The sequence below is a fragment of the Atlantibacter hermannii genome, assembly GCF_009907385.1.
Classification (GTDB): Bacteria; Pseudomonadota; Gammaproteobacteria; order Enterobacterales; family Enterobacteriaceae; genus Atlantibacter; species Atlantibacter hermannii_A.
In genome coordinates, this window is the sequence record NZ_JAAATR010000031.1 from 56,742 (window position 1) to 113,553 (window position 56,812).

Annotated in this window: 47 protein-coding genes and 1 pseudogene (1 of these 48 running past the window's edge); 30 read left to right on the forward strand and 18 right to left on the reverse strand. The window is 56.0% G+C overall.

Annotated elements, in window-relative coordinates; translation table 11 throughout:
• The 7 genes in view from hyfE to hycI are tightly spaced (at most 10 nt apart) and all read left to right on the forward strand, a layout consistent with a single transcriptional unit that may run on beyond the window.
• Window positions 1–526 carry the 3' portion of a hydrogenase 4 membrane subunit gene (gene hyfE / locus GV764_RS09240; RefSeq protein WP_161659894.1) on the forward strand. Its footprint begins 125 nt before the window's first position, so 526 of the gene's 651 nt are visible here — the last part of the coding sequence; the start codon falls outside the window, past its left edge; its stop codon occupies window positions 524–526.
• Between the two features lie 4 nt (window positions 527–530).
• Window positions 531–2,105, forward strand: a complete 1,575-nt coding sequence (locus GV764_RS09245) for a hydrogenase 4 subunit F (protein ID WP_161659895.1) — start codon at window positions 531–533, stop codon at window positions 2,103–2,105.
• A gap of 1 nt (window position 2,106) precedes the next feature.
• On the forward strand, window positions 2,107–3,843 hold the full coding sequence (locus GV764_RS09250) for a hydrogenase large subunit (RefSeq protein ID WP_161659896.1): 1,737 nt from the start codon (window positions 2,107–2,109) through the stop codon (window positions 3,841–3,843).
• Window positions 3,844–3,853: 10 nt separating this feature from the next.
• Window positions 3,854–4,405 carry a hydrogenase 4 subunit H gene (hyfH, locus tag GV764_RS09255; RefSeq protein WP_161659897.1) on the forward strand — a complete coding sequence of 184 codons (552 nt, stop codon included), beginning with the start codon at window positions 3,854–3,856 and terminating at the stop codon, window positions 4,403–4,405.
• Window positions 4,402–5,184 carry an NADH-quinone oxidoreductase subunit B family protein gene (locus tag GV764_RS09260; protein WP_161659898.1) on the forward strand — a complete coding sequence of 261 codons (783 nt, stop codon included), beginning with the start codon at window positions 4,402–4,404 and terminating at the stop codon, window positions 5,182–5,184. Before hyfH ends, GV764_RS09260 begins: the two co-directional genes overlap by 4 nt.
• Window positions 5,177–5,593, forward strand: a complete 417-nt coding sequence (locus GV764_RS09265; RefSeq protein ID WP_161659899.1) for a formate hydrogenlyase maturation HycH family protein — start codon at window positions 5,177–5,179, stop codon at window positions 5,591–5,593. The genes GV764_RS09260 and GV764_RS09265 overlap by 8 nt, the downstream gene beginning before the upstream one ends.
• Window positions 5,590–6,087, forward strand: coding sequence for a hydrogenase maturation peptidase HycI (gene hycI, locus GV764_RS09270; RefSeq protein WP_161659900.1), 498 nt, complete (start codon window positions 5,590–5,592; stop codon window positions 6,085–6,087). Before GV764_RS09265 ends, hycI begins: the two co-directional genes overlap by 4 nt.
• 63 nt (window positions 6,088–6,150) lie before the next feature.
• Here hycI and GV764_RS09275 read toward each other — a convergent pair whose 3' ends face one another.
• Window positions 6,151–8,154 carry a sigma 54-interacting transcriptional regulator gene (locus GV764_RS09275; RefSeq protein ID WP_236651860.1) on the reverse strand — a complete coding sequence of 668 codons (2,004 nt, stop codon included), beginning with the start codon at window positions 8,152–8,154 and terminating at the stop codon, window positions 6,151–6,153.
• Window positions 8,155–8,423: 269 nt separating this feature from the next.
• On the opposite strand from GV764_RS09275, the gene focA reads away from it, so the two are divergent.
• From focA to fdhF (GV764_RS09290), 3 genes are all read left to right on the forward strand, one after another.
• Window positions 8,424–9,278, forward strand: a complete 855-nt coding sequence (focA, locus tag GV764_RS09280) for a formate transporter FocA (protein WP_161659901.1) — start codon at window positions 8,424–8,426, stop codon at window positions 9,276–9,278.
• A gap of 425 nt (window positions 9,279–9,703) precedes the next feature.
• Window positions 9,704–10,255: an electron transport protein HydN gene (gene hydN / locus GV764_RS09285; RefSeq protein ID WP_161659902.1), complete on the forward strand. Its 552-nt coding sequence runs from the start codon at window positions 9,704–9,706 to the stop codon at window positions 10,253–10,255.
• A gap of 28 nt (window positions 10,256–10,283) precedes the next feature.
• Window positions 10,284–12,452 (forward strand): formate dehydrogenase subunit alpha, encoded by a 2,169-nt coding sequence (gene fdhF / locus GV764_RS09290; protein WP_161659903.1) that lies wholly within the window; start codon window positions 10,284–10,286, stop codon window positions 12,450–12,452.
• Window positions 12,453–12,495: 43 nt separating this feature from the next.
• On the opposite strand, the gene fucO is transcribed toward fdhF (GV764_RS09290), so the two are convergent.
• The 6 genes from fucO to GV764_RS09320 all read right to left on the reverse strand — a co-directional run bounded on the left by fucO (window position 12,496) and on the right by GV764_RS09320 (window position 19,058).
• Window positions 12,496–13,644 (reverse strand): lactaldehyde reductase, encoded by a 1,149-nt coding sequence (gene fucO / locus GV764_RS09295; protein ID WP_161659904.1) that lies wholly within the window; start codon window positions 13,642–13,644, stop codon window positions 12,496–12,498.
• A 40-nt stretch (window positions 13,645–13,684) separates the two neighbouring features.
• Window positions 13,685–14,332 (reverse strand): L-fuculose-phosphate aldolase, encoded by a 648-nt coding sequence (gene fucA, locus GV764_RS09300; RefSeq protein WP_125293858.1) that lies wholly within the window; start codon window positions 14,330–14,332, stop codon window positions 13,685–13,687.
• Window positions 14,333–14,436: 104 nt separating this feature from the next.
• Window positions 14,437–15,423 (reverse strand): LacI family DNA-binding transcriptional regulator, encoded by a 987-nt coding sequence (locus tag GV764_RS09305; protein ID WP_161659905.1) that lies wholly within the window; start codon window positions 15,421–15,423, stop codon window positions 14,437–14,439.
• Between the two features lie 130 nt (window positions 15,424–15,553).
• Window positions 15,554–16,507, reverse strand: a complete 954-nt coding sequence (locus tag GV764_RS09310; protein ID WP_161659906.1) for an ABC transporter substrate-binding protein — start codon at window positions 16,505–16,507, stop codon at window positions 15,554–15,556.
• 64 nt (window positions 16,508–16,571) lie between these two features.
• Window positions 16,572–17,555 (reverse strand): ABC transporter permease, encoded by a 984-nt coding sequence (locus GV764_RS09315; RefSeq protein ID WP_161659907.1) that lies wholly within the window; start codon window positions 17,553–17,555, stop codon window positions 16,572–16,574.
• Between the two features lie 3 nt (window positions 17,556–17,558).
• Window positions 17,559–19,058: a sugar ABC transporter ATP-binding protein gene (locus tag GV764_RS09320; protein ID WP_161659908.1), complete on the reverse strand. Its 1,500-nt coding sequence runs from the start codon at window positions 19,056–19,058 to the stop codon at window positions 17,559–17,561.
• A 497-nt stretch (window positions 19,059–19,555) separates the two neighbouring features.
• Here GV764_RS09320 and GV764_RS09325 point away from each other — a divergent pair, with 497 nt between their 5' ends.
• The 5 genes from GV764_RS09325 (at window position 19,556) to GV764_RS09345 (ending at window position 24,167) form a co-directional block, all read left to right on the forward strand.
• Window positions 19,556–21,325 (forward strand): L-fucose isomerase, encoded by a 1,770-nt coding sequence (locus tag GV764_RS09325; protein WP_201743126.1) that lies wholly within the window; start codon window positions 19,556–19,558, stop codon window positions 21,323–21,325.
• Between the two features lie 48 nt (window positions 21,326–21,373).
• Window positions 21,374–22,816, forward strand: a complete 1,443-nt coding sequence (gene fucK, locus GV764_RS09330; protein WP_161659909.1) for an L-fuculokinase — start codon at window positions 21,374–21,376, stop codon at window positions 22,814–22,816.
• Window positions 22,810–23,238, forward strand: a complete 429-nt coding sequence (fucU, locus tag GV764_RS09335) for an L-fucose mutarotase (protein ID WP_161659910.1) — start codon at window positions 22,810–22,812, stop codon at window positions 23,236–23,238. The genes fucK and fucU (GV764_RS09335) overlap by 7 nt, the downstream gene beginning before the upstream one ends.
• Window positions 23,239–23,456: 218 nt before the next feature.
• Entirely contained in the window at window positions 23,457–23,816 is a 360-nt protein-coding gene (locus GV764_RS09340) for a TehB family protein (RefSeq protein WP_161659911.1), read from the forward strand.
• A 12-nt stretch (window positions 23,817–23,828) separates the two neighbouring features.
• Entirely contained in the window at window positions 23,829–24,167 is a 339-nt protein-coding gene (locus GV764_RS09345) for a nitrous oxide-stimulated promoter family protein (RefSeq protein ID WP_161659912.1), read from the forward strand.
• A 677-nt stretch (window positions 24,168–24,844) separates the two neighbouring features.
• Here GV764_RS09345 and GV764_RS09350 read toward each other — a convergent pair.
• The 3 genes and pseudogenes from GV764_RS09350 to GV764_RS09360 form a co-directional block, all read right to left on the reverse strand.
• Entirely contained in the window at window positions 24,845–25,678 is an 834-nt protein-coding gene (locus GV764_RS09350) for an aldose 1-epimerase (protein WP_236651858.1), read from the reverse strand.
• 11 nt (window positions 25,679–25,689) lie between these two features.
• Window positions 25,690–27,135, reverse strand: a pseudogene (locus GV764_RS09355) (sugar porter family MFS transporter); the annotation flags it as partial.
• A gap of 54 nt (window positions 27,136–27,189) precedes the next feature.
• Window positions 27,190–30,462 (reverse strand): DUF5107 domain-containing protein, encoded by a 3,273-nt coding sequence (locus GV764_RS09360; protein ID WP_161659915.1) that lies wholly within the window; start codon window positions 30,460–30,462, stop codon window positions 27,190–27,192.
• Between the two features lie 116 nt (window positions 30,463–30,578).
• Here GV764_RS09360 and GV764_RS09365 point away from each other — a divergent pair, with 116 nt between their 5' ends.
• Window positions 30,579–31,775, forward strand: coding sequence for an ROK family protein (locus tag GV764_RS09365; RefSeq protein ID WP_161659916.1), 1,197 nt, complete (start codon window positions 30,579–30,581; stop codon window positions 31,773–31,775).
• A 105-nt stretch (window positions 31,776–31,880) separates the two neighbouring features.
• Here GV764_RS09365 and GV764_RS09370 read toward each other — a convergent pair whose 3' ends face one another.
• On the reverse strand, window positions 31,881–33,194 hold the full coding sequence (locus GV764_RS09370) for an MFS transporter (protein WP_161659917.1): 1,314 nt from the start codon (window positions 33,192–33,194) through the stop codon (window positions 31,881–31,883).
• A gap of 105 nt (window positions 33,195–33,299) precedes the next feature.
• Window positions 33,300–34,496 carry an L-talarate/galactarate dehydratase gene (locus GV764_RS09375; RefSeq protein ID WP_161659918.1) on the reverse strand — a complete coding sequence of 399 codons (1,197 nt, stop codon included), beginning with the start codon at window positions 34,494–34,496 and terminating at the stop codon, window positions 33,300–33,302.
• 287 nt (window positions 34,497–34,783) lie between these two features.
• Here GV764_RS09375 and GV764_RS09380 point away from each other — a divergent pair, with 287 nt between their 5' ends.
• The 11 genes from GV764_RS09380 (at window position 34,784) to GV764_RS09430 (ending at window position 46,833) form a co-directional block, all read left to right on the forward strand.
• On the forward strand, window positions 34,784–35,806 hold the full coding sequence (locus GV764_RS09380; protein ID WP_236651859.1) for a LacI family DNA-binding transcriptional regulator: 1,023 nt from the start codon (window positions 34,784–34,786) through the stop codon (window positions 35,804–35,806).
• 316 nt (window positions 35,807–36,122) lie between these two features.
• On the forward strand, window positions 36,123–37,388 hold the full coding sequence (gatZ, locus tag GV764_RS09385) for a tagatose-bisphosphate aldolase subunit GatZ (protein WP_161659920.1): 1,266 nt from the start codon (window positions 36,123–36,125) through the stop codon (window positions 37,386–37,388).
• 19 nt (window positions 37,389–37,407) lie between these two features.
• On the forward strand, window positions 37,408–38,448 hold the full coding sequence (locus GV764_RS09390; RefSeq protein WP_201743134.1) for a zinc-binding dehydrogenase: 1,041 nt from the start codon (window positions 37,408–37,410) through the stop codon (window positions 38,446–38,448).
• Window positions 38,449–38,451: 3 nt separating this feature from the next.
• Window positions 38,452–39,321, forward strand: coding sequence for a tagatose-bisphosphate aldolase subunit GatY (gene gatY / locus GV764_RS09395; protein WP_161659922.1), 870 nt, complete (start codon window positions 38,452–38,454; stop codon window positions 39,319–39,321).
• A 37-nt stretch (window positions 39,322–39,358) separates the two neighbouring features.
• Complete coding sequence (gene fucU / locus GV764_RS09400) at window positions 39,359–39,784, forward strand: L-fucose mutarotase (RefSeq protein WP_161659923.1); 426 nt, start codon at window positions 39,359–39,361, stop codon at window positions 39,782–39,784.
• Window positions 39,785–39,815: 31 nt separating this feature from the next.
• Entirely contained in the window at window positions 39,816–41,339 is a 1,524-nt protein-coding gene (locus GV764_RS09405; protein WP_161659924.1) for a sugar ABC transporter ATP-binding protein, read from the forward strand.
• On the forward strand, window positions 41,340–42,389 hold the full coding sequence (locus tag GV764_RS09410) for an ABC transporter permease (protein ID WP_161659925.1): 1,050 nt from the start codon (window positions 41,340–41,342) through the stop codon (window positions 42,387–42,389). It abuts the gene before it with no gap.
• A gap of 46 nt (window positions 42,390–42,435) precedes the next feature.
• The gene (locus GV764_RS09415; protein WP_161659926.1) at window positions 42,436–43,392 is read left to right on the forward strand and encodes an ABC transporter substrate-binding protein; all 957 of its coding nucleotides are present in this window, start codon (window positions 42,436–42,438) and stop codon (window positions 43,390–43,392) included.
• Window positions 43,393–43,468: 76 nt separating this feature from the next.
• Entirely contained in the window at window positions 43,469–44,488 is a 1,020-nt protein-coding gene (locus GV764_RS09420) for an aldo/keto reductase (protein ID WP_161659927.1), read from the forward strand.
• A gap of 36 nt (window positions 44,489–44,524) precedes the next feature.
• Window positions 44,525–46,012 (forward strand): xylulokinase, encoded by a 1,488-nt coding sequence (xylB, locus tag GV764_RS09425; protein ID WP_161659928.1) that lies wholly within the window; start codon window positions 44,525–44,527, stop codon window positions 46,010–46,012.
• 23 nt (window positions 46,013–46,035) lie between these two features.
• Window positions 46,036–46,833 carry a DeoR/GlpR family DNA-binding transcription regulator gene (locus GV764_RS09430; protein ID WP_161659929.1) on the forward strand — a complete coding sequence of 266 codons (798 nt, stop codon included), beginning with the start codon at window positions 46,036–46,038 and terminating at the stop codon, window positions 46,831–46,833.
• A gap of 78 nt (window positions 46,834–46,911) precedes the next feature.
• Here the strand turns inward: GV764_RS09430 and fdhF (GV764_RS09435) are convergent, their stop codons facing one another.
• The 6 genes from fdhF (GV764_RS09435) to nikA all read right to left on the reverse strand — a co-directional run bounded on the left by fdhF (GV764_RS09435) (window position 46,912) and on the right by nikA (window position 54,285).
• Window positions 46,912–49,059: a formate dehydrogenase subunit alpha gene (gene fdhF, locus GV764_RS09435; RefSeq protein WP_161659930.1), complete on the reverse strand. Its 2,148-nt coding sequence runs from the start codon at window positions 49,057–49,059 to the stop codon at window positions 46,912–46,914.
• 313 nt (window positions 49,060–49,372) lie between these two features.
• Window positions 49,373–50,233 (reverse strand): nickel import ATP-binding protein NikE, encoded by an 861-nt coding sequence (nikE, locus tag GV764_RS09440; protein ID WP_161659940.1) that lies wholly within the window; start codon window positions 50,231–50,233, stop codon window positions 49,373–49,375.
• Window positions 50,233–50,994, reverse strand: a complete 762-nt coding sequence (gene nikD, locus GV764_RS09445; protein ID WP_161659941.1) for a nickel import ATP-binding protein NikD — start codon at window positions 50,992–50,994, stop codon at window positions 50,233–50,235. Before nikD ends, nikE begins: the two co-directional genes overlap by 1 nt.
• The gene (nikC, locus tag GV764_RS09450; RefSeq protein ID WP_161659931.1) at window positions 50,991–51,824 is read right to left on the reverse strand and encodes a nickel ABC transporter permease subunit NikC; all 834 of its coding nucleotides are present in this window, start codon (window positions 51,822–51,824) and stop codon (window positions 50,991–50,993) included. The genes nikD and nikC overlap by 4 nt, the downstream gene beginning before the upstream one ends.
• Entirely contained in the window at window positions 51,821–52,765 is a 945-nt protein-coding gene (gene nikB, locus GV764_RS09455; protein WP_161659932.1) for a nickel ABC transporter permease subunit NikB, read from the reverse strand. The genes nikC and nikB overlap by 4 nt, the downstream gene beginning before the upstream one ends.
• Window positions 52,765–54,285 (reverse strand): nickel ABC transporter substrate-binding protein, encoded by a 1,521-nt coding sequence (gene nikA / locus GV764_RS09460; protein ID WP_161659942.1) that lies wholly within the window; start codon window positions 54,283–54,285, stop codon window positions 52,765–52,767. The genes nikB and nikA overlap by 1 nt, the downstream gene beginning before the upstream one ends.
• A gap of 408 nt (window positions 54,286–54,693) precedes the next feature.
• On the opposite strand from nikA, the gene GV764_RS09465 reads away from it, so the two are divergent.
• From GV764_RS09465 to GV764_RS09475, 3 genes are read left to right on the forward strand one after another with little or no spacing between them, the layout of a single operon-like run.
• Complete coding sequence (locus GV764_RS09465) at window positions 54,694–55,836, forward strand: transglutaminase-like domain-containing protein (protein WP_161659933.1); 1,143 nt, start codon at window positions 54,694–54,696, stop codon at window positions 55,834–55,836.
• Window positions 55,814–56,170: a mercuric transporter MerT family protein gene (locus GV764_RS09470; protein ID WP_161659934.1), complete on the forward strand. Its 357-nt coding sequence runs from the start codon at window positions 55,814–55,816 to the stop codon at window positions 56,168–56,170. The genes GV764_RS09465 and GV764_RS09470 overlap by 23 nt, the downstream gene beginning before the upstream one ends.
• On the forward strand, window positions 56,167–56,448 hold the full coding sequence (locus GV764_RS09475; protein WP_161659935.1) for a heavy-metal-associated domain-containing protein: 282 nt from the start codon (window positions 56,167–56,169) through the stop codon (window positions 56,446–56,448). Before GV764_RS09470 ends, GV764_RS09475 begins: the two co-directional genes overlap by 4 nt.
• The last annotated feature ends 364 nt before the right edge of the window (window positions 56,449–56,812 follow it).

Below are 56,812 nucleotides of genomic sequence, written 5' to 3' on the forward strand. Positions count from 1 at the left end.
GGGCATTTTTATCACCCTCGCGGAAACCCTCAACGCCCATGAGCTGCTCTCCTGGTCGATCAGCGCCTTTATCACCAAGGTGGTGATGGTGCCGCTGATTATGGGCTACGCGTTTCGCAAACTCTCCGATCCCAGCGCCAATGCCGGGATTATCAGCCCGGCGTTGCTGATGGTGGCCGCCGCCGTCATCGTGCTGCTGGCCTGGTTCGTCGTGGAACCCGTTACGGTGCCGCTGGTGACGGAGCTGAAACCGGCGCTGGCGGTATCGCTGGGCCACTTCCTGCTGGGGCTGCTGTGCATCGTCACGCAGCGCAACATCCTTAAGCAGGTATTCGGCTACTGCCTGATGGAAAACGGCTCGCACCTGACGCTGGCGCTGCTGGCCAACCGCGCGCCGGAACTGGTGGAAATCGGGATCGCCACGGACGCTATTTTTGCCGTGATCGTGATGGCGGTGTTGGCGCGCAAAATTTATCGCACGCTCAACACGCTCAATGTTGATCAACTGACGGCGCTGAAGGGGTAAGCAGATGAATGACAGTACGATGTTTTTCTGGCTGCTGGGCATACCGCTGGTGGTCGCGCTACTGGCGTTCGCCTGCCGTTTGCTCGGCGACGGCGCGCGCGGCGTGGTGACGGCGCTGCATGCCGTTGCGATCACCGCGCTGCTGGGCGTCAGCCTGTGGGGCGTGGCGCTGGTGTATGAACACCAGGATTTACTGGCGGCGCACCAGTGGCTGCATCTCGACAGCCTGAGCGGCCTGTTCCTTGGGCTGTTGGGCGTGGTCGGGTTCTTAACCGGCCTGTACTCCATCGGGTATATGAATCACGAGGTCAACAGCGGCGAACTGAGCGTGAAGAGCCTGTGCAATTACTATGGCTTCTTCCACCTGTTTATCTTCACCATGCTGCTGGTGGTGACCAGTAATAACCTGATCCTGATGTGGGCGGCCATCGAAGCCACTACCCTCAGCTCGACATTTCTGGTGGGTCTGTACGGCCAGCGTTCGTCGCTGGAGGCGGCCTGGAAATACATCATCATTTGTACCGTCGGGGTGGCGTTCGGCCTCTACGGTACGGTGCTGGTGTACTCCAACGCAGCGGGCATGTTGCCGAATCCGGGCGACGCCATTTTCTGGACCGAAGTGATGAAACACCCGGATCTGCTGGACCCGACGCTGATGCATCTGGCGTTTGTGTTCGTGCTGATCGGCTTCGGCACCAAGATGGGGATTTTCCCGATGCACGCCTGGCTGCCGGACGCACACAGTGAGGCCCCGAGCCCCACCAGTGCGCTGCTCTCGGCGGTGCTGCTCAACTGCGCGCTGCTGATCATCGTGCGTTATTACATCCTGATCAGCGCGGCGATTGGTCCGCAGTTTCCCAACACCCTGCTGATTGTCTTCGGGATGCTGTCGGTGGCGGTGGCGGCGTTCTTTATCCTGGTGCAACGCGATGTAAAACGCCTGCTGGCCTATTCGAGCGTCGAGAATATGGGGTTGATCGCCGTGGCGATCGGCATCGGCGGGCCGCTCGGCGTGCTGGCCGGGCTGCTGCACACCCTCAACCATAGCCTGGCGAAAGCGCTGCTGTTCTGCGGTTCCGGCAACCTGCTGTTGAAATACGGCACCCGCGATCTGGACGTGGTGCGCGGCATGATGCGCGTCGCGCCGTTCAGCGCGGTGCTGCTGGCAGGCGGCGCGCTGGCCCTCGGCGGGATGCCGCCGTTTAACGTGTTCCTCAGCGAGTTTATGACCGTGACCGCCGGGCTGGCGGGCGAACATCTGTGGCTCACTATCGTGCTGCTGCTGTTGCTGACGGTGGTACTGGGCGGGCTGATCCGCATGGTCGCCAAAGTGTGCTTCGGCGAGGCGCCGCAGGCGGTAGCGAAAGGAGAGCTGGGCATTCTGACCACGCTGCCGCTGCTGATCCTGCTGGTGCTGATGCTGGTGATGGGCACCCACATTCCGAAACCGGTGACTTACATGCTGGAGCGCGCGTCCACCATCGTCCTGAATCAGCCCGATTCACAACAGCGCTATTCGTGGCCGTGGGCCACCCACGACGCATCCATTACCGCCACCACCCATCGTCAGGAGAAGTAACGTGAGCTACGAAAATTTCGTCAACAGTATGCAAAACAGCGCCAGGCGCGGCGTGGGCTATCTGGCGCAAATCCGCCAGCAGTTCCCGGCGGCGGTGCTGGACGAGGAATGGCAAACGGCGGATCAGCTCACCATTACGGTTAACACTGATGCGCTGCCGGAAGTCGTGGAGTTTATTTATTACCAGTTAAACGGCTGGCTGCCGGTGCTGTTCGGCAATGACGAGCGCCCGCTTAACGGCCAGTTTGCGGTGTATTACGTGCTGTCGCTGGAAGGCCAGGAGAAATGCTGGATCACCGTGAAGGCGTTCGTAAACCCGATTACCCAGGAGTATCCGTCCGTGACGCCGCGCGTACCGGCGGCGGTCTGGGGCGAGCGCGAAGTGCGCGATATGTACGGCCTGAAACCGGTGGGCCTGCCGGACGAGCGCCGTCTGGTGCTGCCGGACGACTGGCCGGACGATCTCTACCCGCTGCGCAAAGACACCATGGATTATCGCCAGCGCCCGGCGCCGACCACGGAAACCGAAACCTATCCGTTCGTCAATGAAGCCACCGGGGAGACCCGCGTGGTGCCGATTGGCCCGCTGCATATTACCTCTGACGAACCGGGGCACTTCCGGCTGTTCGTCGACGGCGAGCAGATTGTCGATGCCGACTACCGCCTGTTCTATGTCCATCGCGGCATGGAAAAACTGGCGGAAACCCGCATGGGTTATAACGAAGTCACGTTCCTCTCTGACCGCGTGTGTGGTATCTGCGGTTTTACCCACAGCGTGGCTTACGCCACCTCGGTAGAAAACGCGCTGGGGATTTATGTGCCGCAGCGCGCCCACACTATCCGCAGCATTTTGCTGGAAGTGGAGCGGCTGCACAGCCACCTGCTGAACATCGGCCTGAGCAGCCACTTCGTCGGCTTCGATACCGGCTTTATGCAGTTTTTCCGCATCAGGGAGAAATCCATGACCATGGCGGAATTGCTGACCGGGGCGCGGAAAACCTATGGCATGAACCTGATTGGCGGCGTGCGCCGCGATATCAATAAAACCCAGCGTCTGAATACCCTGAAGCTGGTGCGCGAAATGCGCGTCGAATTCCAGAATCTGGTGGATATGCTGCTCACTACGCCGAATATCGAACAGCGTACCGTGGGCGTCGGCGTGCTGGATCGCAAAGTCGCCCGCGACCACAGCCCGGTGGGCCCGATGATCCGCGCCAGCGGTTTTGCCCGCGACGTGCGTTTCGACCACCCGTTCGCCGATTACGGCAATCTGCCAAAAACCCTGTTCACCCTGGACGGCGGCGACGTGTTCTCCCGCGTGATGGTGCGCGTGAAAGAGGTGTTCGACTCCATGGCGATGATTGAGTACGCGCTGGATAACCTGCCGGAAGGGGACATCCTCACCGAAGGCTTTACCTATAAACCGCATAAATTCGCGCTGGGCTATACCGAAGCGCCGCGCGGCGAAGATATTCACTGGAGCATGCTGGGGGATAACCAGAAGCTCTACCGCTGGCGCTGCCGCGCGGCCACCTACGCCAACTGGCCGGTGCTGCGCTACATGCTTCAGGGCAATACCGTCTCTGACGCGCCGCTGATTATCGGCAGCCTTGACCCCTGTTACTCCTGTACCGACCGCGTCACGCTGGTGGATGTGCGTAAACGCAGCGTCAAAACCGTGCCGTATCAGGAGATTGAACGCTACGGGATTGAGCGCACCCAGTCGCCGCTCAAGTGAGGACTCAACGATGCTGAAACTGTTTAAAACCCTCCTCAAAACGGGCGAAGCCACGGTGAAGTACCCGTTTAAGCCGCTGGACGTCTGCCCGGGCTTTCGCGGCAAACCGGTGTACGACGCCGAACAGTGCATCGCCTGCGGGGCCTGTACGGTCGCCTGCCCGGCCAATGCGTTAACCATGGAAACCAACACCACCACCGGCGAGCGGGTGTGGCAGATTTTCTATGGCCGGTGCATTTTTTGCGCCCGCTGCGAGGAAGTGTGCCCGACCCGCGCCATTGTGCTGTCGGAAGAGTTTGAACTGGCGGTGACCAATAAAGCCGATCTCTACACCACGGCGACCTTTGCGCTGCACAGCTGCCCGCAGTGCCATCAGCCGTTTACCACTAAAAAAGCGCTGGCCTTAACCCTGGACTTGCTGGCCCAGTCCAGCGGCGATCCGGACACGGTCGAGGCACTGCGCGGCGTGTACGAGTGCTGCCCGGGCTGCCGTCAAAAATATAACCTGAGTACTAACGGTTCACTGCGTATGCGCCAGATTGCTGTGGGAGAAAAATCATGAGCCTGCCGGACATTAAAGTGAATCATCACGTCAGCCAGCCCATCCAGCTGGATGAGCAGGCGGCGAAGCTGAAAAGCACCCTGCTGAAAGATATTCAGCGTTCCGCCTATGTTTATCGGGTGGACTGCGGCGGCTGCAACGGCTGCGAAATCGAGATTTTCTCGGCCATTACTCCGCTGTTTGATGCCGAACGTTTCGGCATCAAAGTCGTTGCTTCACCGCGCCATGCCGACATTTTACTGTTTACCGGCGCGGTGACCCGCGCGATGCGCGTCCCGGCGCTGCGCGCATATGAATCCGCGCCGGACCCGAAAATCTGTATCTCCTACGGCGCCTGCGGTTGCGGCGGCGGGATTTTCCACGATCTGTATTGCGTGTGGAGCGGCAGCGAATCCATCGTGCCCATCGACGTGTGGATCCCCGGCTGCCCGCCGACGCCCGCCGCCACGCTGTACGGCTTCGCGGTGGCGCTGGGGCTGCTCGATCAAAAACTGAAGGGCGAACAGCATATCGAAGCCATCGGCGAAAAAGCGGCGCTGATCCTCCCGGAAGTGCCGCTGGCGACCCGGGTGATGATCGAGCGCGAGGCCCGCCGTATGGGCGGCTACTGGCAGGGGCGGCTGATCAGCGATGAGTTCTTAAAACGCCTGCACGGCGCGTCGGTGGGGGAAGTGGCACCGCGATTATCGCAGTGGCTCAGCGAGGAAAACGATCCGCGACTGCGGGAAATCGTCCAGCGTCTGGCCGGGCTGTTACAGCAGGGGGGCCAGCATGGCTAACACCCGTCCGCCGGAAGTGGTGTTCTGGTCGCTGCGCCAGAAATTCGTCGACAGCGATGACGACGTGCCGGAAGAGGCGCAGCAGGTGATGTATTACTCGCTGGCGATAGGCCATCACGTTGGCATGATCGACTGCCTGAAAACCGAACTGGTGTGCCCGCTGGCGCAGTATCAGCAGTGGCTGGAATTGCTGCCGGAAGGCGAGGCCAGGCGCAAGTTGCAAGGGCTGTTGACCTTTGGGGAGATCACCATCGATTCCACCCATACGTCGCTGTTGGCCAACGCGCTTGCGCCGCTGCGCGACAGCGCGCCCGAGCCGTTTAACCAGTGGAGCACCACCCTGGTCCGCCTGTTGGGCGATATTGTGCGCGAACCTGCCATCTACCTGATTGTGAAGAGGAAACCATGAAGCCTTCCGAAATCAACGGCGTGGTGTTAACCGTTGGCAACAGCATGATGGGCGACGACGGCGCGGGGCCGCTCCTTGGAGAGAAAATGCTGCGCGACCCGATCCCTGGCTGGACCGTGATCAACGGCGGTTCTGCGCCGGAAAACGTGGTGCATCAGGTGCGCGCGCTGAATCCGTCAAGGGTGGTGGTGGTAGACGCCACCGATATGGGGCTCAATCCCGGCGAAATCCGGGTGGTCGATCCGAATGATATCGCCGAAATGTTCATCGTCAGCACCCACACCATGCCGCTGACGTTTCTTATCAACAGCCTGAAGGATGATATCCCTGACGTGACGTTTATCGGCATCCAGCCGGATATCGTGGCGTTTTACTTTCCCATTACTCCTGCGGTGAATGACGCGGTAGCGCGGTTGTATCGGCATCTGGAAAACGGGCAGGGACCGGAAGGGATTGAGGCGCTGGTGGTGGAAAGGGAATCTGAGGAAATATAAGTTTTTTCGATGGATCGTTTGCCGGGGATATTCCCCGGCATTATTGTCTTAAAAGTCGGTTACTCAAATCTCCCGCGCCGATATCCCCAGTCTCTGCATCCTTGATAACAGCGTGCTGCGCTTTAACCCCAATCTTGCCGCCGCGCCGCGCGGACCGGCGACAATGCCGTTGGTTTCCCGCAGCACCTGAATAATGCGCTCGCGTTCGGCGTCGTCGTGCTCCGGCACCGGGGGGGTGATCATCGCGGGTGCCGATCGCGGCGCGCGTACCGGCGCAGGCGGTTCGGCAGGTAAATAATGGCGCAGTTTTTCCAGCGGTAAATGCAGCGTATTGCCCTGGCTTAATATCACCGCACGCTCAATCACGTTTTCCAGCTCGCGCACATTGCCCGGCCACGGCAGTTGGCTGAGCAGTCGCATCCCTTCGGCAGAAATGCTGTCGATATTGCGGTTCATGCGGCGGGCGATTTTTTGCGTGAAATGCTTCGCCAGTAACGGGATATCCTCCGGCCGCTCGCGCAACGGGGGGATCAGGATCGGAAACACGTTCAGGCGATAGTAGAGATCGCTACGGAATTCCCGGTCCAGCGATTTCTGATGCAGATCCTGGTTAGTCGCGGCAATCAACCGCACATTCACCGGGATCACCCGGCTGCTGCCGAGACGTTCGATTTCCCGTTCCTGCAATACGCGCAGCAGTTTTGGCTGGAGCTCGAGCGGCATATCGCCCACTTCATCCAGGAACAGCGAGCCGCCTTCCGCGCGCTCAAAACGGCCAATATGGGTGGCGGTCGCGCCGGTAAACGCGCCTTTTTCATGACCAAACAGATCGCTTTCAATCAGCGTAGCGGGAATGGCGGCGCAGTTCATTTTCACCATCCGGTGGCCTTTCCGCTGGCTTAAGTTGTGGATCGCCCGCGCCACCAGCTCTTTACCGGTGCCGGTTTCCCCGAGGATCAGGACGGTGCAGTCGCTTTGCGCCACCATCTCGATTTGGGTGATCACCTCTTTCATCGCCTGGCTCTGGTAGATGATCTCGCTGAAATGCTCTTCGCTGCCGATCTGCTCGTTAAGCCAGATATTCTCGATCTCGAGAGATTCTTTCAGCCGATGGATGACGCTGTAGGCGCTGGCGTTATCCACGGCAATGCTGATGCGCGCCGCGATTTGCTGGAGTAAATGAAGATGGCTGCCCTGAAACATCCCGCCGCTGCGATGGGCCAGAATCAATACGCCCTGCGGTTCGTGACCAAACTGGAGCGGCAGCAGGCAGACGTTATTCAGCCCGTTACGGGTGGCGCGGGTCAGCAGGCCGTCTTCGCGAACTTTTTCATCTTCATTATTCAGCTGCATCACGCACAGTTGCGGCTGTGCGCCGCTCTGCGCCAGCAGCGTATCCTGCATGGCGATGTATTCGCGTTCGCAAACCAGCGGCGAGCCGGGGACATACCAGGTGGAGTAAAGATCGAAACGCGCATGACGTGAATCGGCATCGAGCAACGCCATGCCGATATAATCAATGCCGAAAAAACGATGAATCTCTTTTGAAACCTCCGACACCAGCGCGTGCATATCAAGATGTGAAATGACGGAGTTGGTGGTATCCACCAGTATGCGGAAATGATCGCGTTCATCGCGCAATTGTCGGCATTCATTCTGCAATGCCTCGTGGGTCAGTAAATGCTGCAGCACAGCGGCGACCGGCGCGCAAAGCTGGCTGAGCCAGAGTTTCGCGTTATCAGAGAACGGATGTTGCGCGGGAGGAATAAACAGTAAACGCCCCAGCGCATTGCCATTGACGGTCAGAGGCTGAATAAAGGCGTCTTTGGGCGCCTCCTGAGCGTTGGCAAACACATTGTCTTGCTTTGCGACGTTGCCTTGCGCATTACAGTGCCAGCGGACATGCGGCAGGCGCAGTTCCAGCGCGGCAGGAACATACGCCAGTGCCGGATGGCGGATCAGCGTCTGCAACAGACCGGGAATATCGCTTTGTAAGAAAAGCGATTGCGATATTCGCAGAATATTCTCCTGCACAGAAGAAGACGTCATCACGTTATCGGAAGCCATTGTCACATTAATCACCCTGGTGTCAGGTGAAAATAATTCACAAAATTTTCACCGTTAAAAAAAATTATACCTTCATGGCTAATTATTTTGAATGTGCCATGTCAGGTTATTGGTCGCTTATCTTGATAATTATTCTCATTTGCTCTGTTTTTACACTTAATTGTTAGCTGGTTCAAATCTACAGCTGATTAAAAGTCGGGTGGTACAGATTATGCATAAAGAAAATCGAGTTCTGTCTCTGTTTTTAATCCAATTTGATGGTGATCAACATGAGTGACAATAATTTTTTTGATTTGCGACTGCCAGCAGAAATGGCAAAAGTGGCTGAGCAGGCGGGATGTTATAAGGCGACCAAAAAGAAATCGTTATCCTTTTTTCTGGCGATTACCGCAGGTGTGTTCATTGGCCTGGCCTTTGTGTTTTATATTACCGTCATTACCAATAGTCCGGCGAGCGGATTAACAAAATTCGTGGGCGGATTATGTTTTGCGATGGGGTTGATTCTGGTGGTTATTTGCGGCGCCGATCTTTTTACCTCAACAGTATTAACCGTCGTCGCCAAAGCCAGCGGTTTAATTACCTGGCGGCAACTTATTGTAAACTGGATAATTGTTTATCTGGGCAATATGGCTGGCGCGCTTTTTCTGGTGGCCTTGATCTGGGGAGCCGGGCAGTACACGGCGTCAGACGGGCAATGGGGCTTAAGCGTGCTCAGCACGGCGGACCACAAGCTGCACCATACTTTTATCGAAGCGGTTTGCCTGGGGACGCTGTGTAATTTAATGGTCTGTCTTGCGGTATGGATGAGTTATTCCGGCCATTCGCTAACGGACAAAGTTGTCGCCATGTTATTTCCGGTCGCGATGTTCGTGGCCAGCGGATTTGAGCACAGCATTGCGAATCTGTTCTTAATCCCGATGGGGATTGTTATTCGCTATTTCGCGCCAGATTCATTCTGGCATTCAATAGGGATGAGCGCCGGCCAGTTTCCATCGTTAACGATTCATGATTTTATTGTGAATAATTTAATACCTGTAACCATTGGTAATATAATTGGTGGCGGCGTACTGGTGGGGATCACCTACTGGGTCATCTATCTTAATCCGGCTAATCAGCGGCATTAATTTACGCCATTCGCCGCTGAAGACAAAAATGTCAGATTAAATATCAGCAATTTTGTCGTAATAAATATAATCGATTATTTTCCCGTGAGGTAATAAAACAGTTTTTGTGATCGACTGCAAAAATTTAGACATGGGTTAAACGCTGTCTTCAATCTCTGACTGCTGCGTGAAACGGTTATCGGAATCACACTTTCCGAGGGTTAGCCGCACGCAGTTGTCAGGCGTTTTTGTCGGGCAATATGTTCGGCATTTCTGCCGAAAAGTCATTTTGACAGGGAATTACACCGGAATGAATAAACTAACTCTTTAATTTATAGCGTTATTTTTCGAAATACCGCTCTGGCACGCGGTTTGCTTATAAAAGCGTGCAATGTGAATGACCGGCCGTGTCCGGTTAACAATAACGAAGACTCAGGAGTGAGCTGATGAACCGGTTCATCTTTGCGGATTCCAATAAATGTATTGGCTGCCGGACGTGTGAAATTGCCTGTGTAATGGCGCACGGAGACGGCGATATCGCGCAGATAACGCAGTATCCGTTTTCACCGCGTATTCATGTGGTGAAAGGCTTTAGCGTGAGTACAGCGGTGATCTGCCGTCAGTGTGAGGACGCGCCCTGCGCGACAGTGTGCCCCAATGCCGCTATCACGCGCAGGAACGACTTCATTTATGTCGATCAACAAAAATGTATTGGCTGCAAAACCTGCGTGGTGGCGTGCCCTTACGGCACCATGGACGTGGTGACAAAGGTCATGGTCAACGACGATCGCGCGTTAAGCAGCGGTCTGAACACCCGCGCCCAGGCCAATAAGTGCGATTTGTGCCATACCCGCGATATCGGTCCCGCCTGTGTTGAGGTGTGCCCGACCAAAGCGCTGGTGGTGATGGACAGAAATGCCGTCGATCAGATGGTGCAGGAAAAACGCCGCCGTGCGGCGCTTGATACATCAGTCTCAGGATCTTTCTTAAACTTTTGACTCCCTGGTCAGGGGAAAAGGTTACGTAATGGAAAAAATCATTTCTGTGTGCCCGTACTGCGGTGCAGGGTGCAAACTCAATTTGTGTGTGGAAAACGGCAAGATTGTCCGCGCTGAAGCGGCAAACGGTGTCACCAACCAGAACGAACTCTGCCTGAAAGGCTATTACGGTTGGGATTTTCTCAACGACACCCGGCTGCTGACGCCACGCCTGCAGCAACCCATGATTCGTCGCCAGAAAGGCGGACCATTTGAAGTGGTCTCCTGGGAGGAGGCGATCCGTTTTACCGCGTCCCGCTTGCAGGCGATTAAGGCCAAATACGGCCCGAAATCGATCATGCTCACCGGATCGTCACGCGGCACCGGAAATGAAACCAACTACGTGATGCAGAAGTTCGCGCGCGGCGTGATTGGCAATAACAATATCGACTGCTGCGCCAGAGTGTGCCACGGCCCGTCCGTGGCCGGGCTGCGCCAGACGCTCGGCAATGGCGCGATGAGCAACTCGATTTCCGATATCGAAAACTCAGCGTGCCTGCTGGTATTTGGCTACAACTGCGCCGATTCGCATCCTATCGTGGCCAGACGCGTGGTGAAAGCCAAAGAGAGGGGCGCGAAAATCATCGTCTGCGATCCGCGTAAAATCGAAACCGCGCGCATCGCCGATCAGCACCTGCAAATGAAAAACGGCAGCAATATGGCGCTGGTTAACGCCTTTGCCCATGTCCTGATCGAAGAAGATCTCTATGACAAAGCTTACGTTGCCAACTTCACTGAAGGCTTTGAGGCATACCGCGACATCGTGGCGGATTACAGCCCGGAAGCGGTAGAAGAGCTGGTCGGCGTCCCTGCTCAGGCGATCCGCCAGGCGATGCGCACTTACGCCGCCGCGCCGTCCGCCACCATTATGTGGGGCATGGGCGTGACGCAGTTTGGTCAGGCGGTTGATGTGGTGAAAGGGCTGTCGGGTCTGGCGCTGCTCACCGGGAATCTGGGCCGTCCGAACGTGGGCGTCGGGCCGGTAAGGGGGCAAAACAACGTGCAGGGCGCTTGCGATATGGGCGCGCTGCCGGATCTGTTTCCGGGTTACCAGTCGGTAAGCGATCCGGCGGTACGGGAGAAATTCGCCAACGCCTGGCGTATCGATCCACAAACGCTCGATCCGGAACCGGGCTATCGCATCACCGAAGTGCCGCACCTGGCGATGGAAGGCAAAGTCAAAGCCTATTACATCATGGGCGAAGATCCGCTTCAGACCGAGGCGGATTTAGGGCTGGTGCGCCGTGGGTTTGACGCGCTGGAATTCGTGGTGGTTCAGGACATCTTTATGACCCAAACCGCCGAGCAGGCGGACGTGATCCTGCCCGCCACCAGCTGGGGCGAGCATGGCGGCGTCTTCTCCTGCGCTGACCGCGGTTTTCAGCGTTTTGAAAAAGCCATCGAAGCCAAAGGGAACGTCAAACGCGACTGGGAGATCATCAGCCTGATCTCCACCGCCATGGGCTACCCGATGAAGTATGAAAATAACGAGGCCATCTGGAACGAGCTGCGTGAGCTGTGCCCGCTCTATTACGGCGTGACGTGGGAGAAAATGGCCGGGCTGGGCCACGTGCAGTGGCCGTGCCCGACGCTGGAACACCCCGGTACGCCGTATCTCTATAAGGACAATAAGTTCGCCACGCCGAGCGGCAAGGGGCAGCTGTTCGCCACCGCCTGGCGCGCCCCGGCGGAAATTCCTGATGAAAGCTACCCGCTGGTGCTGTGTACCGTGCGTGAAGTCGGCCACTACAGCTGCCGCTCGATGACCGGCAACTGCCGGGCGCTGGTGACGCTGGCGGATGAACCGGGCTTTGTGCAGATGCATCCGGACGATGCCCGCCAACTCGGCGTCGCCAACCAGGCGCTGGTGTGGGTGATGTCGCGACGCGGCAAGGTGATTTCACGCTGTAATTACAACGAGCGCGTTAACCGTGGCGCGGTGTACATGACTTACCAGTGGTGGATTGGCGCCTGTAACGAGTTAACCCAGGACAACCTCGACCCCACGTCAAAAACGCCGGAAACCAAATACTGCGCGGCGCGGGTGGAAGCGATTGAGGATCAGAAATGGGCCGAGAACTTTGCCAGCCAGTCGTACAACGAGATGAAAGCCCGCTTGCGTCAGCACGTTGACGGCGCGGCGCGGGCCATCGCGTAATTGAGGTGAATAAAAAGGCGGACTGCGGTCCGCCTTGTTGTTGTCAGAACGCGCCGTGGTACAGGGCGACGATATCATCGAGAGTGGCTTCACGCGGATTGCCGCCGGTGCAGACATCCGCCAGCGCGGCCTGGGCCAGCTCGGCCACATCCTGTTCACGCGCGCCGACATCGCGCAGCGAGGCCGGAATACCCACATCGCGGTTGAGCGCTTCTACCGCGCCGATAGCCGCTTCCCGCGCCTGCGCAATACTCATGCCCTGCACGTCCACGCCCATCGCCTGCGCAATGGCACGATACTTCTCGCCGGTATAATCGGCGTTGTAGCGCATCACATGCGGCAACAGTATGGCGTTCGCCACGCCGTGCGGAGTGTCGTAAAACGCGCCCAGCGGGTGCGCCATGCCGTGTACCAGCCCTAAGCCGACGTTTGAAAAGCCCATCCCGGCGATGTATTGCCCGAGCGCCATATCCTCCACCGCCGCGGATTCACCCGCGACCGACTGGCGCAGGGAACGGCCAATAATTTCGATGGCTTTCAGATGCAGTGTATCGGTCAACTCCCACGCGCCGCGGGTGATATAGCCCTCGATGGCGTGGGTCAGCGCGTCCACGCCGGTCGCGGCTTTCAGCGCGGCGGGCATGCCGTCCATCATATCGGCGTCAATAAACGCCGCCAGCGGGATGTCATGAGGATCGACACAGACAAATTTACGGCGGTTTTCTTCGTCGGTGATCACGTAGTTAATGGTAACTTCGGCAGCGGTTCCGGCGGTGGTGGGAATAGCGAAAATCGGCACGCTGGGATTGCGGGTAGGAGCGACGCCTTCCAGACTGCGCACATCCTCATATTCCGGGTTGGCGATAATAATGCCGATGGCTTTGCAGGTATCCTGCGGGGAGCCGCCGCCCAGCGCGATAAGGTAATCCGCGCCGCTCTGGCGGAACGCCGCCAGGCCCTGCTGCACGACCTTAATCGTGGGGTTGGGCACCACATCGGCAAAGATTTGGTATTCAAGACCTGCGCTGTCGAGCTTGTCGGTAAGTTTCGCCGCCAGACCGCAGGCAACCAGCGTTTTGTCGGTGACAATTAACGCTTTGCGATAATCCCGACGCTTCACCTCGTCCGGAAGCGCATTCACCGCGCCACGTCCAAACCATGACGTCTCATTAAGAATCATTCTGTTAGCCATAACGTTTGCTCCTGATGAATTATGCCTGTAACCGGGCTCGCTACGCTTCGACCCGCAGGCCATAGGTTTTAAATTTCTCCAACACTATGGCGATTTCTTCATCATCCAGTACCGGGACCGGATCAACGATGGCTAAAGTCGTCAGATAAAGCCGCGCCAGCACTTCCACTTCATGGGCCAGCCACAGCGCTTTATCGAGATTCTCTTCGCAGGCAATCAGCCCGTGGTGTTGTAACAGCGTGGCTTTGCGATCTTTTATCGCCTCCGCCACGTATTCAGAGAGTTTGCGCGTGCCAAAGGTGGCGTAGGGCGCGCAGGGGATCGAGTTACCGCCCGCTGCGGCGATCATGTAATGAATGGCGGGGATCGGGCGATTTAAAATCGAGACCGCCGTGCAGTTCACCGCGTGGTTATGCACCACTGCATTCGCATCTGCACGGGTCTGGTACACCACCTGGTGAAAGCGCCATTCGCTGGAGGGCAATTTGCCCTCTTCATGACGGCCTTCGGCATCGACAAAAACAATGCTCTGTTCAGTCAATTTCTCGTAAGGAATACCGGTAGGGGTAATTAACATGCCGTCGCGATAGCGCACGCTGACGTTTCCCGCTGTGCCCTGATTTAATCCAAGGCGCGTCATTTCAAGACAGGTATCAATAATTCCACGGGCCAGTTTTTCACGTTCCATTTCTCTTCTCCGAATCGGTAAAATATTAATTTGGCTAAGGGGAGCCGGGCAAAGCCCTGAACGGCTTTGCCTGAAGTGTTATCAGCGATGTTTTTTTTAATGTGTTATTGGCGCTTAATTAATTTCATCGTCACCTGTTCAGTGCGTTTGACCGGCGTGCCGTCAATCGCCTGCTGCATTAAATCGAAGGCTTTTTCCGCCCAGCTGTCTTCATCCTGCTGCATTGACCAGACGTTATTGGATAAAAATCCCAGCATCGGATGTTCGTCAAAGGTGCCGATATTAATATCCGGCGGAATGCCGCCGCACTGTTCGCGCAGCTCTTTAATCGCCCCTTCCAGCACCGGCAGCGACGAGGCGATAAACGCTTTCGGCACGCCGTGTTCGGCGATTAAGTTTCTCATCATCTGTGCGCCGCCCGCCGGGGTATTGTAGGGATCCTCCGCCACCCACGACGACGCCAGCGGGTGCTGTTTAACGGCATGTAAATAGCCGGCTAAACGGTCATGAATACTCGGCAGTTGTTTATCGCCCACTAAAAACCACAGCGGCGCCTGGCGGGCGTTAAGCATGGCGTCGGTCAGCGTCACGCCTCCGGCGAAGTTATTACTTTCCACCAGCGCGTTGTCGGTGAATTTAAAATCGCGGTCCAGTAACACCAGCGGTTTTTTCACCTGGCGCAAATGGTGCTGCTGGTTTTCCAGGGTGGCTGGCGCAATAAACAACCCATCCACATTGCGGGCGATTAACGCTTTCACCAGCTTATTTTCGTAATCCACGTCGTTATAAGTACAGCTGATCATCAACTGGTATCCCGAACGTCGGCAGCGCAGCTCTAATTTTTCGGCGAGGGTGGCGAAAAATACGTTCGAAATACAGGGAATGATTAAACCCAGCGTTTCCGTTTTATTTAATTTAAGGCTCCGGGCGGAATGGTTAATGGTGTAGCCATAACGCTCGACATATTCGTTAATTCTGGCCTGTGTTTTTAAACTGATGCGATACTGTTCCGCTTTCCCGCTTAACACTAACCGGACGGTGGTGACTGACAAATGAAGATCGGTCGCAATCTGTTCTACGGTTTTGGCCATCTGCCTTTTTCCCTTATGATGACGAAAGGCTTATTATAATCACACACCGGTGATTCCCCTGGACGACCATTACGATATTTGCCCGTTGCTCAGCGAGATGCTGCCGCCCCGCAGGGCGGCAGCGGCAGGATTACTTTTTCTTACCGAACGGGTGCAGCAGTTTATCCACCGCCGGGTCGTCAATGTTCTCCATGCTGACATACTTAACGGGGATATCGATGACTTTTTCTACCGTTTTACCGTTAATGGCGTCATCCAGCGCTTTAATGCCCTGATAACCGATCTGATACGCGTCCTGCACCACAAATCCCTGCAGTACGCCCGCGCGCAGGAAGCCGATAATCGCTTCGGTGCTGTCAAAGCCGATGACTTTCACTTTGCCTTTAATACCGAGGCTGTCCACCGCGTTAGCCACGCCCAGCGTCGCCCCTTCGTTGGTGGCGTAGATCCCGGCTAAATCCGGGTTGGCCTGCACCATATCGGTGGTTTTATCCATCGCTTTTTGCGGGTCGCCATCGCTGTACTGCACCGGCAAGACGGTGATATCCGGGTACTTCTCTTTCATCTGTTTAGTGAAGCCTTCGGATCGTTCAATCGCCGAACTGGTGCCCGCCACGTGAGCGATCACGCCCACTTTGCCTTTGTTGCCGATAGCGGCGGCCAGCGCATCCGCCGCCTGCGCCCCGGCTTTCACGTTGTTGGTGGCGACAAAGCTCGCCGGAATGTCGGAATTTACGCCGGAATCGAAGGTGACCACTTTGATGCCGCGGCTGTTGGCGCTCTCAACCAGCGGTGCCAGCGCGTTGGCGTCCAGGGCGGCAAGCAAAATCCCGTCCGGTTTTTTCGCCATGGTATTTTCCAGCAGCTGGATTTGCTCGGCGATTTGGGTTTCATCCGCCGGGCCGACAAAACTGGTGCTCACCCCCAGCTCTTTGGCGGCGGCTTCGGTGCCCATCTTCACGGTCTGGAAAAACTCATGCTGATAACCCTTGCTGACGACCGGCAGGGTGAGGTTTTTCGCCCATGCGGGGCTGGCCAGCACCGCCGCCATCGCTAACGCACTCAACAGGAACTTGGTTTTCATAGGACTGACTCCGTTTCTTATTAGGTTTGGTACAGGGGAAGATCCACATCGCTACAACGGATCGCTAACGCATTTTTTTGCGCAACGTGTCGAGATACACCGCAGCCACCACCACCACGCCCATGGCGACCATTTGCCAGAACTGCGAGACGCCCATCAGGTTGAGGCCGTTTTTCAGCACGCTCATAATGAATGCGCCGATAATGGTGCCGCCAATCGTGCCCACGCCGCCCATCAGGCTGGTGCCGCCAATCACCACTGCGGCGATGGCTTCCAGCTCATAACCCACGCCGACGGTTGGCTGCCCGGAGTTGAGGCGTGACGCCAGAATGACCCCGGCGATCCCGGTGAGCAGCCCGCAGAAGGCGTAGACAAAAATCTTCACCCGCTGCACTTTAATGCCCGACAGGTGCGCGGCCACTTCGTTGCTGCCCACGGCGTAGACATAGCGGCCAATCACCGTTTTCTTGAGGATGTAAGCGGCGATGGCGGCGATAATCGCCAGGTAAAACACCGGGTAGGGGAGGACGTCGAATAAACGTCCCTGCGCCAGCAGTTTGAAGGTGGGATAATCCGAGAAGTAAATGGCGCGCCCGTCGGTCATCACCATGTTGATGCCGCGCACCGACATCATCAGGCCCAGCGTGGCGATAAACGGCGGAATAGTCGCGCGCGTGACCAGCAGGCCGTTGACGCAGCCGCACAGGCCGCCCGCCACCATACCGGCAATCACGCAGACAATCAGCGGCATGCTGTACGATGCGCACAGGCCCACCACCACCCCGGAAAACGCCACCACCGACCCCAGCGACAGGTCGATCCCGGCGGTGATAATCACGTAGGTCACGCCAATCGCCATGATGCCAATCACCGAGGTTTGCAGGGCGATGGTCATAATATTTTCGGTATTAAAGAAAAACGGCGAACTGAAGCTAAAAAAGAGCACCAGTAAAACCAGGCTTAATAACGGCGCCAGGCGCATGAGCAGGGCTTTATTAATTTTTCCTGATTTCACCGGCTGGCTGGAGGGCGTTAATGAGTCAGTCATGATTTAATCCTCTAACGTCGCATATTTCATAATATTTTCTTGAGTGGCCGTCGCGTTATCCAGCTCACCGGTAATACGGCCATTGCGCATCACTAATATGCGGTCGCACATGCCGAGGATTTCCGGTAATTCCGAGGAGATCATGATGATAGATTTCCCCTTTGCCACCAGGCGATTCATTAATTCATAAATTTCCAGTTTCGCGCCCACATCAATACCGCGCGTGGGTTCGTCAAAAATCAAAATATCGGTGTCTTTGCATACCCAGCGGGCGATAATTATCTTTTGCTGATTACCGCCGCTTAAATGCAGCGCAGGTTGTTGGAGATGGGGCGTTTTAATACGTAAGGCTTTGACTAATTGCTCGCTGGTTTCCTGACACTGTTTCTCTTTAACAATCCCTAATGCACCGGAATATTCAGGGTAATTGCCGAGCATGATATTGAGCTCCACGGATAATCCCAGCGCCAGCCCCTCTTTTTTGCGATCTTCAGTGAGATAGCCGATGCCCTGTTCAATCGCCTGATGAACATCGGTAATCACGACGGGTTTGCCGTTAAGTTTCACCTCGCCCCGATCGATTTTATCAGCGCCGAACAATGCCCTGGCAAGCTCGGTACGGCCAGCCCCCATCAGGCCGGAGAGCCCAAGAATTTCGCCGCGATACAGCGAGAAATTAATGTCGCGCAGTACGTCCTTACGGTTAAGGTTGTTCACCTCCAGCACTGTGTCGCGCCCGGTAAACGGCGGCCTGCGCGGGTAGATGTCGCCCAGTTTACGGCCCACCATCATGGCGATTAAGTCGCTGATTTGCACCGTTTCATACTCCACCGTGCCGATGTACTGCCCGTCGCGCATGACGGTGGCGCGGTCGGCAATCAGCGCCAGCTCTTCCAGGCGGTGCGAGATATACACAATGCCAGTGCCCTGTTCTTTAAGCAGACGAGTCACGTTGAACAGACTGTCGATTTCGCTTTCCGTCAGGGCGGCGGTGGGTTCATCCATGATTAAAATTTTCGCATTAACGGAAATGGCTTTCGCGATTTCCACCATCTGCTGCTGCGCAACCGTTAAGTCCGCTACGCGGGTTTCTGGTTTAATTTTCAAATTCAGGGTGTCAAGAATATGCTGAACTTTCTGGCGCTGGGTTTTGGTATCCAGTTGCCAGCGATTGTGTTTACAAAATTCCCGACCAATAAAAATATTCTCTTCAACGGTTAAATCAGGAAATAAATTAAACTCCTGATGAATAATCGTGATGCCGAGCAGTTGCGCCTCCAGCGGACTGGCGAATTTAACCGATTTTCCTTCGAAAATAATTTCCCCTTCGTCGGGCTGATACACGCCGGACAAAATTTTCATTAGCGTGGATTTCCCCGCCCCGTTTTCACCCAACAGGGCGTGAACCTCACCGCGGCGTAACGTAAATCCAACATTACTCAACGCCACCACGCCGGGGAAACGCTTGGTAATATTATTCATCTGCAAAAAATTATCTGACATGGCGTTTTCCCTTGGTTGACCAGGTGTTCGCTGTCTGTGAAAACGGGAGAGGCAAATACCTTTATGAATAACAACGGCAACGTAACGGCGTCATAAAACAGAGCCGCAGTAAATATTCCCGGCATTAATCCCGTTTTTATTTGAATATTGCTAACTCGTGTTAGCTTTTGCGTAGTTAAACCTATGCAATGCGCTGTTTTTCGACAAATACTTTCAATTCAAATTGTGACACCGCGCAAGAGATATGGAGTATTGGATTGAATTTATTGAATATATTATTTTTGTGCCGGATCGCATCCCCTTTTTAAAAATTACCAACGCGTTGAGTACGTGAAAAACATCACACTTCAGGACGAAACTCGTTGTCGATTCTAATTTTTACTCACTATGCTAATTCGAGTTAGCAAATTTCCCCCTTCGGGCCGTTAGATGCGGCATTCCTGTCGCAGCGGTGTGGTATCGACCTGAAAACAATCTCAAAAATATGAGGAATAACAATGACTACCCTACCGAAAATCGGCATTCGCCCGGTCATCGATGGTCGCAGAATGGGCGTGCGCGAATCCTTAGAACAGCAAACCATGGACATGGCGAAAGCCACTGCGCAGCTGCTGGCGGAGCAATTACGCCACCCGTGCGGCGCGACCGTGGAGTGCGTGATTGCCGATACCTGTATTGCCGGCATGGCGGAATCCGCCGCCTGCGATCAAAAGTTCAGCACCCATAACGTCGGCCTGACCATTACGGTTACGCCGTGCTGGTGCTACGGCAGCGAAACCATCGATATGGATCCGATGCGCCCGAAAGCGATTTGGGGATTCAACGGCACTGAACGCCCTGGCGCGGTTTACCTGGCGGCGGCGTTAGCGGCCCACAACCAGAAAGGGCTACCGGCGTTTTCGATATACGGTCACGACGTGCAGGACGCGGGCGACACCGCCATTCCGCAGGACGTGCAGGAAAAACTGCTGCGCTTCGCCCGCGCCGGGCTGGCGGTGGCCAGCATGAAGGGCAAAAGCTATCTGTCGCTGGGCGGCGTGTCGATGGGCATCGCCGGCTCGATTGTCGATCACAACTTCTTTGAATCTTATCTCGGCATGAAGGTGCAGGCCGTCGATATGACCGAACTGCGTCGCCGCATCGATCACAAAATTTACGACGAGCAGGAGCTGGAGCTGGCGGTGAGCTGGGCCGACCAGCATTTCCGCTTTGGTGAAGATAAAAACGCGCAGCAATACCGTCGCGACGAGCAGGCCAACCGGGCGATCCTGCGCGAAAGCCTGCTGATGGCGATTTGCATTCGCGACATGATGCAGGGCAACCCAAAACTGGCGGAAATCGGGCGTGTGGAAGAGTCTCTGGGCTACAACGCCATCGCCGCCGGTTTTCAGGGGCAGCGCCACTGGACCGATCAATATCCCAATGGCGACACCGCCGAAGCGCTGTTGAACAGCTCTTTCGACTGGAACGGCGTGCGTCAGCCCTATGTGGTGGCGACGGAAAACGACAGTCTGAACGGCGTCTCGATGCTGTTTGGCCATCTGCTTACCGGCACCGCCCAGGTGTTTGCCGATGTGCGCACCTATTGGTCCGCCGGGGCGGTGGAGCGCGTCACCGGGCATAAACTCACCGGCCATGCGCAGCAGGGCATCATCCACCTCATCAACTCGGGGTCGGCGGCGCTGGACGGCACCTGCCGTCAGCAGGATGAAAACGGTAAGCCGACCATGAAACCGCACTGGCAAATCAGCCAGCAGGAGGCCGATGCCTGTCTGGCGGCCACGGAATGGTGTACGGCGGTGCACGAATATTTCCGCGGAGGCGGTTTTTCATCACGCTTCCTGACCCAGGGCGGCGTGCCGTTCACCCTGAGCCGCATCAATCTGGTGAAAGGCATTGGGCCGGTATTGCAAATCGCCGAAGGCTGGAGCGTTGAGCTGCCGAAAGCCGTTCACGATACCCTCGATAAGCGTACCGACTCCTCCTGGCCGACCACCTGGTTTGCGCCGCGCGTGACCGGCAACGGCCCGTTCCGCGACGTGTACTCGGTGATGGCGAACTGGGGCGCAAACCATGGAGTATTGACCGTCGGGCATGTGGGCGCGGATCTGATTACCCTGGCATCAATGCTGCGTATTCCGGTGTGCATGCATAATGTCGAGGACGAGGCGATTTATCGTCCCACCGCCTGGGCCGCCCACGGCATGGACAGCGAAGGCCAGGATTATCGCGCCTGTCAGAACTACGGGCCTCTGTACAAACGCTAACCGAATACGGGGCGGCCAGCGGGTCGCCCCGTTTTTTCAGGAGAGTTGATGATGCAAGACGCAGTTCTGGTGCTCGACTGTGGCGCCACCAACGTGCGGGCGATTGCGGTAGATAATCGGGGGCAAATTCTGGCAAAGGGCGTGGTCGCCAACGCCAGCGAGCCCGCCGCCGGGGATCCCGCCTGGCATAACTGGTCCCTCGATCATATTCTTCAGCGGTTTCAGCAATGCTGCCAGCACATCGCCCCGCAACTGGCCGGGCTGAATCTGCGCGCGATGACCGTCACTACCTTTGGCGTGGACGGCGCGCTCACCGATGCGCAAGGCGAGCTGCTGTATCCCGTCATCAGCTGGAAATGTCCGCGTACCGTGCCGGTGATGAATGACATTGCGCGAATAATTGACCCGCAAACCCTTCAGCAAATTTCCGGCATCGGGCAGTTCAGCTTTAATACGCTGTATAAGCTGCTCTGGCTGAAGCACAACCAGCCGCAGGCGCTGGAAAATGCTCATGCCTGGCTGTTTATCTCTTCGCTGATTAACCAACGCCTGACCGGCGAATTCACGACCGATCGCACTATGGCGGGCACCAGTCAGCTGATGGATCTGCATACCGGCGTGTTTAGCGACGTGATATTACAGCGGGCGGGCATCCCGGCGCGGTTGTTCCCGCGCCAGGTTGCGCCAGGCGACATCGTGGGCGAACTGCGCCCGCAGATGGCGGATTTTCTCGGCATTCGCCCCGGCATTCCGGTGATTGCCGCCGGGCACGACACCCAGTTCGCGCTGTTTGGCTCCGGCGCGGGGCTGGACGAGCCGGTGCTGTCATCCGGCACATGGGAAATCCTGATGGTGCGCAGCGCGCAAATTAATACCGCTTTGCTGCCGCAGCATCCGGGTTCCACTTGCGAGCTGGATAGCCACCCGGCGTGGTTTAACCCCGGCCTGCAGTGGCTGGCGTCGGGCGTGCTGGAATGGGTGCGTAAAAGCTGGTGGCCGCAAGGCGAGGGCGCGGCGGTGTATCAGCAGATGATGGCGGAAGCGGCAGCGTTACCGCCGGGCGCGCAGGGCGTCACCATGCAGGGTAATTTGCTGGAGGGGAGCGACTCCGGCTGGCGCGGCGTGACGTTAAACACTACCCGCGGCCATTTTTACCGGGCGGCGCTGGAAAATCTCACCTGGCAACTGAAAAACAACCTACAGGTACTGGAAACCCTCGGCGGCTTTCGCGCGCGGGAGTTGCTGCTGGTAGGCGGCGGCAGCCGCAATATGCTGTGGAACCAAATGAAAGCCGATATTCTCGATCTGCCCATTAAAATACTCAGTGAAGCAGAAACCACGGTGGTGGGCGCGGCGCTGTACGCCTGGGCGGGCTGCGGCGAGTTCGCCAATGCGGATGCGGCGCGCGCCAGCCTCGACTGGCGTTATCGCACTCTCTGGCCTGGCGAACAGCGCGATCTGTGGAAAACCCTAAGGAGCTCATCATGTTGAAAACCATTTCGCCGTTAATCTCTCCGGATCTGCTGAAAGTGCTGGCGGAGATGGGCCATGGCGATGAGATTATTTTTGCCGATGCCCACTTCCCGGCGCACAGTCTCGGGCCGCAGACGCTGCGCGCCGACGGCTCGACGGTGAGCGAGCTGCTGGCCGCCGTGATCCCGCTGTTTGAGCTCGACAGCTACGCGCCTCCGCTGGTGATGATGGCGCCGGTAGACGGCGATGAATGCGATCCCGCTGTGGAAGCCCGCTATCGCGCGGCGCTGTTCAACGGCCAGCCGGGGCCGGAAATCGAGCGTATCGATCGCTACGCGTTTTACGACCGGGCCCGCCAGGCCTATGCCATCGTGGTGACGCGGGAGTGCGCGAAGTACGGCAATATTTTGCTCAAGAAAGGCGTCACTCCGCTCACATAATCATCAACATTAATGACCTGTCATCTGCGCCAGGTTAAGCTGGCGCATCACTGTTTACCCGCGTGATTGTCATTCAGACTGTATATAGTCTGAATGACACTGTTAAAATGACAATTCTTCTCATTTGATTTTTTCAGTTAATTGATTTTTATGGTTTTTATTCCTGGCATGGAAGATGCAGAGCAAAGTGAAATAACGTCACTTTTGAGGTCAGACTCATGGCACATCGCATTCCTGCAGAATATAAACACACCCGTTCTACCGCTTTCTTTGAGCGTTCTACGGTTCCCCAGGCGCTGTTAACCCATCACAACACCAAAAAAGGCGTCTACGGTCGCCTTTCCGTGATGCGCGGCGCGGTAAAATATATCGGTTTTAAAAACGAGCACGATCAGACGCCGGAAATTGAAGTTATCATTCATGAAGGGCAGTTTGGCGTTAGCCCGCCGCAGTACTGGCATCGCATTGAACTGCTGACGCCGGACACCTGTTTCAACATCGACTTTTTCGCCGCCCCGGATGCAGAACTGGATGGCAAAGGGTTTGGCCAGGTGGTGCAGACGAAAATCAGCCACTGACAGGAGAACAGCATGGGCGCGCGCCTCGATCGTGAAAAGCTGACTATCCAGAAAATGATTGCGCTGTACCAGCGCAAAAGCCCGCAGGCGCTGGCGGAGCCCGCCCATTATCAGGCGCTGTATGACTACGCCATGAAGCGCCTTGATAAATGCGTGTTTGGTGAAAACAAACCCGCCTGCCGCCAGTGCCCGATCCACTGTTACCAACCCGCCAAACGGGAAGAGATGAAGCAGATTATGCGCTGGGCGGGGCCGAAGATGTTATGGCGGCACCCCATTTTGACTCTTCATCATTTCATCGACGATCGCGCCCCGGTGCCGGAAATCCCTGAGAAGTACCGCAAAAAATAGCGTTCTACTCACCAGGGGGCATAAAGCCGTCATCCCGATGTTGGAAGGGGGATGAATCCACTGGAATAGCAGGAGTCGCGTAAGCGATCTGGCTGATGGGCATGATGGGCCAGGTTCCGCGCCCGGCATTGCTGGCGCGCGCTTCCCGGTAACGCTTCAGTCGCCCGCGTTACCGTTAACGACCAGGCGTCATGATCGTTCGCCGTGGCGAGAAAAAGCAATGCTTTGCGATAAAATCTGAATTCCCTTTGCGTGTATACATTTCTACGCAGTGAAGTCGTTTCATCGATAGACCCTGAACGAGATTAAGTAGTGGTTCTACTAATATAATATTAGATATATCCCATGGATCAATGGACGCCTCAAAGCTTTTTTTAATACCCTTCAGATAAACAAAGATATATATCCGGGTTTTAACAAAAAAAGCTTTTACAGATAAAAGAAAGGATTTTATATACGATTATTTGCTATCAATGTTGTTATTTATCAACAGCTTTAATTTGTTGTACAAATTAAATGTTTTCACGGATAAAAATTTTTTTTAGTAAAATTGTTTTTATTTTGCTAAGCGCCTCACACTACTTAACCGTGAGGATGTGAGGGCGATAAAATAAGTTTTAGGAAATCATCCGGACCCTTTTGGTTTTGCTAAAAGGGTCTGGAATATGTCATGCAGGTTACAACGCGCCAATTTGCAGGGTTAACGTTAAATTTTCCCCGGTCATTAACAGCCTTAGCCCCGGTTGTCCGGGCTGATTATGGGCATTAACCGGATGCGTCTGGGGTTCCAGGCAAATAAATTCGCTTTGCGGTGTCTGGTAGACCATTAACCATGGCGTATTGCTACAGAGAACAAAGTGACTTTCATTACTGATAAGCCGTGCGATACCATTCCAGCCGGAATAACCATTGTTAATCCATTGCGCGCCGGGAATTGACGGCACCATAAAATCCAGCGCGGCGGGTATGACCGATGACCATTCGAGCGGTAAATGTTGTGGACCTTCCGGCCAGTATCCGCCAGCAGAAAATTGCACCCGCGTTTGCGGCGTTTTGGCAAAGTAAGGATGAAAACCCGCCCCATAAAGCATTGGTGTTGCGCCATAGTGAGTAATTACTAGCTTTGCTTTAAATCGGTTCTCTTCGAGGGCATACGTGATTTGTGCGCGGTAGTCGAAACCACATGCTTCTGTGGCGCGCAGTTGCAGAGTTATTGCGTGCTCACCGGCATCGCAAACCTCCCATTCCCTGAGCCAACCGTTACCATGTAAAAAACCTTCTGGATCGCCAGCCTGGCCCGGCAAATCAACCTGGGTATGACGTAGCGGAAAGCGGTTTTCCGCCACCCGGTTCGCCAGCGGCAGCATGGGGAAAAGCGCGCTATCGCCGGGATGGAACGACGCATTGTCCTGCCAGGCACGGAGGATCGGGTGTTTATCGGCAGTTTCCAGCGCCAGCAGCGCCGCGCCTTGCGAAGTCACCCGCATCCGAAGATGCGGGTTTTGCAGCATAAAGATCTCCATTACGGGTTCACGCGCTGAGCCGCGGGCGTATGCAGCGGATCGCCGCCCGCCATGTGTTTCTCCAGCGCTTCCAGCGTCACGCCTTTGGTTTCCGGCACTTTACGCAGCACAAAAATATAGCCTGCCGCGCAAATGACGCCGTAGAGCATAAAGCTGCCCGCCGCGCCCAGACCGGCGTTGAGCAGCGGGAAGGTGTAAGTGAGAATAAAGCAGGCCACCCACAGCGCCAGCGTACCTACCGACATCGCCAGCCCGCGCACCCGGTTAGGGAAGATTTCCGACAGCAGCACCCAGGTGACCGGGGCGAGGGTCAGCGCATAGATGGCGATGGCGGCAAGCACCAGGACCAGCACCGGCCAGCCGAGAATGCCCAGCCCGTAGGCGGCGGCGATCAGCGCATAAATCACCGTCAGGCCCGCCGCGCCAATCAGCATCAGTTTGCGACGGCCCAGTTTATCCACCAGCGGCAGGGCGATAATGGTAAACACCAGGTTGATTAAGCCGGTGGCGACAATCGATTTCAGGGTGCTGTTAATATCGAAACCGGCGGAGGCAAAAATCTCCTGCGCGTAGTTAAAGATGACGTTTATCCCGCACCACTGCTGGAACACCGCCAGCACCATGCCGATGATGATAATCGGCTTCACTTTCGGCTCCAGCAGCGCGGAGTAGCTTACCTTCCGGGCATTGGCATCGGCGCTGAGGGTCTGTTTGATGTCTGCCAGGGTGGTATCGGCATAGCTTTGCGAACCGATTTTCAGCAACGTTTTGCGGGCGCGTTCGGTTTTCCCGGCGCGGGCCAGCCAGCGCGGGGATTCCGGCACAAAGAACATCATCACCAGGAACAGGAACGACGGCACCCCGCAGGCGGCGAACATCCAGCGCCAGCCCATCTGGCCGTTCCAGCTTTGCTGGATTTCCAGCAGCGTGGCGTTGGAGGCGACCGGTTGGGCAATCGCCAGGTTAATCAGCTGCGCCGCCAGCACGCCGATCACAATGGTGAGCTGGTTGATGGCCACGAATTTGCCGCGCTTTTCCGCCGGGCTGACTTCGGCGATATACATTGGGCTCACCGCAGCGGCCAGGCCGATGCCGATACCGCCGACGATGCGGAACACCACGAACAGATCGAAATTGGTGGCGACCGCCGTGCCCCATGCGGAAAGCGTAAACAGGATGGCGGCGATAATCAGCGGGATTTTGCGGCCCAGTTTGTCGGCGCACCAGCCGGAGATAAATGCGCCAAAAATACAGCCCACCAGCGCTGAGCTCATCGCCCAACCGGACACCGCCGGGTCAGTAATATTGAAATAGGCCTCGTAGAAGGGTTTCGCCCCGCCAATCACCACCCAGTCGTAACCGAATAACAGGCCGCCGCAGGCGGCGACCAGGCAAATCATCCATATGTAGCCCATACGGAGTTGTTGAGTGTTATGCATGATGTTCCTCTCCCGTTGAGAGAAGTCGTTATGGGAAGGGGGATCGCTCCCCCCGTTTAGTTAATCAGCGATCGGGCTGTTGCTCAGGGCCAGCAGCAGATGCGCTTTGTCATGGGCCGGGTTAAGTGCCAGCAGGGTGTCGATACGCTCGCTAAAGGCATGGCGCTCGCCCAGCCCCAGATAGCCCAGTGCCTCGACAAACAGGCAGTGCTGGCGATGCTGCTGCTGCGGGTCGCTGTCCAGCACCACCAGATCCGGCAGGGAGACCGCGAAGAAATCGCTCTCCACCGGATCGTTCTGATGCTGTTGCCCCCAGGCGATAAACTGGCGGAAACGCGTCTCGGCCTGCTCATACTCGCCGAGACGCTTCAGCGCCATGGCCTGCCAGAACTGATAATCCACCGGCTGATCGTTGTAGTAGCGTCCGGCATCAAGGCCCGCGTCGCCCTGGATGGCCTGCCGCCAGGCCGCATCGGCGTGCTGGGTTTCCTGCTGTTGTTCAGCGCACCAGCCCAGCAGATACCAGATGTCGTTATCGGTTTGCCCGGCCAGACGGCCTTCGCCAAGATTAAGCGGGTAGTGCAGCGCCTCTTTCAGCAGGCTTTGCGCGCTGCGGTAATCGCCATGTTGAATCGCCTCTAACGCCCGGCGCTGCTGGTTGATCAGATACTGGCCGGTCACTTTGCCTTCGCCCCCTTCCCACGGGTGGAAAGTGCGTTGCGCCAGCACCGCGTGGGCCTCGGCGTTTTTGCCGTGGATATGCCACAGGCTGAGCAACTCGGCGGTGAGATCGTCGCGCATCAATGCCACGGGCTGGTGTTTTTCCAACAGGGCCAGGCGCTGCGCGGTGGGGCGGCCCAGCTGTTTGTGCAGATAATCCAGCTCGAACAGCAGGCGCGGGTTTTCCGGCTCCAGCTCCGCCGCTCTGCGCAGCGACGCTTCCGCCTGTGCGGCGTCGTGCTGTTTATTCCAGGCCCAGATGCCCAGCAGGCGATGAACGGCGGCGAAGTCAGGCAGCTGCTGGCGGGTAAATTCCCAGCAGGCTACTGCCTCGGCGTACAGCCGTTTGCTGTAGTAAAAACAGCCCAGCAGATATTGGGCAAAGCCGTCCTGCGGCAGCTGGCGCAGCATTTCCACTTCATCCACCAGGTTCGGGAAGCGCACTTTACGCGTAAAGTTGGCTTTGGCCTGCGCCAGCCAGCGCTGGCGTTGCGCGTCGTCTTCCAGCGCCGCGCGCCACAGCAGCGGCAGGGTCTCCTGGTTATCCAGCAGCGCTAGCAACTCGCGGGCCTCGGCTTTCATCCCAAGACTGACCAGCCAGCCTGCCAGCACCGATGCGTTAACGCCGCGCTGGTTAGTGATTTCGCGCAGTTGAGTGAGCGCTTGCTCACTTTGCGAAATGGCATAGCGTGCATAGTGCAGCGCGTAGCTCAGGGGGGAGTCGGCAAGCTGCTGCTCGATATAGGTTAGCGCTGCATCGCGCTGGCCGTTTTGGGCCATCAGCAGGGCATTCAGTGCCATCGCCAGGTTGTTGCTGGCGTTGAAGCGCAGGCTCTGCTGGCAGAATGCCAGCGCTTTGGCGCTCTCGCCCCGCCGCAGTGCCAGGCGGGCCAGGTCGTAAAACGCCGCGTCCCGGCAGTTGCCGCTCCAGCTGGCTTTAAAGTAATGGTCGTATGCCGCATCGAGCTGGCCCTGTTTTTCCAGCGCCGCGCCCAGCAACTGGCTCGCCTGGCCGCACTGCGGGTTTTTGTTCAGGCGGTGCGCGCGTTTTAACGCCGCTTCGGCATGGGCCTGGGCCTGCGTCCATCGGGCGCGGTTAAACTCCAGCGTTGCCAGCGCCACGTTGCAGCGGTAATCATGCGGATCCAGCTCCAGCGCCCGCTGGTAGTAGTCGAACGCGGAGCGGCTGGCGTGCAGGTATTGCTCCAGATGCTGGCCGATGAAATAGAGTTCATCGGAACTGGCGATGTCGGCAGGCAGCGCCGGGGCGGAGGCGGGATCGGGCAGCGGCGTTGCGTCGGCGATATGCTCCAGGTAGTGCAATATCGGCTGACCACTGGCGTCGCGTAAGGTCAGGGTCAGACGATCCGGGAAGCGGTCCGCAATGACATCCTGCCACGCCTGGGCCGGGGTTAAGGACAGCGGCTGCTGCCAGACGATAGCGCCGTCCTGTGACAGCGCCAGCGTCACGTCGCTAAGCGGCGCGATGGCATACACCCCAAGGTGCAACTGCCCGTTATGGCGCTCCAGCTTGATTGCCGCCTCGGTGCTGGCGTTCTGCAACGTGCCGAGATGGCTGTAAGGCAGGAAGTTCTGCACAAACACTTTTTCTTCGAACGGGGCAATCCAGGTGAAGTCCGGCTGGTTATCGGTAAACACCCCGGTCATCAGTTCAATATATGGCCCGTTTTCATCGGTGAGATTGCGATCCCAGGCCTGGCCGAAATCGCCGTAGCCCCAGCTCCACTGTTTTTTGCCCGGCGAGACGTGGTGATCTGCCACGTGCAGCAGCCCGCCGTTTTCCCCGTGGTGCCATGCGCCGACAAAATCGTAGTCCGATTTATCCGCCATATAGGAAGTGGGAACCGGGATGTTTTTGTAGCGCGAGATATCCACGCCCGCCGAGTAGTCCACTTTGTAATAGGTGCCGTGCGCAATCGGGAATGAGGAAACGTCGCGCTTGCCGTGGTCGAACACCGCGGTGACGTCCGGTGGGAAGACGCTTTGATGATCGTCGCCGCCTTTGACTGCCGGGTTTGCCCACCACAGGAAGTGGCGCGGCGTGGCGTTGGGGTTGAACACTTTGCCGGTGATTTCAATCAGCGCTTTGTGCGGATAGAGGGTAAAACCGGTCATCACCTGCAGGCCGCGCATCGGCTCCACTTCCCCTAACCAGACGGTTTGCGAGCCGTCGTCGTTGGACTTGATGGTGACGTCCACGGGCATAAAGGTGGTCGGGCGATGGTGCTGCGGCCAGTTGAACTCGATCCCGCCGGAGATCCATGGGCCCACCAGCCCGACCAGCGCGGGTTTGACCACCTCGTTGTAGTAAACGAAATCGCGCTGCATCACTTTATCCCACGCCCGGTGGATGCGCCCGCCCAGCTCCGGCAGCAGCATCACCCGGATAAAGTCATTTTCCAGATACACCGCCTGATAGATTTTATCTTCGCGTTCGCCGGTCAGCGTATCGATGACGCCGTAAGGATAAACCGCGCCGGATGAGCCCTGATAAACGCGTTTTTCCAGAAACATGGGGTTGGGATCTTCCTGACCCGTGGTCCATGTCGGTAAGGAAATGCTCTCTCGCCAGATCTTCACGTTGCCGTACATGTGCGCCTCTCCAGTAAAAAAATGACAGTGAAATAAGGTATGCTGTCATTCTGAACAACAATTTCGTGGCGGTAACACGCAGTGGTCACGTAATACAGTTAACGGAGTTAAGTGAAGTGACGATCGTTGGACTGAATAATCAACGGGTGCGGCAGTACAACAAAAAGGCGCTAATGACGCTGATTTGGCAGGAAAAAGTCGTCAGTAAATCGCAACTGGCGCGCCAGACCGACCTGTCGATCCCGGCCGTGAGCAATATTCTTGATGAGCTGGTGGAAGAGGGGCATCTGGCCCATTCGCAGCAGGCGTTGAGTAAACGCGGATTGAGCAGCGGCAGCTATCAAATCCCGTTAACCGGGCCGCTAACCCTGTGCCTGAACGTGACGCCGACCACCATCGAAAGCCAGCTGGCGGATCAGCAGCTTTCGCCGCTGGGGGAGTACGCCAAAACCCACGTCGATGCGCCGCACCCGGAAGCGCTACTGGCGGCGATGCTGAGGATTTGCCATCAGTATGCCAAAACGTACAGCGGCCACACCTTTCGCCTCGCTATCGCCATCCACGGCCAGGTGGATCCGGTGACCGGCGTATCGCAAACCATGCCGCAGGCACCCTGGAAAGCGCCAGTGGAAATCAAATATCTGCTGGAAGAAAAGCTTAAATGGCCGGTACTGGTGGATAACGACTGCGTGATGCTGGCGCTGGCGGAAAAATGGCAGAACCCTAATCGTCAGCAGGATTTCTGCGTGATCAACGTTGATTACGGGATTGGCTCGTCGTTCGTGATTAACCGGCAGATTTATCGCGGCAGCCTGTACGGCAGCGGCCAGATTGGCCACACCATCGTCGACCCGGACGGCATGGCCTGCACCTGTGGGCGCTACGGCTGCCTGGAGACGGTGGCTTCTCTGACGGCGCTGAAAAAGCAGGCGCGGATCTGGTTTAAAAGCCAGCCGGGCATGGGCGATCAGGATATCGATAAGCTGACCACCGCGCATCTGCTGACCCTGTGGCGGCAGCATGATCCGATGGTGGAGCAGTGGGTAGAAAACGGCGCGACCACCATCGGCCTGAGCCTGTATAACTTTCTTAATATCCTGAATATCAATCAGATCTGGTTTTACGGGCGCTGCTGCGAGTTTGGCGAACGCTGGCTGGCGGCCATTACCCGGCAAATCAGCACCAACCCGTTCGACCCGGCGGACCCGACGCGGGTCAACGCCACGCGCGTGGCCTTTGGAGAGTTGAGCCGGGCGCAGCAGATTATGGGGATTGGTTATTTGTACGTGGAGAAGGCGCTGGAGAATTTTTAAATAAAACGGTTTTGTCAGGCGTTATTGTTGCCGCCAGTTTTGAAAAAACGTGCTGGCGGCAGTTGAGTGCGGGCCGTCCAGCACGTGTGCTAATTAAAACACCAATTACGCAGCCGCCAGTGGCTGCAATTTAATGCGATCCAGCGGACCGACAATAAATACGTAAGAAATCAGGCCAATCAGCCCCATCGAACCGACATACAGAATGGCGTAATCAAACGAGCTGGTGGTGGTCAGGATATAGCCAATCACCAGCGGCGTGATGATACTCGCCAGGTTGCCGCACATATTGAACACGCCGCCCGCTACCCCCAGCACTTCTTTGGGCGAGGTATCGCTCAGCACGCACCAGCCGAGATTGCCGAAGCCTTTGGCAAAGAACGCGATGCTCATCGCCGCCACCACAATCACTTCCGACTCGGTGTAGTTAGCGCTCACAATCACACAGGAGAGCAGCATGCCGCAGATAATCGGCACTTTGCGGGCGTAAGTCAGGCTGCGGCCCTTACGCAGCAGGTAATCCGAGAACATCCCGCCGATTAACCCGCCGGCAAACCCGGCAATCGCGGGAATAGAGGCGATTAAACCGACTTTAAGGATCGACATCCCTTTAGCCTGATACAGATAGGTCGGGAACCAGGTCAGGAAGAACCAGGTGATGGAGGTGACGCAGAACTGGCCGATATACACGCCGATCATCATGCGGTTTACGCACACCTGTTTTAACTGCGCCAGCGAGATTTTTTGTTTCTTCTCCTGTTTGCCTAATTCCGGCTCGCCGCCGCCCTGTTTAATATAATCGAGTTCCTGCTGATTAATTTTTTTATGCTTAAACGGATCCTGGACAAAGCTCAGCCAGAATATCCCCAAAATAATGCCGATGCCGCCGATATAATAAAACACATAGTGCCAGCTTAAATTATGCAAAATAAGGGTCATTAAGGGCGTCACAATCCCTAAAGAAATATACTGCGCGGCCTGATAAACCGAGGTGACGAATCCGCGTTCTTTATTCGGGAACCACTGAACGCTTAACCGGCTGTTGGCCGGGAAGGCCGGGGCTTCAATCGCGCCCATCAGCAAACGCAGGGTGACCAGCGCCATCAGCGGCATGGCGAACAGGTAAATCGTGCCCTGGAGCATGGTCACCAGCGACCAGCCAATCAGCGCCACGCCGTACACCAGCCGGGAGCCGTAGCGATCGAGCAGCCAGCCGCCGGGGATTTGCATAATCACGTAAGAAATACCAAATGAGGAAAATGCTAATCCCATCATTTCCGGATCGAAACCTAATTCTTTACTCATAAACGGCGCAACCACAGAAAGGGTGGCGCGGTCGGCATAATTAAATACGGTGGCTAAAAATAAAAAAAGTAAAATCGTATAACGAACATTGGTTTTGGCCTTGAAATTATCCATAGAAGATAACTCCTGCGTAGGATTATTAATAGTCATAGAGGTAAGGGTTATTCAGGGTGGATAATGCCCGATCTGCTGCCGTTGTTAATTATCCACCCGAATGCATTAAGGCTGTTTACCGAACTCGCATTCCAGCACCGTCCATTTACGGGCCTGTTCGCTGATGGTAAAGCCCAGACCGTGACGATCGGAAACATGCATCCGGCCATCGCGCAGTTCGAGCTGCTCGTTGAACATCGGGTTCAGCCACTCGAAATGCTCCAGCCACGGCTCAATCGGATAGGCCGCCGCCAGATGCAGGTGAACTTCCATGGCGAAATGCGGCGCCAGTTTGCGGCCATGTTTGGCGGCCAGATCCATGATTTTCAGGAACGGCGAAATGCCGCCGACGCGCGGCGCGTCCGGCTGGACGAAATCGCTGGCGTTGCCGAGGATCAGCTGCTCATGTTCGCGGAAGCTGGTCAGCATTTCACCGGTCGCGACAGGGGTGTCCAGCGCAGCGGTCAGCGCGGCGTGGCCCTCCACGTCGTAGGCGTCCAGCGGCTCCTCAATCCAGATCAGATTGAAATCTTCCATCTTGCGGCCCATGCGGATAGCGGTTTCACGATCCCACTGCTGGTTCGCGTCCACCATCAGCGGGAACGCGTCGCCCAGCTCTTTGCGCACGGCGGTTAAGCGGCGAATATCTTCCTGGGTATCCGGCTGGCCGACTTTCAGCTTGATGCCGCCAATACCGCTTTCGCGCGAGATCGCCACGTTCTTCAGCACCTGATCCAGCGGCGTATGCAGGAAGCCGCCGGAGGTGTTGTAGCACTGCACGGAGTCGCGGTGTGAGCCGAGCAGTTTTGCCAGCGGCAGACCGGCGCGTTTCGCTTTCAAATCCCACAGCGCGATATCGATCGGGGAGATCGCCTGCACCGCCATGCCGCTACGGCCCACCGACGCGCCCGCCCACAGCAGTTTGGTGTAGATCTTATCGATATCGTTCGGATCTTCGCCCAGCAGGTTATCGGCGATCTCCTTAGCGTGCGCGTAAATCCCCTGGCCGCCCGCGCGTTTGGAATAGCTGAAACCCACCCCTTCGAAGCCGTCGCGGGTGCGGATTTCGGCAAAAATAATCGCCACTTCCGTCAACGGTTTTTGACGACCGGTCAGGACTTTGGCATCGCTGACCGGCGTGGCCAGCGGCAGAAAAGAGAGGGAAATTTTCACCCACGCAATGCGATCGCCGGTTTCGGCAGCCGTTCTGGCATTGGTTACTTTCGCGTAGGTCACAGCCTGAGAGTTAGCGCTATCGGTCATAAGAGTCTCCATCAACCCGGTGGTTTAAAATGTTTGCGCTAACATTTGTAAGCGCGGGGGGATGTTAGCGCTATCTTTCGTGGCGTAAACTGAGATTTTGATCGCAAATAGCGGCTTAATTGATCGCTTTTTGTGAGGTTAATCGAGAATTTTCACCACTAAAAATTGGCTTTTGGTTTGATAATGATTGCGCAATCATAGTGAGCGTCTCGCATATCTGGAAACAGCGGGATAATTCACCGATAATGACCGCCGCTTTCACGCGTCATGAGAGGACGGTTGTCGAATTGAAAAGTGAACGAAACGCCAGAAAGACGGTATCCCGCGCGCCGACGCTCGAAGATGTCGCCCGCGCCGCTGGGCTGTCGCCCATGACGGTAAGCCGCGCGTTGAATACGCCCCATATCGTCCGCCCGGCCACCGTGGCGAAAGTGATGGAAGCGGTAAAAGTGACCGGATACATCCCCAATCTGTTAGCCGGTAGCCTGGCGTCGCGGCGCAGCAAGCTGATTGCCGTGGTCGTGCCGCAGATTAACAACAATATGTTTGTCGATACCGTACAGTCATTAAGCGATGAGCTGGCGGTACGGGGCTATCACATGCTGCTGTGCGTGGCGGGGTATAGCCATGAAAGCGAAACCGATATTGTCTCGACGCTGCTTTCCCGCCGCCCTGACGGCATCGTGTTAACCGGAATCCATCACAATACCGAGCTGAAGAAGGCGATCATCAACACCGGGCTGCCGGTGGTGGAAATCTGGGATTTAACCCCCACGCCCATTGATATGCTGGTGGGGTTCTCCCACGAGAAAATCGGCAATGCGATTGGCGAGTACCTGGTTAACAAAGGCCACCGGCGCTTTGGTTTTATCTGGACCGATGATAAACGCGCCATGCTGCGTAAAAAGGGCGTGCTGGATGTGCTCAACCGCCAGGGGGAGTGCCAGTGGCAGGATGCGCTGGTGCCGTTGCCCGCGACCATGGCGCTGGGGCGCAGCGGTCTTGACGCACTGTTAGCAACCGGCCAGACGTTCGACGCCATCATCTGTAGCTCTGACACCCTGGCGCAGGGGGCGATTTTCGAAGCGCAAACCCACCAGCTGCGCGTCCCGCAGGATCTCGCGGTAATGGGCTTCGGCGATCTTGATTTCGCCGCCTGTAATATTCCGGCCATCACCACCGTCAATATCGACCGCTGGAAAATCGGCAAAGACGCCGCCACGCTGCTGGCCGATAAAATTGAAGGCGTGCCGGTGGAGGAGGGGATTGTGGATATTGGGTTTACGTTAATGGAGCGCGAATCGGCCTGATAGTGCTTCCTGATAGTAAATGTCTACGCGCCTGAAGGGGCGCGTTTTTTTTGCCTGCCGATTTGACTGCTGTTTGCACTAACTTACCTGTCAGAATTTCCCCTGGCGCGCCACGCCATTTCCTTTGCTTGTGCATTCCCTTCCGTTGTAACCGAAATAAACCGAAAGTTTTCTCCCGGTGAAACGTTTCACTTTCGTTTTCTTTTTTCGCTTTGCCCGTTTTTGTGATGCTTATCGCAAACAAAAGAAAGCAAAAGGGTAATGATGGAAACCAGAGCGTCACTAAATTTCAAATTTGCAACATAAAGGAAATCAAATGAAAGATATCATACATAAACATAAATCAGGGCAACCTGTTGGTATCTGTTCAGTCTGTTCTGCCCACCCTCTGGTCATTGAAGCGGCGTTGCTGTTCGACCTGAATAGCGAGCGCAAAGTGCTGATTGAAGCGACCTCCAACCAGGTGAACCAGTTCGGCGGTTATACGGGAATGAAGCCGGAGCAGTTCCGGGATTTTGTGCTGGCGATTGCCGATAAAGTGGGCTTCCCGCCCTCGCGCCTGATCCTCGGCGGCGACCATCTGGGCCCCAACTGCTGGCAAAGCGAAGACGCCGAAAGCGCGTTGCTGAAATCGGAAGTGCTGATTGAACAGTATGTGCGCGCCGGTTTCACCAAAATTCATATCGATACCTCCATGTCCTGCGGCGACGATCCGGTTCCGCTATTACCCGCCACCGTAGCCCAGCGCGCGGCGCGTCTTTGCCAGGTGGCGGAGCGCGTGGCGACCGACGAGCAAAAACAGCACATCACCTATGTGGTGGGCACGGAGGTGCCGGTGCCGGGCGGTGAGAAAGAGGCTATCCAGTCAGTGCATATCACCACGCCGCAGGCGGCGATGGAAACTATCCAGACCCATTACGACGCCTTTGCCAGACTGGATTTGCATGACGCGATTGAACGCATCATCGCGATTGTGGTGCAACCGGGCGTGGAGTTTGACCACTCGTCCATCGTTCACTATCAGCCGGAACTGGCGCGCGATCTGACGAAAGCGATCGAAAGCACCAGCCTGGTGTATGAAGCTCACTCCACCGATTACCAGACGGCAGAGGCTTACAAAGCGCTGGTGCGCGACCACTTTGCGATCCTGAAAGTCGGCCCGGCACTCACTTTCGCCCTGCGAGAAGCCATGTTCGCGCTGGCGATGATCGAAAATACCCTGGTAGCGCCGGGCGAGCGTAGCGAGCTGGTTTCGGTGATCGACAACGTGATGCAGGACGAGCCGGGCTACTGGAAAAATTACTACAGCACGCTGCATTCAAAAGCGATGATCGACCTGCACTTTAGCCTGTCCGATCGTCTGCGTTACTACTGGCCGCATCCGACCATCAATAAAGCCGTGAACAAAATGTTCGCCAACCTGGAAAGCGTGACGCTGCCGCTGGGGGTGATCAGCCAGTACTTCCCGGAACAGTTCCAGCGCATTAACGCGAAGCAAATCCCTCTGACGCCGAAAAACCTGGTGCTGTTCCGTATTCAGGATGTCCTGCGCCTGTATGCCTATGGTTGCGACCCGGAATAAGGACATCAATATGACGACCATGAAAGAAATTGTGATCCCGGAAAATAACCAGCTGGAAATTCGCGAAACCGGGATCCCCGAATACGGTGACTATGATGTGCTGGTTAAAGTCATCTATTCCGGCCTGTGCGGCTCCGATATTCCGCGTATTTTTCACCACGGCGCGCATTTTTATCCGGTGCGCTTAGGCCACGAATTTTCGGCCCGCGTCGTCGCGACCGGCAGCAAAGTCAGTTCGGTAAAAGAAGGCGACTACATCTGCTGCGTACCGCTGATCCCCAATTTTTCCGCGCCGGAATGCCAGCGCGGTTTTTATTCCTTAGGGAAAGGGTATTCGTTTGTGGGCTCCCGTTTGCCGGGCGGCAATGCGCAATACGTCACCATGCCGGAAAGCAGCTGCTTTTTATTGCCGGAAGGCGTAACGCCGTTGCAGGGGGCATTTTTCGAACCTGTTACCGTGGGCGTGCATCCGATATTAATGGCGGGCGGCTGTCAGGATAAAAATGTGATTGTGCTGGGCGTCGGCACCATCGGTTTGCTGGCGATGCAGAGCGCCAAAGCGCTGGGCGCGAAATCCGTCACGGCAGTAGATATTAATAACGAGCGTTTAGATCTGGCGAAGCAGCTTGGCGCGGATCACGTTATCAACGTGGCACAGGAGAATGCGCTGGAAGAAGCCGCATTCCTCGCGGATATCAATTTTGACCAGCTTATTCTTGAAACCGCCGGTACGCCGCAGACCTTTAAACTGGCATTGAAAATTGCCGGTCCACGGGCGCAGGTAGCGTTAATCGGTACGCTACATAAAGACCTGGCGCTGACCTATACCGAATATGAACAAATTCTGCGTAAAGAGTTATTTGTGTTCGGCAGCTGGATGAATTATTCCGCGCCGTTCCCGGGTGATGAATGGCGCTTAACCATCGATATGTTCCGTAACGGACAAATCCAAATCGACCCGTTGATTAACTGCATCGTTAATGAAAATGACTATGTCGAACGCGTGATGGCATTAGAAGGCGGTCCGGCAAACGGCAAAATTTTACTGCACTGGGAGTAACCGATGAATCATATTATTAACAGCAGCTATTTGCTTAACCATGCGCGAAAATTTGGTTACGCCGTACCGGCTTTTAATATTCATAACCTGGAAACCATCCAGGTGGTATTAACCATCGCGAAAGAGCTGGAGTCACCGGTTATTTTAGCCGGGACGCCGGGCACTTATAGCTATGCCGGGGTGCAGCAAATTATCGCTATCGTCGAATCCCTGGCGGCGGAGAATAATCAGCAGGTTGTCGTGCATCTCGACCATCACCATGATTTTAACGATATTCACGGCAAAATTCGCGCCGGGATCCGCTCGGCGATGATCGACGGCAGCGCCATGCCGCTGAAAGAAAATATCGCCATTACGCGTAAAGTCACCGAGTTATGCCATTACTACGGATGCAGCGTGGAAGCGGAAATTGGTCAACTCGTCGGCCAGGAAGATGATTTGATTGTCGATGACGTCGCCGATCCTTATACCCATCCGGAGGATGCGCGCCTGCTGGTTGAGCAAACCAACATCGACTCGCTGGCCGTAGCAATTGGCTCCGCGCATGGTCTGTATAAATCCACGCCAAAACTGGATTTTGAGCGGCTACAGAAAATCGCCCAGCTGGTAGATATTCCGCTGGTGCTGCATGGCGCATCCGGTATTCCCGATAGCGATGTGAAAAAATGTATTGAATTGGGGATAAGTAAGGTCAATGTGGCGACCGATCTTAAATTAGCGTTCGCTGAAACATTAAAATCCTTTTTCCTTGAAAAGCCGGGTTCTACCGATCCGCGAGAATATAACCAGTTGGCGAAAGCGGCAATGGCCGACGTGGTACGCCATAAAATTATGACCTGCGGCAGCGCCGGGCGTATTTATTCTTTCGAATAAAAACATATTTGCGATTTTTATTAATACTGGAGCAATCATGCTTAAAAATATTGATCCCCGTCTCTCTCCTGAATTGCTATATACGCTATATTGTATGGGTCACGGCGACGAAATTGTTTTGAGCGATGCGCATTTCCCGGCTCACTCGGTAAATGAGAATGTTATTCGCGCTGATGGTAATCAGGTGGAACAATTACTGAAGGCAATGATGCCGCTTTTTGAGTTAGACAGCTACGTGACCGATGCTGTTGTAATGATGTCCGCGAGTGCGGGTGATGAATTACCGCCATGGTTAATTGATGATTATAAATCGGTATTGCCAGAAAATCAGGAAATTACCTTTATCGACCGCTTTGCCTTTTACGAAAGAGCGCAAAAAGCCAGTTGCGTGGTGATAACTTCCTCAACGCGGAAATATGGAAACATTCTTCTGAAGAAAGGCGTTACGCCAGTGGAATGTTAAGCCTCTTATTCTCTTTTTTCCGGAGTTTTTCATGAAGCAAGCCATATTGCAAATGAGAAATATATCCAAATCATTTGCCGGTGTTCACGCACTTAAAAATGTGAATTTCCAGCTGCGTAAAGGGGAAGTTCACGCCTTAATGGGTGAAAACGGTGCGGGCAAATCAACATTAATGAAAGTGTTGATTGGCGTACATGCCGCAGATGAAGGGACCATTTATTATAAAGATGAAGAAGTCTCGTTTGATTCCGTGCTCGAAGCGCAGAAAAGCGGGATCAGTATGATCTTCCAGGAACTTAACTTAGTTCCGCATCTTAGCGTGGCGGAGAATATTTTCCTGGCGCGCGAGCCGTTAAAAAATGGGCTGGTTGATTTTGCCCTGATGGAAGAGAAGTCCGCTAAGCTCCTGGAAATGTTTGATATTGATGTTTCGCCAAAAGATATCGTTAACACCCTGTCGGTGGCGAAACAGCAGATGGTGGAAATTGCCAAAGCGCTGTCTTTTGATGTCGAAGTGTTAATTATGGATGAACCAACGTCGGCATTAACCAAAAAAGAAATTGATAAGCTGTTCCAGTTGATAGAGAAATTGAAAAGCCGCGATGTCTGTATTGTGTATATTTCACATCGCATGGAAGAGTTAAAGCGTATTTGCGATCATATTACAATTTTCCGCGACGGAACTTATATTTCCGACCATGTGTTTGCCGACATTACCATGGATGAAATTATCACCAGAATGGTCGGGCGCTCGCTGGATAACCATTTCCCGACGCGCAAATCGCAGGCGGAAGATAAAGTTATATTGTCGATTCAAAACGCCAGCCGTTTCGGCGTCTTTGAAGGTATCGACTTTGACTTAATGAAAGGGGAAATTCTCGGCATCACCGGCCTGGTTGGCGCAAAACGAACCGAGCTGGCGCGCGCTATTTTCGGCGCAGAAACGCTGGATGACGGGCAGATTGTTTCATTCGATAAAGAAATTACCATTACCAGCCCGAATGACGCCATTAAAGCCGGCATCGCGTATTTATCGGAAGACCGTAAGTTAAATGGTCTGGCGGTGGATATGTCGGTAAAAAGTAATGTCATGATGGCGGCGCTGGATAAAGTCTGTAGTAAATGGGGCGTTATTTCCGGCATCAAAGAAAAAGTGGCATGCGATTTATACATAAAAAAACTCAGCATCAAAACACCGCACATTGAGCAGATAGTTAAAAACCTCAGCGGCGGCAACCAGCAGAAAGTGGTTATTGCGAAATGGTTATTTCGGGACGCCAGGATCATGATTTTTGATGAGCCAACCCGGGGGATCGACGTCGGCGCGAAATATGCCATTTATGAATTACTGGATGAACTGGCAGACCAGGGGATCGGCGTCATCATGATCTCATCCGAACTGCCGGAAATATTGGGAATGACCGATCGCGTGGTGATCATGAAAGAAGGCCAGATGACGGCGGTATTAAAAACCAAAGACACCAGCCAGGAAGAGATCATGCAGTACGCGACAGGAGTGAAGAATATGTACGTCACCGAACAGGAGTTAGCTTAAATGAACGATAAAAGAAAACTTTTATTGCAGAAGTTGACTGCGTTGGGCGGTTTACTGCTACTGATTATTATCTTTTCCTTTACCAGCGACAGCTTCTTCTCCGTCAATAACATCATGACGGTGGGCCTGCAAACCTCGACCATCGCCTTTATCGGCATTGGCGTAACCTGCGTCATTTTGACCGGCGGCATCGATCTGAGTATCGGTTCCGTGGTCGCGCTCTCCGGCGTGGCGGCAGGCCTGGCGGTCAACGCCGGAATGCCGGTCAGCATCGGGTTACTACTTGGCGTCGTGACCGGCAGCGCCTGTGGCCTGGCGAACGGCATTCTGGTGACGACATTCCGTTTGCCGCCGTTTATCGCCACCCTGGGCACCATGATGATCCTGCGCGGCCTGGCGCTGTACGTCACCAATGCCGCGCCGGTGTCCGGTATGCCGGAATCCTTTGGCGATTTGGGCAACGGCTCGCTGTTCCGCATCGTTCAGGAAGGCGATAACGGCTTACCGCAGGTGGTTTTCCCCGGTATTCCTTACCCGGTCATTTTGATGATTATCGCCGCGGTGCTGTTTACCTTCGCCTTAACCAAAATGCGCATGGGCCGTTATTTATACGCTATCGGCTCCAACGAAGAAGCGGCGCGTTTGTCCGGGATTAAAACCAATCAGGTCAAATTAGTGGCCTACGTCATCAGCGGCACCTTTGCCGGACTGTGCGGTGTGGTGATCGCCTCCCGTCTGGTGACGGCTCAGCCGAACGGCGGGATGATGTATGAACTGGATGCGATTGCCAGCGCGGTGGTGGGTGGCACCTCGTTAATGGGCGGCGTCGGCACTATTCCGGGCACGTTAATTGGCTCCTTTATCATCGGCGTGCTGCGTAACGGCCTGAATATGAACGGCGTGTCGTTCTTCGTGCAACAAATCATTATCGGCAGCGTCATTCTGTTGGCGGTGGCCTATGACCAGATCCGTCAGCGTCCGGCAACAAAAAAATCCGTAAAGCAAAAAGTCAGTAATAAAAAGCCACAGGTTAATCCTTCGGTGAAATGACATTAACCGTCGTACCCCTACACATAAGATAATAAGGAACACGTTCATGAAGAAATTAGCAACATTTGCAATGCTGGGTTTGGCTGCGGCAATTTCGATGAGCACATCGGCCGCGTTCGCCAAATCAAATGAAATTGCGGTTATCGTTAAAACGGCTAACTCTAACTTTTGGCAAAACGTGAATAAAGGTGCCACGGACGCGGGCAGCGAATTTAAAGATAAATATAAAGTGACCTTCCAGGGCCCGGAAGCCGAAACCCAGGTCGCCGAGCAGGTAAATATGGTGGATAACGCCATTAACCGCGGCGTATCCGGTATTGTCCTTGCACCGTCCGATCCGGACGCGTTAATCCCGGCGGTGAAAAAAGCCTGGGAAAACGGCATTCCGGTGGTGCTGATCGATTCCTCATTAGGCGAGAAAGGCGCGAAATACTATCAGTCCTTCCTCTCTACCGATAACCGTAAAGCCGGCGCGCTGGCCGCGCAGAAATTGATTGAAGCCAACGGCCAGGAAGGCAAAGTCAGCGTGATGTCCTTTACGCCGGGCGCGGGCAGCGCCATTGAGCGCGTCGGCGGCTTTACCGATGTGATTAAAGCCGACTCCAAATTAAACATGATTGGCCCATTCTATTCCCAGGCGGATATGGCGACGGCGCTGAACCAGACCATCGACGCGCTCTCTTCCAATAAGGATATTACCGCGCTGTTTGGCGCCAACGAGCCGACCGCAGTCGGTATGGCGCGCGCCATTAAGCAACTGGGCTATAGCGGCAAAGTCGTGGCTGTCGGTTTTGACGGTAACGCCGCGCTGCAGCATTTCGTCCGTGACGGAACCCTGAACGGCATTATCGTTCAGTCCTCTTATCAGATGGGTAAAAAAGGCGTTGAGACCATCGACCACATTCTCAACCAGCAGAAAGTCGACAAAGTCATCGATACCGGTGTGGTGTACATCGATAAAAACAATATCGACTCCCCGGAAGCCCAGGCCGTTCTGTATTAATACATGCCGCTTATCGGGTTGCTTCGGCAGCCCGATGAGCGGGAATAACGATAACTTCTTCATAGAGCCGTGAGAAATGAGCAACTTATCAAACTTCGTCGCACCCGCGCAGGATGCCATTCCTTATAAAACTTTAGCGAATGGCTATACGATCCCCGGTATTGGCATGGGCACCTTTGGCTCCGATCGCTTTACCGCTGAACAGGTGGCAGAGGGTGTTTTTCACGCCGCTGAAGCCGGTTTCCGCTTCTTTGACTGTGCATCGGTCTACGGCAATGAAAGTATGATTGGTGAGGTATTTGCCAGGATCATGCAAAGCGGCGTGAGCCGTTCTGAGCTGTTTATCGACTCGAAAGTCTGGAACGATCAGCATGACGACGTGATCGCCTCGTGCAAAAAGTCGCTGGCGGATCTCAGGCTCGACTATCTCGACCTGTATTTAGTGCACTGGCCGTTCTCCAACTATCACGCGCCTGGCTGCACCGTGGATTCCCGTAGCCCGGACGCCACGCCGTATTCCCATGAGCGCTTTATGAAAACCTGGGCGCAGATGGAGCAACTGGTGGAAATGGGCCTGGTCAGAAGCATCGGCACCTCCAACATGACCATTCCTAAAATGGAACTGCTGCTGCGCGACTGCAAAATCCGCCCGGTGGTCAACGAAATGGAAATCCACCCGCATTTCCAGCAGCAGGAACTGTATGACTTCCTGGTCGCCAATGAGATCCAGCCGATCGGCTTCTGCCCGATTGGTTCGCCGATGCGTCCGGATCGCGACCGCACCGAAGACGATACCTGCGATATCGAAGATCCGGTGATTGTCAGCATTGCCGAACGTCTTGGCGTGCATCCGGCGATTGTCTGCATCAAGTGGGCAGTGCAGCGCGGTCATATTCCGATCCCGTTCTCGGTTCATAAAGACCAGATTTACGGCAACATCACCTGCATTACGCAAGATCCGTTAACGGATGACGAGATGGCGGCGATTGCCGGTATCGATCGCAATAACCGGTTAATCAAAGGTCAGGTGTTCTTATGGGAGCACGCCAAAGGTTGGGAAGACCTGTGGGATCTTGACGGCGTTATCGTCAAATAACCAGCGCGAAACTGCCACTTCACCGGGGAATTAACTATGTATCTGGGCATCGATTGCGGCACGCAGGGCACCAAGGTTTTACTGTGGGATGCTGAAACAGAACGGGTTGTGGCATCCAGCTACCATACCTGTGAGCTCATCAGCGATCGCCCGGGGCAAAAAGAACAGCATCCCGCCGCCTGGCTGGATGCAATAAAAAAAGGGATTCAGGCGGTTATTGCCCACGCGGCGATTGCCCCTGAGCAAATCGCGGCAATGGGCGTATCCGGCCAGCAGCACGGTCTGGTGTTGCTGGATGAACAGGATGCGCTCATCCGCCCGGCAAAGTTATGGTGCGATACCGAAACGGTGCCGGAACTGAACGCATTTTTGACGCGCTTTAACGCCGCGATGGGCGCGCCGGTGGCGCATTTCACCGGCATCCATATTCCCGTGGCGTTTACCCTCGCTAAATTACTGTGGGTGAAGGAGCACGAACCCGAGGCGTACCAGCGCATCGCTAAGCTCTTTCTGCCCCATGAATACGTTAACTACTGGCTGACCGGCCATTACTGCGCGGAATACGGCGATGCATCGGGCACCGGTTGGTTCGATACTTTTAACCGTCGCTGGTGCAAAGAGGTAGTGGAGGCCATCGATCCGCAGTTGATGGCGAAACTCCCGCCGCTGATTGAGGCGCATCAGCCCGCCGGGTATCTTTGCGCCGCCAGCGCCGCGCTGTTGGGGCTGCCGGAAGGCATCCCGGTGTCCAGCGGTGGGGGCGACAATATGATGTCCGCCATCGGCACCGGCAATATCGCCCCCGGCATCCTGACCATGAGCCTCGGTACCTCGGGCACCTTGTTTACCCACGCCGCGCAGCAAATCGAAACCCAGCATCATCCGGATATTAACGCCTTCTGTTCCTCTTCCGGCGGCTGGCTGCCGTTGGTCAGCACCATGAACGTGACCAATGCGATTAACGCGTTTCGCGAGGTGATGGATATCCCGCTGGCGGAATTTGAAAACTACCTCACTAACAGCGCGCCGGGGGCAGGGGGACTGTGGTGCTACCCGTGGCTGAACGGCGCGCGTCTGCCGAATCGCCCGGACGCCACCGCCAGCGTAATGGGCATCACCAGCCGCAATTTTAATAAAGCCAATTTATTGCGCAGCGTGGTGGAAGGCGTGACCTTTAAGCTGTGCAAAGGCATCGAAATATTCCGGCAGTGCGGATTGCATTTCGACCAGCTGCGGGTGATTGGCGGCGGGGCCAATAGCCAGGCCTGGTGTCAGTTAATTGCCGATATCAGCGGTATTGAAGTCATACGCCCGACGGTGAGCGACGCAGGCGCGTTAGGCGCGGCATTGCAGGCGCGTTGGTGTAATAAGAATCTCCAGCGGCCGGGCGGCATTATTCCGCTGCACGAGATATTACCCGCATCACTGCGCGATATTGGGCGCGACGTTATACTGCCTTGCCCGCAGCAGCGGGCGATCTATCAGCCTGTATATGCTCGCTATCATCAAAATATGCCCACATAAAAAAACTGCGGGGACGCGAAACGATGCATCTGGTGGAACGAAGGAATCAAATTCTGGCCGCGCTGACAGAAAAGGGCAGTGTGCAGGTGGCGCATCTGGCAAATAAGTTTGGTATTTCCGAGGTCACTATCCGCAACGATTTGCGTGAGCTGGAAACCCAGGGGCTGCTTATTCGCTTTCACGGCGGGGCGACCAGTCAAATAAATAACTGGGCGCTGGCTGGAAAGCTCAACGGGAATAGCGAGAGTCATAATGAAGTAAAACTGGAAGACCGCGCGCTGCTTTCTGCCGATGCCAAAACCCGCATCGCCAGTGCCGCAGCGCGCCTGGTTTCAACCGGTAACAGCGTGATTATCGACAGCGGCAGCACCACGTTAAAAATTGCCCAGCAATTAGCGGACGCCGCAGATTTAATCGTCGTTACCAATAATTTACCCGCCGCCGAAGTGCTGTCGATTAACCAGCACATCACCCTGGTGTTATGCGGGGGAACCTTTCGTCATAAAACCCGTTCTTTTCACGGTATGCATGCCGAATCGGTATTAAAAGGCATTGTGGCGGATTATCTGTTTATTGGCGCCGACGGGATTGATATTGAAAAAGGCATCACTACTTTTAATGAAGGTTATGCCATCAGTAAGGTCATGGCGCGAGCAGCGAAAAAAGTGGTGGCGGTACTCGACTCCACCAAATTTGGCCGGATTGGTTTTAACCCGGTATTGCCGATTAGCGATATTGACGTGCTGATTACCGATGACGGCATCAGCCGGGAAATGGTCATGCTGCTGGAAAGCAGAAATATCGATGTGATTATTGTTTAACGCCGCCAGGTTATTCAGGACGGGTCACTACCAATAAAAAAGCCGGTTATTCACCGGCTTTTTATTATTCGCTAACCCTTAGCCCATTGCAGTTTCCCGCAGATGGCGTTTTAGCTTGTTGTACTCATTGATGACGTATTGCTCCGCCGCATTCTGATCGGCAATCGGTTCAACACGCACCGCACAGTACTTGTACTCCGGCGTTTTGGTAATCGGGCTGAGGTTTTCCGTCACCAGTTCATTACAGGCGCCAATCCACCACTGGTAAGTCATATATACCGCGCCTTTGTTCGGGCGATCGCTCACCTGCGCGCGGGTAATGACTTTGCCTTTGCGTGAATTCACCCATACCAACGCTTCATCCTGGATGCCCAGCCGCGCGGCATCGGCGGTGTTGATCTGCGCATAGCCCGGTTCATCCGCCAGCGCCGCCAGCGCGGCGCAGTTGCCGGTCATGGAACGGCAGGAGTAGTGACCCACTTCGCGCACCGTCGACAGCACCATCGGGTACTCTTCATTCACGCGATCGAGCGGCGGCGCCCAGTCGCAGGTGAACAATTGCCCCAGACCGTTCGGCGTGGAGAATTTATCCTCAAACAGATAATCCGTTCCCTGATCGGCCTCGGAGACATCGCGGCACGGCCACTGGATATAACCCAGCTCGCCCATTTTCTCGTAGGTTGCGCCGTAGAAGTCCGGGCACAGTCCGCGCAGCTCATCCCAAATCTCTTTGGTGTTGTTGTAGTGCATCGCATAGCCCATCCGGGTGGCGATTTCACTGATGATCTGCCAGTCGGTTTTCAGGTCCCACTTCGGCTCCACCGCTTTAAAGAAGCGCTGGAATCCGCGGTCGGCAGCGGTATACACCCCTTCATGTTCCCCCCACGAGGTGGACGGCAAAATCACATCCGCTTGCGCGGCAGTTTTGGTCATGAAGATATCCTGAACGATCACCAGCTCCAGCCCTTCGAAGGCTTTACGCACCGCTGAAAGCTCAGCGTCGGTTTGCAGCGGATCTTCGCCCATGATGTACGCCGCGCGCACTTCGCCATGCTCAACGCGGTGCGGCAGCTCGCTGATGCGATAACCGGTATGCGCAGGCAACTCGGCCACGCCCCAGGCTTTAGCGAACTTCTCGCGGTGCTCCGGGAACTTCACGTACTGGTAGCCCGGATAAGTATCCGGCAGCGCGCCCATATCGCAGGCACCCTGAACGTTGTTTTGCCCACGCACCGGGTTGACGCCGACGCTCGGCTTACCGAGGTTGCCGGTCAGCAGCGCCAGGCTGGTTAACGAACGCACCGTTTCCACGCCCTGGTAGAACTGGGTTACGCCCATGCCCCACAGGATGGTGGCCCGTTCGGATTTGGCGTACATCCGCGCGGCCTGGCGGATCTCACTGGCCTTCACGCCGGTGATCTCTTCCACGGACTCCGGCGTATAGCCTTCAACAATTTTGCGATACTCCTCGAAGCCTTCGGTACGCGCCGCGACAAACGCGTGGTCATACAGATCTTCTTCGATGATCACATGGCCCATGGCGTTCAACAGCGCGATATTAGAGCCGTTATTTAACGCCAGATGCATATCGGCAATACGCGCAGTTTCGATTTTACGCGGATCGCAGACAATCACTTTCGCCCCTTTCTGCTTCGCCCTGATCACGCGGTTAGCGACGATCGGGTGAGAATCAGCAGGGTTATAGCCAAACACAAACACTAAATCAGCATCTTCGATGCCGACGATGGAGTTACTCATCGCGCCATTACCGACCGACTGGTGCAGACCTGCAACCGAAGGGCCGTGTCAGACACGTGCGCAGCAATCGACGTTATTGGTTCCAATAACGGCGCGCGCGAATTTTTGCATGATGTAGTTGGTTTCGTTGCCGGTACCCCGGGACGAACCGGTGGTCATAATGGCATCCGGACCATATTTGGCTTTGATGGTGCTGAGCTTATCGGCGACATAATTCAGCGCCTCATCCCAGGAAACGGCTTCCAGCTTCCCGCCGCGTTGGCGGCGGATCATGGGCGATTTAAGGCGTGGCGTCAGGATCTGGGTGTCATTGATAAAATCCCACCCGTAATACCCCTTCAGGCATAAATCCCCCTGATTGGTCTTACCCTGTGCCGGTTCCGCCTTAACGACTTTGCCATTATCGACGACGAGGTTGATCTTGCACCCCGACGCGCAATAGGGGCAAACCGTGACGACTTTTTTCATCCTGGCTCTCCAGTTAATCGTGTTCTTGCAAAACGCAAAACGTCTTTACTTTCTCAACGCTATATCAATGCATATTCCATGCCAGCAATCTGTATATATTTAACTCATTGATATGAATAGAGAAATAAAGCAGTCTGCCGGGCGGCATCCAGGATTCGACAAAAGTGTCATGTCATTATTATCACTTTGACCAACGTCGACAGACGGCCAGACACCGCATCCTAACCCTGACGCCAGAGGGAACGCTTTGATGTGGAGCGGTATCAGGGGAGGTTAAACCTCCCGCGGGGGAGTTGAAGCTAAGGTTACGCCGTTACGCACTGGCTAAATGCGGTTTTAACGCCGGTACGGCATTATCGCTGACCAGCGTGAGTCCCGGTCCGCGCGGTTCCCGGCGCGTCGGGAACGCTGGCAGCACGGCGCGCTGTAATGCCTGGCCTGACGCGCTGGCAAACGCCACTGGCGAAGTTACCGGCAGGGTTTCAACAATTTTACCGCCGTCCATCACCATCACCCGCTGGCAAAACCGCTCCACCAGACGCAAATCGTGGGTAATAAACAGACACGCGGTGTGGTACTGCTGCTGTAAGTTTTTCAGCAGTCGGATGATGTTCGCCTGCAGCACCAAATCCAGATTCGACACCGCTTCGTCGAGAATCAACAGCCTCGGTTCCACAACCATCGCCCGGGCGAGGCACACCCGCTGAAGCTGGCCGCCGCTGAGCTGCGGCGGCCGTTTATTCAGCAGAGCGGCGTCCAGCTCGGTCGCCGCCATCACCCGCGCGATGCGTTCATTTTGCTGTGCGGTAGAGAGTTTCAGTAAGTGGCGCAGCGGTTCGCGGATAATCTCGCGCACCGTGCGGCGCGGGTTGGCGGCGCTGATGGCGTCCTGAAACACCATCTGGATCTCCCGACGAAAGGCGCGCATCTCGTCGCCTTTCAGCGCGGAGAGAGGCTTATTACGCCAGCAAATATCGCCCGACGTCGGGGTTTCCAGGCCCGTCAGCAGACGCGCCAGAGTGCTTTTCCCGCAGCCGCTGCTGCCCAGCAACGCCACGCTTTCGCCCTCGCTCACCGCCAGCGAAATGCCGTTCAGCACCTGATGATGGTGCGCGCCGGTCAGCCCCATCCGCCCGTAGCGGTGCGAAACGTTCGAAACCGATAACAGTGTCATCACGCTAACTCCATGCCATACAGCGCCAGATGCGCCGATACCAGATTGCGGGTCACCGGGTGCTGCGGCGCGCGAAACAGCGTTTGCACGTCGCCCCGTTCGACAATTTTGCCGTTTTCCATCACCGCCACATCGTCAGCCAGCTGCGCCACCACGCCCATATCGTGGGTAACCAGCAGCATGCCGGGCGCGCGTTGCCGCATCTGATCTTCCAGCAGTTGCAGAATGCGCGCCTGCGCCAGCGCGTCGAGATCGGTAGTGGGTTCGTCGGCGATGATAAACGGCGCATCGCTCAGTACCGCCAGCGCGATCATCATGCGCTGGAGCATCCCGCCGCTCATCTCAAACGGGTACAGCCCCAGCACCCGTTCAGCCTCATCCATCCCAACGGATTGCAGCGCGGCGATAAGCGTGGCGTCATCCAGGGTTTTGCCCAGCGCCCGGCAGGTCTCTTTAGCGTGGGTCGCCATGGTAAACAGCGGATTAAAGGCGCTGCGCGGGTTCTGCATGATGGTCGCCACCTGCCTGCCGCGCAGCGATTGCGGCGTGACGGTCTGTCCGTTCAGCGCCAGCTCGCCCGCGGTTTGCCGCACCCCGGCGGGCAGTACGCCCAGCGCGGCGGCGCAGGTGAGGGATTTCCCGCTGCCGCTGCCGCCGACCAGCGCCAGTACGCGCCCGGAGCGCAGCGTCAGCGACACGCCCTGTACCAGCGGGCGTTCCGCTGCCAGGGTGATGTTGTGCAATTCAAGTTGTGACATCAGTGGCTGTGCTCCATGACAAGATGCGGATCCAGCTGGTCGCGCAGCGCGTCGCCCAGCAGGTTAAAGGTCATCACGCTGATAAATAGCGCCAGCCCTGGCCAGAACATCTGCATCGGCTGGGTCCAGATATACTGGCGCGCGTCATTGATCATCACGCCCCATTCCGGCGTCGGCGCGCTGACCCCCAGCCCAAGGAAAGACATGCCCGCCACATGCAGCATCATATGGCCGATATCCAGCGTCGCCAGCACCAGCAGGGAGGGCATCACCGCGCCAGCCAGATGATCGAAAAACAGGTGCCAGCGGTTTGCGCCGCTCATCCGCGCCGCCAGCACGAATTCCCGATGGCGCAGCGAAATCACAATGCTGCGCACCATCCGCGCATACCAGGCCCAGTGGGACAGGGCGATGGCGAGGATCACGTTTACCAGCCCGGTGCCCAGCACGCCCACCATAAAAAACGACAGAATCGAGGTGGGGAAGGTCATAAACATATCGGTGGTGCGCATCAGCAACTGGTCGGCGCGCCCGCCCATCAGCCCGGCGCTGCCGCCCACCACCAGACCCAACGTTAATACCAGCAACAGACAGGCCAGCACCGACCCCAGCGACACCCGCGTCGCCGCCAGCAGGCGAGAAAAAATATCGCGTCCCAGATGATCGGTGCCCAGCCAGTGGGTGCCGTCCGGCGGCAGCAGACGCTGGGGTAAATCAATTGCCAGCGGATCGAACGGCAGCCACCACTGGCTGGTCAGGGCGATGGTCATCAGCAGCGCCAGCGAGAGCAGCGCCAGGCGTACCGGCCAACGCGCCGTACGGACAAAATTCACGAGTGCGCTCCTTCATGGCGGCGAATGCGCGGATCGAGCGCGGCATTCAGCAGATCGACGCCGAGATTGCAGATCACAAACACGCCCACCATCATCAATGTAAAGCACTGGATCACCGGGTAGTCGCGATTAAAAATCGCCGATACGGCATAGCGCCCGACGCCGGGCCAGGCGAAGATATTTTCGATAATCATGGTGCCGCCAATCAGCTCGCCGATATGCATGCCCACCGCCGTGACCATTGGCAGCGTGGCGTTGCGCAGCACGTGCCGCCGCTCGGTTTGCCGATCGCTCAGCCCGCGCAGTTTCGCCCAGGTCACATGACGCTGGCCCGCCGCATCCAGCATGCTGGCGCGCAGCAGGCGGGCGTTGATCGCCAGCGACATAAAGGCGATAGACACCGCCGGTAAAATGATGTGCTGCCAGCCGCCGTAACCCAGCGCGGGCAACCATTGCAGATGGACCGAAAACAGCATGACCAGTAAAAAGGCGAGCCAGAAGTTAGGCATCGATACGCCCAGAAAGGCAATCAGCCGCACAAGGTAATCCGGCAGCCGGTCGCGGTAGCGCGCCGCCCAGATGCCGAGCGGTACGGAGGTGACCAGGATCAACGCCAGCGCGAAGCCCGCCAGCTGGAGCGTGGCCGGGAAAAAGCGCAGCAAATCGTCAAGCACCGGGCGCTGGGTGGCAAACGACACGCCGAAATCGAGATGCAGGGCGTTCCACAGCCAGCGGCCATACTGTACCGGCAGCGGCTGGTCGAGCCCGAGCATCACGTGGGTCGAGGCCACCAGTTCCGGCGTCGGCGGCAGGTTAGACAGCCGTAAATAATCCATTGCCGGATCGCCGCTACCGAGGCGCAGCAGCAGAAAAATAATCAGCGACGCCGCCAGCAGCATCGGCACCAGCAGCGCGACGCGCCACAAAATATAACGTAGCATCAGGGCGTTACCGGTTTGATCTGTTCAAACGGAATATCCGAGGACATTGGCGCGAAGGGCAGCGTCCCCCACTGTGGCCGGGAAACGGTCATCAGGGACACGTAGCTCAGCGGCAGATACACCGCGCTTTGATGCAGGCGGGTCAGCACGTCGCGGTACAGCGCCTGACGCTGGGCTTCATCGGTGCCGGTGAGGATCTGGCCGATTTTCGCGTCGATTTGCGCCTTATCCGGCAGGCCGAGCTGGGCCTGATAGTCGGCGTGGGACGGGACGCGCATCGAACTCATAAAGGCATGCGGATCGAACGGCGCGCCCCAGGTGTTGTTGAAGATCATATCGAAGCGGCCATCGCGCTGGCGGGCGTCAATGCTGCTCTCCTCTTCGCCCACCAGTTTCACCTCCACGCCCACCTGGCGCAGGTTGGCCTGAATCACTTCCGCCATTGATTTATTCAGCGCGTCGGTGCCGATAAAAGCCAGCTCCAGGCGCAGCGGCTGGCCCGCTTTTTCGCGGATCTGCTGGCCGGCGGGCAGCGTCCAACCGGCGTTTTCCAGCAGCGATTTCGCCTTGTCGGGATCGTAGCGGCGCGGCGTCAGGCCAATATTGGCGTAGGGCACGCTCGGGGCGAACAGGGTATCCGCCACCTGTTGCGTGCCGTACAGCACGCTGTTGATTAACGTCTTTTTATCCACCGCGTAGTTCAGCGCTTCCCGTACCGCCTGCTCACGGGTCGGCGATTTCGCGGAATTAAGCGCCAGCATCACGGTCTCCACCGGGGCGGAAAGCTGGGTTTTCCACTGCGGGTTATGGCTGAAGCGCGCGAAGGTGTCCAGCGGCAGCAGCCCTTCGTCGCCGTACATCAGGTCAATTTCGCCGGTTTCAAACGCCACTGCGCGGCTGGTGGGATCGGCAATCACTTTAATGGTGACTTTATCCAGCGCCGGTTTGTTGCCCCAGTAATGGTCGTTACGCACAAACACATCGTACTGATTCAGTTTGCTTTCCTGGAGCACCCACGGCCCGGTGCCAATCGGCGCGAGAATGCCGTTTTTGGTTCCGCCCTGTTTAAACTGCGACGGCGCGATAAAGCGGAACGGGCGCGGCAGCGCCAGCTCTTGCAGGAAAGGGTAATACGCGCCTTTCAACGTGATTTGCAGACGGTGTTCATCCAGCGCTTTTACGCCGACGATCTGGTTCGCCAGCTCAAGCCAGGCGTGGCGCGGGCGATTATCCAGCACCGCCCGGAAGTTGGCTTCGGCGGCCTGCGCGTTAAAGGGTTCACCGTTGGAAAACGTCACGTTGTCGCGCAGGGTGAAAATCCACTGTTTGCCGTCGGCGGAATGCGTCCATGAAGTGGCCAGCCACGGCGCGATGCTGCCATCGGCCTGATATTTCACCAGGGGTTCATACACCATACTCTGGGCGAACATTTGATTTGGCGTATATAAGTGGGGGTTCAGCGGCCCCACGTTTACCGGCCAGGCGGTGGTCATTTCCTGCGGTGTCGCTGCGCCAGCCATCAATGAAATACACGCCAGCAATACCGTTAAACAGCGCCGTAAAGTGAACAAAGGACTACTCCTTGCGGAATAAGGGGGGGGACCCAAAATGAGTATGATGATTTTATGAAAACTGCATACGCAGGCGTTGTTCTGGATCAACCTTAGGCAAACTGATTATGGGTCGGCGTTTTTAGCGGTAAATCATCAGTTTTTTATATTTATTTGGTAGTTTTTTGATATCCTTGCTGTACACAGGCCATTGTTCGCGGCTTAATAACGGCGTTTTCATTCACAGTTAACAGGTCTGTTATTGATGAATAGTTATCGATCCGCCTTTCTCCGCCAGTCCCTGTCTGCTGTGATGATCCTCTGCGGTTTTGGCCCGCGCTGCCGCCGCCTCACTTCCATCAAAAAAGACAGATAACCATGCAACGTCGACAATTCCTCAAAAATAGTGTGCTGCTTTCCGCTGCCGGTTTAGTGGGCCCATCGATTGTCAGCCAGACGGTTCAGGCTGCTGAACCTGCCGCCGCGCCGGTCGCGCGCCGCCGTTTTGTGCTCTCGCAAACCTATAAGCTCAACCCGCCGCAGGGCTCCAGCGGTGTGGTTAAACTGTGGATCCCGCTGCCGGTGGATACCGCGTTTCAGCAGATGACCGGGTTGACCTTCAGCGGCAACTATCAGCAGGCGTACATCACCACCAATAATCCTTACGGCGCGAAAACGCTGTTCGCCAGCTGGCCGAAATCTGAAGGCGATTTGCAGATGCAGGTGGATATTGAAATCGAAACCGCCGACCGGGAACCGCTGAAGCACGACGCGCTGAAAACCTGGCAGGCGCCGGAGCAAATCATTTATCCGCTGGACGTGAAGCCCTGGCTGCTGCCCACCACCCATACGCCGATTGACGGCCAGGTCCGGGAAACTGCGCAGAAAATTACCAACGGCGAACAGGATCCGCTGAAAAAAGCGCGCCTGATTTACGAGTGGGTCAGCCGGAACATGGAGCGCGATAACGACGTTATCGGCTGCGGTACTGGCGACGTGGCGGCGATCCTGAAAAGCGGCAAACTCAGCGGCAAATGCACCGATATGAGCTCGGTGTTCGTAGCCCTGGCGCGCGCCAGCGGCATTCCGGCGCGTGAGCTGTTCGGCATCCGTCTGGGGAAAGCCACGAAGCTGGAGCGCTACTCGAAAAGCGCCTTCGGCAAAGCCGATGAGCAGGGCGTGGCGGACGTCAGCGGCGGCCAGCATTGCCGTGCAGAATTTTATCTGGCAGGTTACGGCTGGCTGCCGTGCGATCCGGCGGACGTGACCAAAATGCGCCTGGCGGAGAAAAAATCCCATGAAGACGCTGATGTGCAGGCGGTGAACACCTATCTGTTCGGCAACTGGGAAATGAACTGGGTCGGCTTTAATTACGGGCGCGACTTTGAGCTTTATCCGGCGGCGGAGCAGGGCGCGATGAACAACTTTGGCTATCCGTATGCCGAAGTCGATGGTGACCCGATTAACTTCTACGATCCGAAAATATTTTCTTATCGCTATGTCTCGACCGAACAGCGCTAAAAGCGCGGGCGTAACGCTTCTGACGGCAGCTGCGGCTGCCGTTACCGCCGGGCTGTGCTGCATCGGCCCGCTGCTGTACCTGCTGTTCGGCATCTCGGCGGCGGGGTTTGCCGGGCTGGCGAAGCTGGAGTTTCTGCGTATCCCGATGATCGTCATTTCTCTCGGGCTTATCGCGCGCGGCTTCTGGCGGCTGTATTTTTCGAAAAGAATGTGGTGTACCGGCCGGCTGACGCTGGGCCAGATGCGTTTGCTGTACTGGCTGGCGCTGCCATTTATGCTGCTGATCCTGTTCTACCCGACGGTGGTCGGCTGGTTTTATGAGGTATTTGAATGAAACGACTCGCGCTCGCCGCTTGCCTGATGCTGCCCCTGTGGGCGCAGGCGGGAAATGAAAAAGTGGTGCTGGATGTGGAAAACATGACCTGTTCGCTGTGCGTGATCTCGGTGAATCAGGCGCTACGGGAAACCGACGGGGTGATTAAAGCCAAATCATCCCTGAAAACCCGCCAGACGGAAGTCATCGTCCCGGAAGGGTTTCCTACCGGGACGCTGCTGAAGGCCGTGGCGAAAACCGGCTATACCGCGACGGTGAATCACACGGAAGCGCAATAACCTCTCGATAACTGAAGCGGCGACCCGTTTTTATTGAAACATCCTGCTGCGGCGTTTGCAGCCGTAGCCGTGCGGATGACCTGTTTTCTCCACGCCGGTATGCAGATTTTCCCGGGCTTATTTAACGGCTTGACGAAGGTTTTCCGGGCGGGTGACCGTCCGGTCGCCAGCACCTGGCGGCAGAGAAGAATGAGCGGCCCGATCCTTGTTCTCTACCCGTTCAATCATCCTATGACCTCGCGCAACTTCTGATACTTCATTCCTTTTTTTGCGTCTTAATCTTTGAAGCCGGACAAAGCAACGCTCTGATGGCGGGTAATAAAATAGCCGCGCTATGGAAATCGCTCAGGAGTGAATTATGTGT

What these genes read in the sequence shown, in the direction of transcription:
- GV764_RS09245 (WP_161659895.1), top strand. Translation starts at nt 531, where the DNA reads ATGAATGACAGTACGATGTTTTTCTGGCTGCTGGGCATACCGCTGGTG.
- hyfH (WP_161659897.1), top strand. Translation starts at nt 3,854, where the DNA reads ATGCTGAAACTGTTTAAAACCCTCCTCAAAACGGGCGAAGCCACGGTG.
- GV764_RS09260 (WP_161659898.1), top strand. Translation starts at nt 4,402, where the DNA reads ATGAGCCTGCCGGACATTAAAGTGAATCATCACGTCAGCCAGCCCATC.
- GV764_RS09265 (WP_161659899.1), top strand. Translation starts at nt 5,177, where the DNA reads ATGGCTAACACCCGTCCGCCGGAAGTGGTGTTCTGGTCGCTGCGCCAG.
- hycI (WP_161659900.1), top strand. Translation starts at nt 5,590, where the DNA reads ATGAAGCCTTCCGAAATCAACGGCGTGGTGTTAACCGTTGGCAACAGC.
- GV764_RS09275 (WP_236651860.1), bottom strand. Translation starts at nt 8,154, where the DNA reads ATGGCTTCCGATAACGTGATGACGTCTTCTTCTGTGCAGGAGAATATT.
- focA (WP_161659901.1), top strand. Translation starts at nt 8,424, where the DNA reads ATGAGTGACAATAATTTTTTTGATTTGCGACTGCCAGCAGAAATGGCA.
- hydN (WP_161659902.1), top strand. Translation starts at nt 9,704, where the DNA reads ATGAACCGGTTCATCTTTGCGGATTCCAATAAATGTATTGGCTGCCGG.
- fdhF (WP_161659903.1), top strand. Translation starts at nt 10,284, where the DNA reads ATGGAAAAAATCATTTCTGTGTGCCCGTACTGCGGTGCAGGGTGCAAA.
- fucO (WP_161659904.1), bottom strand. Translation starts at nt 13,644, where the DNA reads ATGGCTAACAGAATGATTCTTAATGAGACGTCATGGTTTGGACGTGGC.
- fucA (WP_125293858.1), bottom strand. Translation starts at nt 14,332, where the DNA reads ATGGAACGTGAAAAACTGGCCCGTGGAATTATTGATACCTGTCTTGAA.
- GV764_RS09305 (WP_161659905.1), bottom strand. Translation starts at nt 15,423, where the DNA reads ATGGCCAAAACCGTAGAACAGATTGCGACCGATCTTCATTTGTCAGTC.
- GV764_RS09310 (WP_161659906.1), bottom strand. Translation starts at nt 16,507, where the DNA reads ATGAAAACCAAGTTCCTGTTGAGTGCGTTAGCGATGGCGGCGGTGCTG.
- GV764_RS09315 (WP_161659907.1), bottom strand. Translation starts at nt 17,555, where the DNA reads ATGACTGACTCATTAACGCCCTCCAGCCAGCCGGTGAAATCAGGAAAA.
- GV764_RS09320 (WP_161659908.1), bottom strand. Translation starts at nt 19,058, where the DNA reads ATGTCAGATAATTTTTTGCAGATGAATAATATTACCAAGCGTTTCCCC.
- GV764_RS09325 (WP_201743126.1), top strand. Translation starts at nt 19,556, where the DNA reads ATGACTACCCTACCGAAAATCGGCATTCGCCCGGTCATCGATGGTCGC.
- fucK (WP_161659909.1), top strand. Translation starts at nt 21,374, where the DNA reads ATGATGCAAGACGCAGTTCTGGTGCTCGACTGTGGCGCCACCAACGTG.
- fucU (WP_161659910.1), top strand. Translation starts at nt 22,810, where the DNA reads ATGTTGAAAACCATTTCGCCGTTAATCTCTCCGGATCTGCTGAAAGTG.
- GV764_RS09340 (WP_161659911.1), top strand. Translation starts at nt 23,457, where the DNA reads ATGGCACATCGCATTCCTGCAGAATATAAACACACCCGTTCTACCGCT.
- GV764_RS09345 (WP_161659912.1), top strand. Translation starts at nt 23,829, where the DNA reads ATGGGCGCGCGCCTCGATCGTGAAAAGCTGACTATCCAGAAAATGATT.
- GV764_RS09350 (WP_236651858.1), bottom strand. Translation starts at nt 25,678, where the DNA reads ATGCTGCAAAACCCGCATCTTCGGATGCGGGTGACTTCGCAAGGCGCG.
- GV764_RS09360 (WP_161659915.1), bottom strand. Translation starts at nt 30,462, where the DNA reads ATGTACGGCAACGTGAAGATCTGGCGAGAGAGCATTTCCTTACCGACA.
- GV764_RS09370 (WP_161659917.1), bottom strand. Translation starts at nt 33,194, where the DNA reads ATGGATAATTTCAAGGCCAAAACCAATGTTCGTTATACGATTTTACTT.
- GV764_RS09375 (WP_161659918.1), bottom strand. Translation starts at nt 34,496, where the DNA reads ATGACCGATAGCGCTAACTCTCAGGCTGTGACCTACGCGAAAGTAACC.
- gatZ (WP_161659920.1), top strand. Translation starts at nt 36,123, where the DNA reads ATGAAAGATATCATACATAAACATAAATCAGGGCAACCTGTTGGTATC.
- GV764_RS09390 (WP_201743134.1), top strand. Translation starts at nt 37,408, where the DNA reads ATGAAAGAAATTGTGATCCCGGAAAATAACCAGCTGGAAATTCGCGAA.
- gatY (WP_161659922.1), top strand. Translation starts at nt 38,452, where the DNA reads ATGAATCATATTATTAACAGCAGCTATTTGCTTAACCATGCGCGAAAA.
- fucU (WP_161659923.1), top strand. Translation starts at nt 39,359, where the DNA reads ATGCTTAAAAATATTGATCCCCGTCTCTCTCCTGAATTGCTATATACG.
- GV764_RS09405 (WP_161659924.1), top strand. Translation starts at nt 39,816, where the DNA reads ATGAAGCAAGCCATATTGCAAATGAGAAATATATCCAAATCATTTGCC.
- GV764_RS09410 (WP_161659925.1), top strand. Translation starts at nt 41,340, where the DNA reads ATGAACGATAAAAGAAAACTTTTATTGCAGAAGTTGACTGCGTTGGGC.
- GV764_RS09415 (WP_161659926.1), top strand. Translation starts at nt 42,436, where the DNA reads ATGAAGAAATTAGCAACATTTGCAATGCTGGGTTTGGCTGCGGCAATT.
- GV764_RS09420 (WP_161659927.1), top strand. Translation starts at nt 43,469, where the DNA reads ATGAGCAACTTATCAAACTTCGTCGCACCCGCGCAGGATGCCATTCCT.
- xylB (WP_161659928.1), top strand. Translation starts at nt 44,525, where the DNA reads ATGTATCTGGGCATCGATTGCGGCACGCAGGGCACCAAGGTTTTACTG.
- GV764_RS09430 (WP_161659929.1), top strand. Translation starts at nt 46,036, where the DNA reads ATGCATCTGGTGGAACGAAGGAATCAAATTCTGGCCGCGCTGACAGAA.
- nikE (WP_161659940.1), bottom strand. Translation starts at nt 50,233, where the DNA reads ATGACACTGTTATCGGTTTCGAACGTTTCGCACCGCTACGGGCGGATG.
- nikB (WP_161659932.1), bottom strand. Translation starts at nt 52,765, where the DNA reads ATGCTACGTTATATTTTGTGGCGCGTCGCGCTGCTGGTGCCGATGCTG.
- nikA (WP_161659942.1), bottom strand. Translation starts at nt 54,285, where the DNA reads ATGGCTGGCGCAGCGACACCGCAGGAAATGACCACCGCCTGGCCGGTA.
- GV764_RS09465 (WP_161659933.1), top strand. Translation starts at nt 54,694, where the DNA reads ATGCAACGTCGACAATTCCTCAAAAATAGTGTGCTGCTTTCCGCTGCC.
- GV764_RS09470 (WP_161659934.1), top strand. Translation starts at nt 55,814, where the DNA reads ATGTCTCGACCGAACAGCGCTAAAAGCGCGGGCGTAACGCTTCTGACG.
- GV764_RS09475 (WP_161659935.1), top strand. Translation starts at nt 56,167, where the DNA reads ATGAAACGACTCGCGCTCGCCGCTTGCCTGATGCTGCCCCTGTGGGCG.